The organism is Nakamurella lactea DSM 19367 (assembly GCF_000426645.1).
Classification (GTDB): domain Bacteria; phylum Actinomycetota; class Actinomycetes; order Mycobacteriales; family Nakamurellaceae; genus Nakamurella; species Nakamurella lactea.
This window is the reverse complement of sequence record NZ_AUFT01000019.1, coordinates 57273-114943: the sequence shown is the minus strand read 5'-3', so window position 1 is coordinate 114943 and position 57671 is coordinate 57273. Positions and strand designations below refer to the sequence as shown.

General features: G+C 69.6%; 50 protein-coding genes, 3 pseudogenes and 1 riboswitch (1 of these 54 only partly in view). Of the genes and pseudogenes, 22 read left to right on the top strand and 31 right to left on the bottom strand.

The window, feature by feature from the left end; genetic code table 11:
- The first annotated feature begins 163 nt into the window (after window positions 1-163).
- Window positions 164-2035 (top strand): ABC transporter ATP-binding protein, encoded by a 1872-nt coding sequence (locus K340_RS31305; RefSeq protein ID WP_084614628.1) that lies wholly within the window; start codon window positions 164-166, stop codon window positions 2033-2035.
- Window positions 2032-3933 (top strand): ABC transporter ATP-binding protein, encoded by a 1902-nt coding sequence (locus K340_RS0118190; protein WP_029137754.1) that lies wholly within the window; start codon window positions 2032-2034, stop codon window positions 3931-3933. The genes K340_RS31305 and K340_RS0118190 overlap by 4 nt, the downstream gene beginning before the upstream one ends.
- 384 nt (window positions 3934-4317) lie before the next feature.
- Here K340_RS0118190 and K340_RS37605 read toward each other — a convergent pair whose 3' ends face one another.
- The gene (locus K340_RS37605) at window positions 4318-4878 is read right to left on the bottom strand and encodes a DUF5956 family protein (RefSeq protein ID WP_407662239.1); all 561 of its coding nucleotides are present in this window, start codon (window positions 4876-4878) and stop codon (window positions 4318-4320) included.
- 1035 nt (window positions 4879-5913) lie between these two features.
- Between K340_RS37605 and K340_RS35330 the strand changes: the two are divergent.
- From K340_RS35330 to K340_RS0118150, 8 genes and pseudogenes are all read left to right on the top strand, one after another.
- Window positions 5914-6093 (top strand): annotated as a pseudogene (locus tag K340_RS35330) (hypothetical protein); the annotation flags it as partial.
- Window positions 6094-6243: 150 nt separating this feature from the next.
- Window positions 6244-7551 (top strand): extracellular solute-binding protein, encoded by a 1308-nt coding sequence (locus tag K340_RS31300; protein WP_051266751.1) that lies wholly within the window; start codon window positions 6244-6246, stop codon window positions 7549-7551.
- Window positions 7548-8513, top strand: coding sequence for an ABC transporter permease (locus K340_RS0118175; protein WP_029137753.1), 966 nt, complete (start codon window positions 7548-7550; stop codon window positions 8511-8513). Before K340_RS31300 ends, K340_RS0118175 begins: the two co-directional genes overlap by 4 nt.
- Complete coding sequence (locus tag K340_RS0118170) at window positions 8510-9394, top strand: ABC transporter permease (protein ID WP_211229522.1); 885 nt, start codon at window positions 8510-8512, stop codon at window positions 9392-9394. Before K340_RS0118175 ends, K340_RS0118170 begins: the two co-directional genes overlap by 4 nt.
- On the top strand, window positions 9391-10515 hold the full coding sequence (locus tag K340_RS31295) for an ABC transporter ATP-binding protein (RefSeq protein ID WP_084614627.1): 1125 nt from the start codon (window positions 9391-9393) through the stop codon (window positions 10513-10515). Before K340_RS0118170 ends, K340_RS31295 begins: the two co-directional genes overlap by 4 nt.
- Window position 10516: 1 nt before the next feature.
- The gene (locus K340_RS0118160; RefSeq protein ID WP_037365543.1) at window positions 10517-11203 is read left to right on the top strand and encodes a glycerophosphodiester phosphodiesterase; all 687 of its coding nucleotides are present in this window, start codon (window positions 10517-10519) and stop codon (window positions 11201-11203) included.
- On the top strand, window positions 11200-12060 hold the full coding sequence (locus K340_RS31290; RefSeq protein WP_084614626.1) for an inositol monophosphatase family protein: 861 nt from the start codon (window positions 11200-11202) through the stop codon (window positions 12058-12060). The genes K340_RS0118160 and K340_RS31290 overlap by 4 nt, the downstream gene beginning before the upstream one ends.
- Before the next feature lie 39 nt (window positions 12061-12099).
- The gene (locus tag K340_RS0118150) at window positions 12100-12891 is read left to right on the top strand and encodes a lysoplasmalogenase (protein ID WP_029137750.1); all 792 of its coding nucleotides are present in this window, start codon (window positions 12100-12102) and stop codon (window positions 12889-12891) included.
- Here the strand turns inward: K340_RS0118150 and K340_RS0118145 are convergent.
- The 7 genes from K340_RS0118145 to K340_RS0118115 form a co-directional block, all read right to left on the bottom strand.
- The gene (locus K340_RS0118145; RefSeq protein WP_029137749.1) at window positions 12839-13546 is read right to left on the bottom strand and encodes a putative N-acetylmannosamine-6-phosphate 2-epimerase; all 708 of its coding nucleotides are present in this window, start codon (window positions 13544-13546) and stop codon (window positions 12839-12841) included. The two genes, K340_RS0118150 and K340_RS0118145, sit on opposite strands and share 53 nt — an antisense overlap.
- Before the next feature lie 10 nt (window positions 13547-13556).
- Window positions 13557-14504, bottom strand: a complete 948-nt coding sequence (locus tag K340_RS31285) for an ROK family protein (RefSeq protein ID WP_051266747.1) — start codon at window positions 14502-14504, stop codon at window positions 13557-13559.
- Window positions 14477-15382, bottom strand: a complete 906-nt coding sequence (locus K340_RS0118135) for a dihydrodipicolinate synthase family protein (protein ID WP_029137748.1) — start codon at window positions 15380-15382, stop codon at window positions 14477-14479. The genes K340_RS31285 and K340_RS0118135 overlap by 28 nt, the downstream gene beginning before the upstream one ends.
- A gap of 90 nt (window positions 15383-15472) precedes the next feature.
- Window positions 15473-16498 (bottom strand): oligopeptide/dipeptide ABC transporter ATP-binding protein, encoded by a 1026-nt coding sequence (locus K340_RS0118130; RefSeq protein ID WP_029137747.1) that lies wholly within the window; start codon window positions 16496-16498, stop codon window positions 15473-15475.
- Window positions 16499-16569: 71 nt separating this feature from the next.
- A complete protein-coding gene (locus K340_RS31280) occupies window positions 16570-18552 on the bottom strand; it encodes a dipeptide/oligopeptide/nickel ABC transporter permease/ATP-binding protein (RefSeq protein ID WP_037365483.1) in 1983 nt (660 codons plus the stop codon).
- Window positions 18552-19508 (bottom strand): ABC transporter permease, encoded by a 957-nt coding sequence (locus K340_RS0118120; RefSeq protein ID WP_029137746.1) that lies wholly within the window; start codon window positions 19506-19508, stop codon window positions 18552-18554. The genes K340_RS31280 and K340_RS0118120 overlap by 1 nt, the downstream gene beginning before the upstream one ends.
- A gap of 27 nt (window positions 19509-19535) precedes the next feature.
- Complete coding sequence (locus K340_RS0118115) at window positions 19536-21239, bottom strand: ABC transporter substrate-binding protein (protein WP_037365481.1); 1704 nt, start codon at window positions 21237-21239, stop codon at window positions 19536-19538.
- A gap of 146 nt (window positions 21240-21385) precedes the next feature.
- Between K340_RS0118115 and K340_RS0118110 the strand changes: the two genes are divergently transcribed.
- Window positions 21386-22195 (top strand): FadR/GntR family transcriptional regulator, encoded by an 810-nt coding sequence (locus K340_RS0118110; protein ID WP_051266746.1) that lies wholly within the window; start codon window positions 21386-21388, stop codon window positions 22193-22195.
- Window positions 22196-22365: 170 nt separating this feature from the next.
- Window positions 22366-22812, top strand: a complete 447-nt coding sequence (locus tag K340_RS0118105; protein WP_029137743.1) for an OsmC family protein — start codon at window positions 22366-22368, stop codon at window positions 22810-22812.
- Window positions 22813-22875: 63 nt separating this feature from the next.
- On the opposite strand, the gene K340_RS34515 is transcribed toward K340_RS0118105, so the two are convergent.
- Window positions 22876-23484, bottom strand: coding sequence for a DUF2537 domain-containing protein (locus tag K340_RS34515; protein ID WP_029137742.1), 609 nt, complete (start codon window positions 23482-23484; stop codon window positions 22876-22878).
- A gap of 12 nt (window positions 23485-23496) precedes the next feature.
- Window positions 23497-24324, bottom strand: coding sequence for a TrmH family RNA methyltransferase (locus K340_RS0118095; protein WP_029137741.1), 828 nt, complete (start codon window positions 24322-24324; stop codon window positions 23497-23499).
- A 96-nt stretch (window positions 24325-24420) separates the two neighbouring features.
- Between K340_RS0118095 and K340_RS0118090 the strand changes: the two genes are divergently transcribed.
- Window positions 24421-24666 (top strand): DUF2630 family protein, encoded by a 246-nt coding sequence (locus K340_RS0118090; protein ID WP_029137740.1) that lies wholly within the window; start codon window positions 24421-24423, stop codon window positions 24664-24666.
- Between the two features lie 14 nt (window positions 24667-24680).
- Here K340_RS0118090 and K340_RS0118085 read toward each other — a convergent pair whose 3' ends face one another.
- Window positions 24681-28073, bottom strand: coding sequence for a GH92 family glycosyl hydrolase (locus K340_RS0118085; RefSeq protein ID WP_084614623.1), 3393 nt, complete (start codon window positions 28071-28073; stop codon window positions 24681-24683).
- A gap of 198 nt (window positions 28074-28271) precedes the next feature.
- A complete protein-coding gene (locus K340_RS31270; RefSeq protein WP_161632132.1) occupies window positions 28272-29987 on the bottom strand; it encodes an MFS transporter in 1716 nt (571 codons plus the stop codon).
- Window positions 29988-30168: 181 nt separating this feature from the next.
- Here K340_RS31270 and K340_RS0118075 point away from each other — a divergent pair, with 181 nt between their 5' ends.
- Window positions 30169-30456: a DUF2530 domain-containing protein gene (locus tag K340_RS0118075; protein WP_084614621.1), complete on the top strand. Its 288-nt coding sequence runs from the start codon at window positions 30169-30171 to the stop codon at window positions 30454-30456.
- Between the two features lie 4 nt (window positions 30457-30460).
- Here K340_RS0118075 and K340_RS0118070 read toward each other — a convergent pair whose 3' ends face one another.
- Window positions 30461-33685, bottom strand: a complete 3225-nt coding sequence (locus tag K340_RS0118070; protein WP_029137737.1) for a sacsin N-terminal ATP-binding-like domain-containing protein — start codon at window positions 33683-33685, stop codon at window positions 30461-30463.
- A 1-nt stretch (window position 33686) separates the two neighbouring features.
- Window positions 33687-34724 carry a DUF3027 domain-containing protein gene (locus tag K340_RS31265; RefSeq protein WP_211229521.1) on the bottom strand — a complete coding sequence of 346 codons (1038 nt, stop codon included), beginning with the start codon at window positions 34722-34724 and terminating at the stop codon, window positions 33687-33689.
- 370 nt (window positions 34725-35094) lie between these two features.
- On the opposite strand from K340_RS31265, the gene K340_RS36730 reads away from it, so the two are divergent.
- Complete coding sequence (locus tag K340_RS36730; protein WP_211229520.1) at window positions 35095-37320, top strand: hypothetical protein; 2226 nt, start codon at window positions 35095-35097, stop codon at window positions 37318-37320.
- Window positions 37317-37829 (top strand): DUF2771 family protein, encoded by a 513-nt coding sequence (locus K340_RS31255; protein WP_084614620.1) that lies wholly within the window; start codon window positions 37317-37319, stop codon window positions 37827-37829. Before K340_RS36730 ends, K340_RS31255 begins: the two co-directional genes overlap by 4 nt.
- Window positions 37830-37887: 58 nt before the next feature.
- On the opposite strand, the gene K340_RS37600 is transcribed toward K340_RS31255, so the two are convergent.
- Window positions 37888-38274, bottom strand: coding sequence for a cold-shock protein (locus K340_RS37600; protein WP_029137736.1), 387 nt, complete (start codon window positions 38272-38274; stop codon window positions 37888-37890).
- 254 nt (window positions 38275-38528) lie between these two features.
- On the opposite strand from K340_RS37600, the gene K340_RS36025 reads away from it, so the two are divergent.
- A complete protein-coding gene (locus K340_RS36025) occupies window positions 38529-38834 on the top strand; it encodes a hypothetical protein (protein ID WP_154674342.1) in 306 nt (101 codons plus the stop codon).
- 37 nt (window positions 38835-38871) lie between these two features.
- Here the strand turns inward: K340_RS36025 and K340_RS0118040 are convergent, their stop codons facing one another.
- On the bottom strand, window positions 38872-39492 hold the full coding sequence (locus K340_RS0118040) for an HAD family hydrolase (protein WP_029137735.1): 621 nt from the start codon (window positions 39490-39492) through the stop codon (window positions 38872-38874).
- Between the two features lie 398 nt (window positions 39493-39890).
- Window positions 39891-40083: riboswitch (cyclic di-AMP (ydaO/yuaA leader) on the top strand.
- A 4-nt stretch (window positions 40084-40087) separates the two neighbouring features.
- Between K340_RS0118040 and K340_RS37595 the strand changes: the two are divergent.
- Both K340_RS37595 and K340_RS0118025 read left to right on the top strand, forming a co-directional pair.
- Window positions 40088-40457 (top strand): annotated as a pseudogene (locus tag K340_RS37595) (transglycosylase family protein); the annotation flags it as partial.
- Between the two features lie 695 nt (window positions 40458-41152).
- On the top strand, window positions 41153-41611 hold the full coding sequence (locus tag K340_RS0118025; protein WP_029137733.1) for a DUF2871 domain-containing protein: 459 nt from the start codon (window positions 41153-41155) through the stop codon (window positions 41609-41611).
- 19 nt (window positions 41612-41630) lie between these two features.
- Here the strand turns inward: K340_RS0118025 and K340_RS0118020 are convergent, their stop codons facing one another.
- From K340_RS0118020 to K340_RS31245, 6 genes are all read right to left on the bottom strand, one after another.
- Entirely contained in the window at window positions 41631-42437 is an 807-nt protein-coding gene (locus K340_RS0118020) for an HAD-IIA family hydrolase (protein WP_029137732.1), read from the bottom strand.
- 88 nt (window positions 42438-42525) lie between these two features.
- A complete protein-coding gene (locus tag K340_RS0118015; protein ID WP_084614618.1) occupies window positions 42526-43677 on the bottom strand; it encodes a sulfate/molybdate ABC transporter ATP-binding protein in 1152 nt (383 codons plus the stop codon).
- On the bottom strand, window positions 43674-44510 hold the full coding sequence (locus tag K340_RS0118010; RefSeq protein WP_029137730.1) for an ABC transporter permease: 837 nt from the start codon (window positions 44508-44510) through the stop codon (window positions 43674-43676). The genes K340_RS0118015 and K340_RS0118010 overlap by 4 nt, the downstream gene beginning before the upstream one ends.
- The gene (modA, locus tag K340_RS0118005) at window positions 44507-45388 is read right to left on the bottom strand and encodes a molybdate ABC transporter substrate-binding protein (protein ID WP_029137729.1); all 882 of its coding nucleotides are present in this window, start codon (window positions 45386-45388) and stop codon (window positions 44507-44509) included. Before modA ends, K340_RS0118010 begins: the two co-directional genes overlap by 4 nt.
- On the bottom strand, window positions 45385-45798 hold the full coding sequence (locus tag K340_RS0118000) for a TOBE domain-containing protein (protein ID WP_029137728.1): 414 nt from the start codon (window positions 45796-45798) through the stop codon (window positions 45385-45387). The genes modA and K340_RS0118000 overlap by 4 nt, the downstream gene beginning before the upstream one ends.
- A 162-nt stretch (window positions 45799-45960) precedes the next feature.
- Complete coding sequence (locus K340_RS31245; RefSeq protein ID WP_037365476.1) at window positions 45961-47172, bottom strand: MFS transporter; 1212 nt, start codon at window positions 47170-47172, stop codon at window positions 45961-45963.
- Between the two features lie 191 nt (window positions 47173-47363).
- Between K340_RS31245 and K340_RS0117990 the strand changes: the two genes are divergently transcribed.
- Both K340_RS0117990 and K340_RS31240 read left to right on the top strand, forming a co-directional pair.
- Entirely contained in the window at window positions 47364-47951 is a 588-nt protein-coding gene (locus K340_RS0117990; protein WP_029137727.1) for a TetR/AcrR family transcriptional regulator, read from the top strand.
- Between the two features lie 3 nt (window positions 47952-47954).
- Complete coding sequence (locus K340_RS31240; protein WP_051266742.1) at window positions 47955-49244, top strand: Cmx/CmrA family chloramphenicol efflux MFS transporter; 1290 nt, start codon at window positions 47955-47957, stop codon at window positions 49242-49244.
- 21 nt (window positions 49245-49265) lie between these two features.
- On the opposite strand, the gene K340_RS0117980 is transcribed toward K340_RS31240, so the two are convergent.
- The 6 genes and pseudogenes from K340_RS0117980 to K340_RS37590 form a co-directional block, all read right to left on the bottom strand.
- Entirely contained in the window at window positions 49266-49898 is a 633-nt protein-coding gene (locus K340_RS0117980; protein WP_029137726.1) for a DUF2461 domain-containing protein, read from the bottom strand.
- Between the two features lie 13 nt (window positions 49899-49911).
- Window positions 49912-50550 carry a TetR/AcrR family transcriptional regulator gene (locus tag K340_RS31235; RefSeq protein ID WP_211229518.1) on the bottom strand — a complete coding sequence of 213 codons (639 nt, stop codon included), beginning with the start codon at window positions 50548-50550 and terminating at the stop codon, window positions 49912-49914.
- 96 nt (window positions 50551-50646) lie between these two features.
- Window positions 50647-51183, bottom strand: coding sequence for a TIGR04338 family metallohydrolase (locus tag K340_RS0117970; protein ID WP_029137725.1), 537 nt, complete (start codon window positions 51181-51183; stop codon window positions 50647-50649).
- Window positions 51176-52018 carry a DUF2786 domain-containing protein gene (locus K340_RS0117965; RefSeq protein WP_037365522.1) on the bottom strand — a complete coding sequence of 281 codons (843 nt, stop codon included), beginning with the start codon at window positions 52016-52018 and terminating at the stop codon, window positions 51176-51178. Before K340_RS0117965 ends, K340_RS0117970 begins: the two co-directional genes overlap by 8 nt.
- Before the next feature lie 239 nt (window positions 52019-52257).
- The gene (locus tag K340_RS36020) at window positions 52258-52815 is read right to left on the bottom strand and encodes a L,D-transpeptidase family protein (RefSeq protein WP_051266780.1); all 558 of its coding nucleotides are present in this window, start codon (window positions 52813-52815) and stop codon (window positions 52258-52260) included.
- A gap of 88 nt (window positions 52816-52903) precedes the next feature.
- Window positions 52904-52954, bottom strand: a pseudogene (locus K340_RS37590) (hypothetical protein); the annotation flags it as partial.
- Between the two features lie 552 nt (window positions 52955-53506).
- Between K340_RS37590 and K340_RS0117955 the strand changes: the two are divergent.
- Complete coding sequence (locus K340_RS0117955; protein ID WP_029137723.1) at window positions 53507-54490, top strand: LLM class F420-dependent oxidoreductase; 984 nt, start codon at window positions 53507-53509, stop codon at window positions 54488-54490.
- Window positions 54491-54498: 8 nt separating this feature from the next.
- On the opposite strand, the gene K340_RS0117950 is transcribed toward K340_RS0117955, so the two are convergent.
- The 3 genes in view from K340_RS0117950 to K340_RS0117940 are tightly spaced (at most 51 nt apart) and all read right to left on the bottom strand, a layout consistent with a single transcriptional unit that may run on beyond the window.
- Complete coding sequence (locus K340_RS0117950) at window positions 54499-55896, bottom strand: MFS transporter (protein WP_037365471.1); 1398 nt, start codon at window positions 55894-55896, stop codon at window positions 54499-54501.
- 51 nt (window positions 55897-55947) lie between these two features.
- Window positions 55948-57111, bottom strand: coding sequence for an XdhC family protein (locus tag K340_RS31220; RefSeq protein ID WP_037365469.1), 1164 nt, complete (start codon window positions 57109-57111; stop codon window positions 55948-55950).
- Window positions 57104-57671 carry the final stretch of a vWA domain-containing protein gene (locus K340_RS0117940; RefSeq protein WP_084614615.1) on the bottom strand. Its footprint extends 614 nt past the window's final position, so the window shows 568 of its 1182 coding nt (coding positions 615-1182); its start codon lies beyond the right edge, outside the window; the stop codon is at window positions 57104-57106. The genes K340_RS31220 and K340_RS0117940 overlap by 8 nt, the downstream gene beginning before the upstream one ends.

Genomic DNA, 57671 nt, shown 5'->3' with positions numbered 1-57671 from the left:
CGGCGGTGACGGGGCTCATCGTCGCGGGCGACATCCAACGGGCCTACTTTCGGTACCCTGGATCCAGTCACTCGGGGTTGACTTCAACTCGGCTTCAACCCCTACCGTCCACCGGGAAAACCATTTCAGCGCTGTCGGTGGAGCGCCGTAACCTAGGTCGGTCATGTCAACTCCCGATACATCCGTTGCGTCTTCTGCTGCCCCGACTGCGCCTTCTGGGCCCGCCGGGCATTCGGTGTTCCGGTCGTTGAAGCGGCTGTACCCCTACGTCCGGCCGGTGGCCGGCTACCTGGTCGCATCGGCATTGCTGGCCGGTGTCGCGACCCTCTGCGGCTTGGCGTTCCCGCTGGTGATCCAGCGGATCATCGACGGCCCGATCGCCCACAAAGACGTCTCGGGACTGTGGGTACCGACCCTGTTCCTGCTGGCGTTCGGCATCGGCGAGGCAGTGCTGTTCAACGTCCGTCGGCTGGTGGCCGGTCGGCCGATCGTCCGGGTCGAGCAGAACATGCGCGATGCGCTGTACGCCAAACTGCAGGCGCTGCCGGTGGCCTTCCACGACCGCTGGCCGGCCGGTCAACTGATCTCCCGAGCGGCGTCCGACCTCGGCATCATTCGCCGGTTCATGGCATTCGGCGCGGTGTTCCTGGTGGTCAACATCGCCACCTTCATCGTCGGCGTCGCCATCCTGCTGACGCTGTCGGTGCCGCTCGGCCTGGTGGTCGCCGCCCTGGCCCTGCCACTGGTCGGGTTGTCGTCCTTCTACGAGCGCAAGTACCAGGTGCTGGCCCGCCGCTCGCAGGACCAGGCCGGCGACCTGACCACCACTGTCGAGGAGTCCGTTCTCGGCATCAGGATCATCAAGGCATTCGGCCGCAGCGCCCACATCGGCCGTCGGTTCATCGACCAGGCGATGGACCTGCGGCAGACCGAGCTGACGAAGGCGAAGGTGGTCTCGCTGCTGTGGGCGGTGATCATCCTGCTGCCCGAGATCGCCCTGGGCATCGCGCTGATCTTCGGCATCCGGCAGGTGGCTGACGGCAGTATGACGGCCGGTCAACTGGTCGCCTTCTTCGGCGTCGCGATGGGCCTGCGCTGGCCGATCGACTCCATCGGCTGGCTGCTGGCCATCGCCAACGACACCGCGGCCGCCACCGATCGGTTCTTCGAGGTGATGGATGCGCCGGTCACCATCGCCTCCCCCGCGACTCCGAAGACCACAACGGACCGGTCCGGTCGGTTGACCTTCCGCGACGTCGAGTTCCGATTCCCCGACACCGCACCCGCGACGAAGCCGGTGTTGTCCGGTCTCAACCTGGACGTCGCGGCCGGCGAGACGCTGGCGATCGTCGGCGCCACCGGTTCCGGCAAAACCACGCTGACGGCGCTGGTCGAGCGGCTCTACGACGTCACCGGCGGTTCGATCACGCTGGACGGCATCGACCTGCGCGACTTCGAACTCTCGGACCTGCGACAGCGGGTCGCGATCGCGTTCGAGGAGCCGACGCTGTTCTCTGCGTCGGTCCGCGAGAACGTTCTGCTGGGCATGCCGGACGGCACTGACGACGATGTCCGGCGGGCACTGCGGGTGGCCCAGGCGGGCTTCGTCGACGACCTTCCCTGGGGCCTTGACACCAGGATCGGCGAACAGGGCATGTCGCTGTCCGGCGGACAGCGGCAGCGGTTGGCGCTGGCCCGCGCCGTCGTCGGCAATCCGTCCGTGCTGGTGCTGGATGATCCGCTTTCCGCCCTGGACATTCACACCGAGGCGCAGGTCGAGGCGGCGTTGCGGTCGGTGCTCGGCTCGACGACCGCACTGGTGATCGCGCACCGGGCTTCGACGGTGATGCTCGCCGACCGGGTGGCTCTGCTGTCCGGCGGCCGGATCACTGCCACCGGCAGCCATTCCGAACTGATGGCCACCGTCCCGGCCTATCGCTACCTGCTGGCCAGCGAGGCCGACTCGACGGCCGCCGCCGGCCTGGCGGCCGCCGACGCACTGAAAGTATCGACAGGGAAAGGATTCTCCCGATGAGCGGGCAGACGACGACGCCGGCACCGGATCAGGTGTCGGCCGCCGACGACGAATGGCTGCCCGAGTCCGACTTCTCGGCAGCCGCCACCGACGAGTCCTGGCGTGGCGTGGCCACCGAGGACGAGGAGGTGAGCGTCGAGGTCGGCGTCAAACTGCAGAGCCGCTCCCGCCGGCTGCTGGGTAGCCTGCTCCGACCGCACCTGCGGACCCTGCTGGTGATGGTGGCGATCGCCGTCGTCGAACAGGGCTCGTACCTGGCCGGTCCGCTGGTCGTCGCCTACGGGATCAACTCGGCGATCCCGGCGTTGGTCGCCGGCAACGGCGCGCCGCTCACCTGGACGGCGATCGTCTACCTGACGGCCGGCGTGCTGAATGCGCTGAGCCGCGCGGCTTTCACCAGGGTCGGTGCGCGGGTGACCCAGGCGGTGATGGTCGACCTGCGGGAGCGGACCTTCCGTCATTCCCAGTCGCTGAGCCTGGAGTTCCACGAGAAGTACACCTCCGGCAAGGTCATCTCCCGGCTGTCCAGCGACGTCGAGACGTTGCAGGAGTTGGCTGCCGAGGGCCTGGAGCAACTGGCCAGCTCGGTGCTGTCCATCCTGGTGATCTCGGTGACGCTGGTGGTCTACGACGTCGAACTCGGCCTGATCGCGCTGGCCGCGTTCCTGCCGATCTTCGTGCTGACCCGTTGGTACCAAAAGCGTTCGCAGGCGATCTATCGGCGGAGCCGGTCGGCCATTGCGGCCACCATCGTGCAGTTCGCCGAGACGATGAACGGCATCCGGGCGGTCCAGGCGTTCCGCCGCGAGTCGAAGAACAAGGCCATCTTCGGGCGGGTGAACGGCGACTACTCCAAAGCCACCGGCGACAGCCTGGTTGCGCTGGCCATCTACACCCCCGGGCTGCGACTGGTCGGCAACATCACCCTGGCGGTGGTGATGCTGGTCGGCGCCGGTCGGGTGATCGACGGCAGCTTCCAGATCGGCGACCTGGCGGCGTTCCTGCTGTACGTCCGCCGGATGTACGACCCGCTGGAGGAGCTCGCCTACTTCTACAACGGGCTGCAGTCGGCCACCGCCGCGCTGGAGAAGATTTCCGGGCTGCTCGAGGAGCGGCCCAGCGTGCCCGAGCCCGCGGAACCCACCGCGCTGGCTGACGAGATCGACGGTGCGGTGCGCTTTTCCGACGTCACCTTCGCCTACAACCCGCGAACACCGGTGCTACCCAGGTTCGACCTGGTGGTGCCGGCCGGCCAGACCCTGGCCGTGGTCGGCGCCACCGGTGCCGGCAAATCGACGCTGGCCAAGCTGCTCTCGCGGTTCTACGACCCGACGTCAGGGTCGGTGACGCTGGACGGCGTCGACCTGACGGACCTGTCGACCGCCGATCTGCGCCGCGGAGTCGTGATGGTGACCCAGGAATCGTTCCTGTTCGCCGGGACGGTGGCCGACAACATCGCGTTGGGCCGGCCGACCGCCACCCGGGCGGAGATCGAGGCGGCCGCCGACGCGATCGGCGCCGGCGAATTCATCCGGCTGCTGCCGGATGGTTTCGACACCGACGTGCGCAAGCGCGGCGGTCGGCTGTCGGCCGGGCAGCGGCAGCTGGTCGGCTTTGCCAGGGCCTTCCTGGCCGACCCGGCAGTGTTGATCCTGGACGAGGCAACCGCGTCGCTGGACATTCCCAGCGAGCGCGCAGTACAGCATGCCTTGAAGTCCATCCTGGTCGGCCGGACCGCGGTGATCATCGCGCACCGGCTGTCCACCGTGCTGATCGCCGACCGGGTACTGGTGATGGAGGCCGGCCGGATCGTCGAGGACGGATCACCGGAAGAACTGATCGCCGACGACGGACACTTCGCCGGCCTGCACACCGCCTGGCGCGACTCGCTGGTTTGAGGCACCACCAACACTCCAACGGCCCCGGAAGCAACTCGCTCTGGTTGTGCAGAACCGGCCTCGCTGGGCAGTTACTGGCTGGCGACGCACCCGGTACGTCGCGAACCGGTACTCCCGGCACGAGGTGGCGATCGGCGCGGCGGCTTCGACGAGCAGTTCCGGCCGGGCATCGAGCCGCAGCCGTTCCCGGCTTCGACGCGGAATCGCTGGCGGGCACGCTGTTCACCACCAAGCGACAGCGCGTCCGCCGACAGTGCCAATGCTGATCTCCATAATGGATGCCGCGCCGGACGGTCCTGCATCACGAGGATCTGGGATCATCGTCGCCTACCATGCTGGCAGGTGGCGGACCCGACCCTGGCGACTGCGGCGATCCGCAGATAGTCAGGTACCAGAGGCATAGCGCCCAATCACTTCCTGCGCGGCAATGAAGTGGGCAAGGCTGTCCGTTAGTTGTCCAGCACTCGCCAGTGCTACCATTCTATTTCCAATCTCATCGAGAACGCCACTTGTCGATACTGAGTTCCACGGGGAGCGTACGAACCAAACTCGCCCGCGTGGCGCGGACGGCAGGCCGGCTTCCAAAGACAATGAGTCTAGGAACTCGTCGACATCGTTCTGAGCTTCCGATGATCGAATCGTCGTTCGAGCTACGGATCCGTCGCTAGGCGAGCCGCCGACCATTGAAACGGTTACCTTCGGAACAGCATCCATCACCCAAACGCGATCGTCCCCCGGCCACACTGCTGGGAGTGTATGCAGCAATGGCACATCGCCTAAGCATACCCAACCCGAGTCTTCAAGGTCGATCGCTTCGGACAACTCCCATACCTGAGGCGGATTGATCGAAGAGCCGCGGAGGATTCGTTCGATGGCCAAGAGTAGCGGACCAAACTCGGGATGCACCGCTACTCGCGCGGGCTCAGCGTCCCAGGGGTCAAACATTTCGCCTTATCTTGTCGAATCGGTGTCACTAACCGAGCAGAATTTCGTGGTCGTTGCAGCAAGGCAAGTATCCCAGCCGCGAAACTTCAAGCCGGTCGCCCGATCGTTCGAGTTGTCGACGAACTCAACAGTACTCTCAAATTGAATATAGAAGTGCTGATACGGAAATACCGTAATAGCGTTGACGGAGCCAGGAGTTCTATAGAACACGTTGCTGGTATTTCTCTAGCAACTCGGTCGGACCGAAAGGCGGCGATGCGTTCGGTATAGTGCCATAACAGGTGAGGTACGGACCCGACACCGGCCGCATGCCACACCCGTATCCACCGCGAAAACTGTAAACCTTCGCGACACTGCCGTTCGGCCCTGACTCGTCTACAGAGAAGAAGGTTACTTGCCACGTGTGTGAGCGCCCGCCGACTAGAGACTGTTTCATAGTCACGCGAACTGTTTGAAGTGCGATACATTGCCCCGTCTGAACGTTACATCGGAAATCGGTAGGCCACAGGTTTGCCGATTTATAGACGTAGCCAGTAATCCCACCACCGCGCATCAGATACGCTCCAGGAACCACGCTGCCAGCATCAGGCCGCGCTTGCCTACTTTCGGTCGACCCAGTGAATTCCTTTGGCGGAGACATCGCCTTCGTCGCCGACTGCAGAACCGCGGCTTTCGAAACCACCGTACCGACAGCTGGCCGCTCGGACATGGCGGCCGTAAATGGCTGACTGTACCCAGCGTCTTGCACGCTGGTGATCTCTGCATGAACTGCCGTCGCAGCATTTTGGGCAGCGATCAGTATCATCGCCACCAAGCCTCCAGCAAGTGGAACGAAACTCCGCCTCCGCGGTGTCAGCGTCACGATCACTTCGCCTCCCAACGGGCTCGTCGCTGGCAGGTTACTGCCAACAAGGCATGTCCACAAGACCCAGTTCACCCTATCGAGTTGGACGCGCGCTGCACCTCGTTGGCTCGCAGGAAAATGGTTCGCAGGAACTCTTGGCGCCACCTACCTGACCGAACTGTCGACTGCCGATCCTGGCCGGCCGGACCGCGGTGATCATCGCGCACCGGCTGTCCACCGTGCTGATCGCCGACCGGGTACTGGTGATAGAGGCCGGCCGGATCGTCGAGGACGGATCACCGGAAGAGCTGATCGCCGACGACGGACACTTCGCCGGCCTGCACACCGCCTGGCGCGACTCGCTGGTTTGAACCTGCGGACTCGCGGTGACCGGAGTACTTTCACTCCGGCGGCAAATGTCGAACTGCGTTCACGATGCCGTCATCGTCCGGCCGGGTGTCCGGCATCGAATCGGTGAATGGTTGTGGGGCCCGCTGTGCCCCCGCTGATCGGAGCGTTTCGTGCGTAACAGGAGAGTCCTCATACCGGCCGCCATCGGCCTCGCGCTGGCGCTGACCGCCTGCGGCAGCGCCACCAAGGTCGACAACCAGCCGACCAGCGCGGCGGCCACCGAGTCCGCCGGCGGCGCCTCCGATTCCGCTGCTGCGCCCGGCAGCGATGCCGCCGACACCTCGGCAACCGGCGACGAATCGGCGGGCAGCGAATCGGCCGGCGCCGGGTCCGGATCGACCGGCACCGGCGCGGCCGCCGGTTGGAGCTGCCCGGACGTCACCGACAGCTTCGCCTTCACCTCCGGCGGCGACGTGAACATCCAAAACCTGTGGCAGCAGGACCTGATCCCGAAGTTCCAGCAGGCGTGCCCGAACATCACGATCAAGTTCACCTTCGACACGCACGACGCCAACGTCAACCTCAACGTGTCCAAGGTGGCGGCCGCCATCAAGTCCGGCCAGACTCCCGACGTCGACGTCGTCGACACCGGGTTCGCCGCCGCGGCCGCCCAGGCCGGCCTGACCGAGAAGTTGACCGCGGAGAAGATTCCCGAGCTGGGTTCGGTGAATGCCGATGCCCTGGCCGCGTACCAGAACGCTGCGGTCCCCTACCGCGGTTCGTCGGTGCTGCTGGCCTACGACAGCACCCAGGTCTCCAGCCCGCCGAAGACATTGGCGGACCTGCTGACCTGGATCAAGGCGAACCCCGGCAAGTTCACCTACAACACCCCGGACAGCGGCGGCTCGGGCTACTCGTTCGCGGAAACCGTGGTGGCGTCGAAGATGTCGGCCGACGTGGTGAAGAAGATGCAGGCCGACTACGTGCCCGACTCGGAGGGCGATTGGTCGGCGGGTCTTGACGAGCTGAAGAGCCTGACCCCGGCGATCTACCAGAACGTCTATCCGAACGGCAACCAGGCCGTGCTCGACCTGCTGGCCAAGGGCGAGATCGCCATGGCCCCGGTGTGGTCCGATCAGTTCCTGTCGGCACAGAGCCAGGGCCAGCTCGGTGACGAGTTCAAGGTCGCGCAGATCTCCGACCCGTCGTTCACCGGCGGTGCCGCCTACATCGCGGTGATCAAGGGCAGCAAGCACGCCGATGCCGGCAATGCGTTCATCAGCTGGCTGTTGCAGCCGGCGCAGCAGGCCGAGATGGTCACCAAGATCTCCGCATTCCCGGCGATCCCGCTGACGGACCTTCCCGCCGACGCCCAGGCGGGGTTCACCGGGGTCGACACCCAGGACCTACGGCCCAACTTCAATTCCAAGCTGCAGGCGGACTTCAAGCAGAAGTGGGCGGCGACGGTTCCGGGATGACCGCCACCGACACTGCCCCGGCGGCCCCGGCCGCTCCGGACAAGCCGGTCACCCCGTCTTCCGGGGCCCGCTCGCCACGCCGCTGGTCGATGTTGTTCATGGCGTCGCCACCGGTGCTGCTGGTCCTGGTGTTCGTCGGAATTCCGATCGTCATCGGAATCGCCTTCACCCTGGGCTACACCGGAGGTCTGAACTCGATCGCCAGCATGCTGTCGGTGTCCGTCTACACCGCCAACGGCTGGATGCCCTCGCTGGCGGCCTACGGCAATGTGCTGTCCAGCGAGCGGTTTCGCTCCGACCTGGGCGTGACCATCTGGGTCACCGTGCTCACGGTCGCGATCGTATTGGTGCTGGCCTGGTGCATCGCGTTGTACGCCAGGCTGTCCGGCGGCCGGCTGGGCAAGATGCTGTCCGGGATCGCCATCATCCCGCTGTTCATCCCGGTGGTGATCGGCGCCTACGCGATCCGGCAGTTCTACCTGAACACCGGTTTCCTGGTGAGTCTCGGTCGGCAGTTCGGTATCCAGCTGCCCTCCTGGTCCTACCACACGCCGGGGATCGTGATCGGCCAGGTCTGGGTGTCGCTGCCGTTCGCCGTACTGCTGATTTCCTCCGGGCTGGCCGCCGTGCCGAACGCGCTGATCGACGCGGCGCGGGATGCCGGTGCCTCGCTCGGTAGATCGGTCTGGTCGGTGATGGTGCCGATGACCACCATCCCGACCGTCATCGTCGCCACCTTCACCGCGGTAGGGGTGATGGGCTCGTTCACCGTGCCGTACATGATCGGGCCCACCTCGCCGAACATGCTCGGCGTCACCCTGCAGGCCACCTTCGTCGCCTACCTGCGGCCGCAGGACGCCCAGGTGATCGCGGTGGTGCTGTTCGTGCTGGCCGCCGGGATCGGTGCCCTCTACGTCTGGGCGAACGCCCGCGCCTCCCGCAGCTCGGCGGTGCAGCTGTGACCGCGGTCGAAGTGCAGCAGACCCCGACGGCGCCGGAGGCGGCCGCCGCCCCGGCCGGCACCGGCGGGCTGCTGCGTCGGGTGCTCGGCCGGATCGTCGTCGGGGTACTCGCCGTGGTTCTCCTGGTGTTCATCCTCGGTCCGCTGGTCTGGATGGCACTGGTCGCGTTCTCCAAGCGGTGGAAGGCCCCTGCGCTGCTGCCGCAGAGCTGGACGCTGGACGCCTGGCGCAACGTGTTCACCACCACCCCGCTCGGGCACGCCTTCATGTTGTCGCTGATCTTCGCGGTCGCCGCCACCCTTGGGTCAGCCCTGATCTGCCTGCCCGCGGCATATGCGATCGGGCGCAGCAACTTTCCCGGGCGGCGAGTGATCCTGCTCGGGCTGTTCGCCACCAACGCGTTCCCGAAGATGGGGCTGTTCACCTCGATCGCCACCCTGTTCTACGGTTTGCATCTGATGAACACGGCGCTCGGTGTGGTGATCGTGCAACTGCTCGGCACGGTGGTGATCATGACCTGGATCCCGTCGGCCGCGTTCGCGGCCGTACCGCCGAGCCTGATCGAGGCGGCCAGGGATGCCGGCGCCGGTCCGCTGCGGGTGTTCTTCACCGTCACCCTCAGGTTGGCCGCGCCCGGCATCTCGGTGGCGTTGATCCTGGCGTTCCTGGCCTGTTTCGATGAGGCGCAGGGGTCGTACCTGGTCGGCGCGCCGACGTACATCACCATGCCCACCCAGATGTACTCGTTGGTCGAGAACTATCCGGAGCAGGCGGCCGCGGTCTTCGCCCTGGTCCTGACCGTTCCGTCCGTCCTGTTGTTGTTGCTGGTCCGCAAGCATGTGATGGGCGGCCACCTTGCCGAAGGGTTCCAACTGAGATGACCACCGCGCCCGGTTCCGACCGCAGCGATGGGCTGCGGCTGTCGGGGATCTCCAAGGTGCTCGGCGGCCGCACCATCGTCGAGAAGATGGAGCTGCAGGTCTCCCCCGGCGAGCTGCTGTGTCTGCTCGGCCCTTCCGGCTGCGGCAAGACCACCACGCTGCGGATGATCGGCGGGTTCCTGAACCCGGACGCGGGCCGACTGACCATCAACGGTGTCGACCACACCCATTCCAAACCCGAGCGCCGACCGACCGCGATGGTGTTCCAGAACTATGCCCTCTGGCCGCACATGTCGGTGGCCAAGAACATCGGCTTCGGCCTCAAGGTGCGCAAGCTGTCGGCCGACAAGATTCGGCAAAAGGTCGACTGGGCACTGGATCTCCTGGGGCTGCAACATCACCGGGAAACGATGCCCGCCCGTATCTCCGGCGGCGAACAGCAACGCGTCGCGCTGGCCAGGGCGTTGGTGCTGGAACCCGAGGTGCTGCTGATGGACGAACCGTTGTCCAACCTGGACGCCAAGCTCAGGGTGCAGGTCCGCGAGACGATCCGGGAGATCCAGCAGCGGCTCGGCATCACCACGGTCTTCGTCACCCACGACCAGGAAGAGGCACTGTCCATCGCGGACCGGATCGCGGTGATGAACAACGGCCGGATCGAACAGCTGGCGGCCCCCGCGGAGTTGTACGCCCGGCCGCGTACCACCTTCGTCGCCGGTTTCATCGGCACCATGAACACCCTGGACGTCGGACCGGCCGGCGGCGGCGTTCCGTTGGACGACGGCGCGTTGCTGCCCTGCGACACGTTCAGCGGCGCCGCCGGTGACGTCTGCTGGATCCGGCCCGAGGACCTGCAGATCACCGAGGCCGACCACGCCGGGTCGGTGCGAGCCGTTGTGCTGCGGGTGATCCCCCGCGGCCACTACCGCGAGGTGCTGCTGCAGAGCCACGGCAGCACCCTGCGGGCATTCACCGACGGGGAGCCGGACGTCGAGCAGATCGTCGGGCTGCGGGCGACCAACGCGCTGGTCTACGCCGATGACGCTCTGGTGCAGGACGACGAACCTGCCCGACCCGGCCGGGCCGTTCGAGCGGTGGCCGACTCCGGCGATCGTGGCTGAGATGACGGTGCTGTCGATCGCGCATCGCGGTGAACCCCTCGGCCACCGGGAGAACACCGTCGAGGCGGTGACCGCGGCGATCGAGGCCGGCGCCGAGATGATCGAGATCGACGTCCGGTTGACCGCCGACGGTGCACCGGTGCTGTTGCACGACGCGACCCTTGCCCGGCTCTGGGGCGTGCAGCACCCGCTCGGCGCGCTCGATCTCGCCCAGGTGCAGCAGCTGGAAGGCCCTGGCGGAGAACGTATCCCGGGACTCGAGGAGATCGCGCGACTGGCCACGCAGCGGAACCGACAGCTGATGGTCGACCTGCCGGCCGGGGATGCGGGGCCGGTCGCCTTCGATCTGCTGGAGCGGCTCGGTGTGTTGGACGGCATGCTGTTCGCCGGGGAGACCGGCTCGCTGCGCGCCCACGCCCCGGCGGCGCGGATTGCGTTGAGCTGGGAGCGGCTCGCACTGCCGGACGAGAACCTGCTGGCCGAGCGGCGGCCGGAGTACTTCAACCCCTATTTCCGGCTGCTGACGGCCGAGGTCGCGGACCGGATGCACGAGCGCGGGGTGAAGGTGTCGGTGTGGACGGTGGATCATCCCGGCGACATGGCCGCCGCGATCGCGCAGGGCGCCGACGCGATCATCAGCAACCGGATCGCCGAACTGATCGACGTGATCGAAGGACACCAGGGATGACGACGAACGAGCCGAACCGCCTGTCCGCCGAGGAAGCGGGATTGCCGGCCGAGGCCGAAGGGCTGGCGATCGAGCTCGCCTGCGCGGCCGCGCGGCGGATCGCCGTCACCCCGGCCGAGGCGATCCGCACCAAGCGGCATGACGCCGACATCGTCACCGACCTCGACACCTCGATCGAGTCCGAGGTCAGGGACGCTCTGCTCGCCGCCTTCCCCGACCACCGGCTGGTCGGCGAGGAATTCGGGGCAGCCGGGGACGCGGCGGCCGACTTCACCTGGTACTGCGATCCGGTTGACGGCACTACGAACTACGCCAACGACCTCGGCTGGAGCTCGTTCTCGTTGTGCTGCAACGACAGCGCGGGGGCGGTGCTGGGCGTGGTCGCCCATCCGGTGCGCCGGGAGCTGGTCGTCGCCCGCCGCGGAGGCGGGGCGCTGCGCTACCTGCTTGACGAGCAGTTCGCCCCGAGCGGGGAACCCCAGCCGCTGCAGGTCTCGACCACGAACACGTTGGCCGGCACGGTATTCACCACCGAACTGTTGGCCCATCAACCGTGGCCCGGCCTGTACCCGATGATGGACTCGCTGGCGCAGCGATTCTGCACCACCAGGATCCTTGGCTCCTCCGCCCTGACCCTGCTGCAGGTGGCCACCGGCCGGGCCGCCGGGGCGGTGATCGCAAGGTTTTCCCCGATCGACAATCAGGCGTCGATGCTGGCAACGGTCGAGGCCGGCGGGGTCTGTCTGGACGAGACCGGCAACTCCACCGTCGGACCGGCCGCCGGCGGCGTGCTGGTCGCCGCGCCGGGGGTCGCAGATCAGCTGTCCGGCCTGTGGCGGCGAGCAATCCCGGACTGACCGGAAAACAACGGACGCCGCGTCCCCTACGCTGACCCGATGCTGCCGCGGCGACGTGCCGCCCGAATTGCGGGCACGATGTTCCTGCTGGTCGCTGTCCTTCACCTACTGGCCCAGCTGCTCGACGCCACCGGCGGAGCGACCGATGCCACCGGTGGAGCGACCAGCGGCGCCGCCGGCGGCGTCGTCCGGGTGACGCAGTGGCTGCTGATGCCGTTGCTGGCAGCCGCGTTCGCCATCGAGACCGCGCCGGCCCGGCCGGCCCGCCGGGACCGGCTGGCGGCATATGTGCTGGCCGCCCTCGGCTTCTCCTGGCTCGGTGACGCGGCTCCCGACCTGGCCTCCGGTGACACCGCCTTTCTGGTCAAGGTCGGGTTCTTCCTCATCGCGCAGCTTCTCTACATCGCCGCGTTCCGGCCGTACCGGGCCGACAGTGTCCTCACCCGGCGACCGGGGTGGCTGCTGTGCTATCTCGCCGCGATCGCCGCGCTGGTGCTGGCCTGCGCGCCACACGCCGGGCCGTTGTTGGTCCCGGTGCTGGTGTACGGCGGCTGTCTTGGCACGATGGCGGTGCTGTCCACCGGCGTCGATCTGCTGACCGGGATCGGCGGCGCCGTGTTCCTGGTCTCCGACGGGCTGATCGCGCTGCAGGCGTTCGTGCCCGACCTGACGTTGCCCGCCGGCGGCTTTTGGGTGATGGCCAGCTACCTGGCCGCCCAGACCCTGATCACGCTCGGCGTGCTCCGGCGGCGCGCCATCGCTGCCGGCAAGGGCCCGCTCAGTCCAGCGGCGGGCGGGCGCCACCGACCTCGGTGGCGAACTGCCGGGTGATCCAGGCCGGATCGGTGATGGCGGTGCCCACCACCACCGTGTCCGCACCGGCCGCCCGGGCCGCGGCCGCCAACTCGGGGGTGTGGTAGCGCCCCTCGGCCACCAGCGGCGCGGTCCGCAGCCGGCGCCGAATGTCGTGCACCAGACGAAGATCGGGGCCTGACGGCACCGGTCCCGGCCCGAGGTAGCCGCTGAGCGTGCTGCCGACCAGGTCCGCACCGGCCTCGACCGCGGCAATCGCCTGGTCGAGCGCCGCGACGTCGGCCATCAGCAGACCGCCTGCGGCATGCACGGCCGCTACCTGGTCGGCCAGCGTCGATCCGTCGGGATGCGGCCGACCGGTGGCGTCCACCGCCACCACCTGCGCACCAGCCTCGATCACCCGGACCGCCGAGGCAACCGACGGAGTGATGTAGACACCCTCGGTGCCCTCCTTGGTCAGTCCGATCACCGGCACGGCGACCGCCGCCGCGATCGCCGATACGTCGGCGATCCCGCCGTACCCGCCGCAGCGGATCGCCGCGGCGCCACCGGCCACCGCTGCCTCCGCCATCCGCACCTGGGTTGCCGTGTCCCGCAACGCATGTCCGTCCGGTGCCTGACAGGAGACGATCAATCGGCCACGCACCGTCGCCAGCAGCTCGTCGATCGTCACGTCGTTCTCCTCATCGCTCGAGTCCCGCCGGGGAACGTCCGGGAAGCAGGCCGCGGGCCAACCGGGCAGCTCCGAGGATAGGCCCGTCGACGCCCGCGGCGGACGCCTTCACCTCGACCGGACCCAGCCACGCCGGCACCGCCTCGGTCAGCGCAGCGCGAAGCGGGTCGAGCAGTAGTGGTCCGAGGCGTGCGACCCCGCCGCCGATGACGACGGCAGGCACGTCCAGCGCGACGGCCAGCCCGGCCACCGCCCGGCCGGCCGCCTCGGCCGCGTGCCGGATCACCTCGCCGGCCACCGGATCACCGGATCTCGCCGCGGCGGCGATCTCCGGCAACTGCCGGACCGCCCCGGTTCTGCGGCGATAGGCGGCGGCGATGGCCGGTCCGGCCGCCACCGACTCCAGATGATCGTCGCGACCACAGCCGCAGGCTAGGGCGCCCTTGACATCGACCAACAGGTGGCCGAGCTCGCCCGCCGCGCCCCGGCTGCCGACCTGAACGGTGCCGTCAAGGACGATCGCGCCGCCGACCCCGGTGCCGAAGGAGACGTACAACAGCCGGTCGAGTCCCCGACCGGCGCCGGCGGCGATCTCACCGAGGGCCGCCACCTTCACATCGTTCTCGGCGGCGATCGGCACCCCGAGGGCCGACTCCAGCCGGCCGGCCAGCTGGGTACCGGCCCAGCCGGGCATGGTGCCGCCGGCGGCCACCACCACCCCTCGGTCCAGGACACCGGCAGCGCCGACGCCGACAGCGGAGAACCACTGCCCGGCAGCAACTTCGGAGATCATCTCCACGGTTCGGGCGATGATCGCGTCGCCGCCGACCGGGGTGGGGGCCTTCCGGCCCGCGACGATCCGCGAACCACTGACCGAACCGACGGCGATCTTGGTGCCACCGATGTCAACGCCGATCACCGCCGGCCGGCTCAGATCAGACCGGCTCCGGCCAGACACCGCCGCACCCCTTCGAGTTCGGTGTCGTTCAGCTGGATCTGCGGCGGGGCCATCAGGGGGCGGGCGAAGATCCCGAGCAGCGTCAGCGCCGCCTTGAAGCTGCCGATGCCCGCGCTGCCGCCACCCATCCGGCTCAGATCGCCCTGGTTGACGATGTCGAACAGCCGGATCAGCCGCTCCTGCTCGTGCCTGGCGCCCGCCGCATCGCCGGCCGCCGCCTTGGCCACCAGCGCGGTATACCCAGCCGGATCGACGTTGCCCAGCCCGGGCACCGCGCCGTCAGCGCCGTATCCGATCGCCGAGTCGACCGTCACCTCGGAGCCGGTCAGCACCGAAAACCCTTGCAGGCCACGGTCGTCGCGGCCGGTCACCAGGGCGCGGATGCTGTGGTCGGACCCGGACGAATCCTTCACCCCCGCCAGCACACCCTGTTCGGCGAGGTCCAGCACGAACCCGGTGGCGAGCTTCACCTGCACCGAGATCGGCAGGTCGTAGGCGAACAACGGCCGGTCACCGACCGACTCCTTGACCAGGCGGAAGTGCTGCTCGATCTCGTTCGGATGGGTACGGGTGTAGAACGGCGCGGTGAGCACGTACCCGTCGGCGCCGATCGCCCGGGCGTCGGCGACGTGCTCGAGCACTCGCGGCGTGGTGGTGTCGATGACACCGGCCAGGATCGGAACCCGGCCCGCGGCCTGGTCGACGACCGTCTGCAGGACCACCCGACGTTGGTCACGGGTCAAGAAGACCACTTCGCTGGACGAGCCGAGGGCGAACAACCCGCTGACCCCACCGGCGATCAGATGATCTACCAGCCGGCGCAGCGACTCGACGTCGACCGTCAGATCCTCGTTGAAGGGCGTGCAGACGGGCGGGATGACGCCGGTGAGCTTGCCGACGGATCCGGCGGCAGCCGGGGCGCCGACGGTGAGGGTGGTGGGGGCAGCGTTGGTGGACAAGGTGTTTCCTCAGGTTCGCGATCGGACGGCGGCCGACAGTTCGATGTCGGTGATGCCGGTCTGCAGGGGGTGGTAGCAGCGATAGGAGTGCACGGCGGAGTTGTGGGTGAACTCCGGCAGCTGCTCGGCGCAGCTGTCGTCGGCCAACCAGCAGCGGGTACGGAACGGGCATCCGGACGGTGGGTTCACCGCTGACGGCACCGGGCCGGTCAAGGTGATCGGGTCCACCGGTTCGACCAGGGACGGCGTCGCCGAGAACAACGCCCGGGTGTACGGGTGCTGGGCGCCGAGCGGAACGGCCCCGGCCGGCGTGATCTCGACGATCCGGCCCAGGTACATGGTGACCACCCGGTCGGACACCCGCTTGACGGTCTGGATGTCGTGCGAGACGAACACCATTGCCAGATTGAGCCGATCCTTGAGGTCCAGCAACAGGTTCAGCACCTGGGCGCGCACCGACACGTCCAGCGCGCTGGTCGGTTCGTCGGCCACCAACAGGCTGGGTTCCAGGGCCAGCGCCCTGGCGATCGCCACCCGCTGGCGCTGTCCGCCGGACAGCTGGCTCGGCAGCACCGCGGCCACCGAACGCGGCAGACCGACCAGCTCCATCAGCTCGACGACCCGCCGCTCCCGGTCGGCGGAGCTGCGCCAACGGTGGACATCCAGCGGGTCGCGCAGGATCTGTTGGATCGGCATCCGCCGGTTCAACGCGGTGGACGGATCCTGGAAGATCATTCCGACGGTGGCACCGACCTTGCGGCGCCGGTCACCGGCCGACATCGACCAAATGTCGTCGCCGCGGAACTCGACGGCGCCGACGGTCGGACGTTGCAGTCCGACCATCACCCTGGCCAGAGTCGATTTGCCGCAACCGGATTCGCCGACGATGCCGACGGTCTCGCCGGCCCTGATCTCCAGGTCGGCGCCGGTCAGCGCATGCACGGTGCGGTGGCCGAAGATCGCCCTCAGCCCCCTGGCGTCGCCGCCGGCGCCACTGATCCGGTGCTGCACCGTGGTGTCGGTCAGCCGCAGGATCGGCCGGTCGGCCGTTGCCGCGGAGCCGCCGGTGGCCGCTGCCGCGGCCGGCTGTCGCTGGTCGGGCGTGGTCACACCGTCACCTCCTGCTCGGGCACGGCGCCCTCGGTGGCGACTGCCGGGTGATGGCAGGCGAACCGGTGCAGCTCCCCGCCGGTCAGCTCGGGGCGGGTGCTCCGGCAGATCGCGGTGGCCATCGGGCACCGGTCGGCGAATCGGCAGCCGGACGGGAAATCGGCCGGCGACGGCACCACACCGCGGATCTGGGCCAGCCGGTCCGCACCCGACTCCAGAGTGAGTACGGACGCCAGCAGCCCGCGGGTGTAGTGGTGCTCGGGCATACCGATCAGCTCGTGCGTCAGCCCGGTCTCGACGATCTGCCCGCCGTACATCACCACCACCCGGTCGGCCAGCTCACTGATCAGCGCCAGATCGTGAGACACCAGGATCAGCGCAAAGTTCAGCTGCTCCCGCAGGTCCATCAACAGCTGCATCACCTGTGCCTGGACCGTCACGTCCAGCGCGGTGGTGGGCTCGTCGGCAATGATCAGTTTCGGGTCGCGGGACAACGCCATGGCGATCACCACCCGCTGCCGCTGGCCGCCGGACAGCTCATGCGGATAGGCGCCGAGGGTGCGTTCCGGGTCGAGTCCGACCAGCGCCATCAGTTCATCGGCACTTCTGGTGCCGCCGCGCCTGATGAGCTGCCCGAGCTGGGTGCCGATCTTCATCGACGGGTTCAGTGACGACAACGCGTCCTGGTAGATCATCGCCATGTCGCGACCCATCAGGCTTCGTCGCTGCTTGCGGGTCAGGGCGAGCAGATTCCGTCCCTGGAAAAGGATCTCACCCCTGACGTCGGCGCCGGCCGGCTCCAGCCCCATCACCGCGACGCTGGTCAACGACTTGCCGCAACCGGACTCACCGACCAGGCCGAGCACCTCGCCGGGATGAACGGCGAACGAGATGCCGTCGACGATGTCGACGCCCTCGTGCCGCTCGGGGAAGGAGATGGCCAGCTCGCTCACCCGCAGGATCGGCTCACCCACCGGCGCCGGCCTGGCCCGACCGGCCAGCCTGCGGGCAGACAACTCCAGGCCCGGCAGCGCCACCAGCGCACCGTCACCCGGCCGCGCCCGTTCCAGCTCATCGACGGTCTCGGCATTCTTGCGGGCCTCGGCGCGCCGGGCGGCCGGCGCCGCCCAGGCGTCGGAGATGCCCTCCGACAGGATGTTCAGCGACAGCACGGTGATCAGGATCAGCAGGCCGGGGAAGAAGGTGGCCCACCAGGCACCGGCGGTGAGAACCGTTTTCCCGTAGGCGATCACCGAGCCCCAGGAGGATCGGGCGTCGCCGCCCTCCAGGCCGGCGCCGATGAACGACATCGACGCCTCGAAGACGATGGAGTCGGCCACCATCACGGTGGCGAAGACCATCACCGGCGCCGCGCAGTTCCGGGCAACGTGCCGAACCAGGATGTGCGGGCGGCGGGCACCGATGATCCGTTCTGCCGCCACGTAGTCCTCGCTGTACTGGGCGAGCACGTTCGCCCGGACGATCCTGGCGATCGACGGCGTGAACACCACGGCGATCGCGATGATCAGCACCAGCAGGCTGTTCTTGCCGTAGGCGATCACCAGGATGGCTGCCAGCGCGATGGCCGGGAACGCCATCAACACGTCGAGGCAGCGCATGATCGCCTCGTCGACCCAGCGTTTGCTGGTCCCGGCAATCGATCCGAGCAGGGTGCCGAGCAGCAGCGCCAGTCCCGCGGCGCCGAAACCGACCTCGAGCGAGCGACGGGTGCCGGCCACCAACCGGGAGTAGATGTCCCGGCCGGAGGCGTCGACGCCGAACCAGAACTGCCGGCCGGGGCCGTCGGTCAGCACGCTGCCCAGCCCGGTCGCCGTCGGGTCGTAGCGGACCAGCAGCGGAGCGAAGATGCCGACCAGCACGATCACCGTGACCACCACCATGGCGATCCGGGAGATCCATGGCAGCCGACGGAATCCGACCGCTCTGCTGGTCAGCCGACGGGTGAGTTCGGCGCGCATCAGTGACCTCCCCGCAGTCGTGGATTGGCGAACATGTACAGGATGTCGACGATCAGGTTGACGATCACGAAGCACACCGCGATCACGATGATGATGCCCTGGGCCAGGTTGGTGTCGTTGGTCTGCACGGCCTGCATCACCTGGGTTCCCATGCCGGGCAGGGTGAAGATCGCCTCGATGATGATGGTGCCGCCCAACAGGTATCCGATCCGCAGGCCGAGCACCGTCAGCGGGTTGACGAGGGCATTCCGCAGCACGTTGCGGCCCACCACCACCCGCGGTGGCAGCCCGGCGCCGACCGCGGTCCGGACGTAGTCGCGGTCCAGTTCCTCCACCATCGACGTCCGGACGATCCTGGCCAGCTGGCAGCCGACCGGGATGGCCAACGAGAGCGCCGGCAGCGTCATGGTCCGGAAGAACCCGCTCAGCGATTCGGACGGATTGATGTATCCCGCATTGGCGAACCAGTCGAGCCGCAGGGCGAACTGCTGGATCAGCAGGATGGCCAACCAGAACGACGGGATGGAGATGCCGGCCATCGAGACGATCCGGATCAGCTGGTCGGGCCAACGACCGCGGAACAACGCCGCCACGATCCCGAGCACCAGCGCGATCACCAGGGCGATCAGGACGCCGTAGATGGTGAGCTGCAGGGTGAGCGGGAGCGCCGTGGCGATGATGTCCGAGACCGGCTTGCCGAGTGCCAGCGTGGTCCCCAGGTCGCCGTGCACCAGGTTGCCCAGGAACACGAAATACTGGATGACGGCAGGCTTGTCGAGGCCATGGTCGGCGTTGAACTTCGCGATCGCGTCCGGCGACGCGCCGTCACCGAGTGCGGCCACCGCCGAGTTGACCGGCGACAGCCGCATGATGATGAAGACGAACAGCGTGATGCCGATCATCAACGGGATCAGCATCAACAATCGTCTGACGATCAGGTTCAGTACGCCGGCCATGGGTTACCTCCTTCAGCCCCGCAGGCCTCAGGCCTTGCGCTTGACGCCGAGGAAGTACAGCCCGGTGGTGGGCGCACCCTTGAAGCCCTCGAGCTGGGCCGGGTCGGATCCGGTGACGATCTTCGTGTGGAAGATCGGATACAGCGGCACCTCCTCGGCGATCAGATCCAGCGCATCCTTCCAGTCGGCGGCCTGCGCGGCATCCGCGGCCTTGGCGCCGTCGTCGATGTAGCCGGCCAGCTTCTTGATCAGCGCCGGGTCCATCCGGGCACGGTCGGTCGGCCAGGTGGTGCCGTAGTAGAACCAGCGCAGCAGCAGGTCGACGTCCGGGCCGAACACCGACGGGTCGCCGGAAGCCGCCAGCACCCGGAACTTGTCGTTGGCCACCAGGCCCTCCGGTGCGACGCCGTAGACGGACGACGACGGGGCGGTGTTCAGGGTGGCGTTGACGCCGACCTGCTTCCAGCCGTCGATGATCAGCGGGGCGGCCGCCTTGACGATGGCGTTGTCCGTGGTGACCAGTTCGAAGGACAGTCCGGTGACGCCGGCGTCGGCCAGCAACGACTTCGCCTTGTCCGGGTCGTAGCCGTAGACCGTCGAGGCCTCCTGGTAGCCCTTCTTACCGGGGTCCAGGTAGCTCTTGGCCGCGGTGCCGTAGCCCTGCAGCGCGGTCTTGATGATCTTGTCCTTGTCCAGCGCGTAGTGCAGCGCCTGCCGGACCCGCTTGTCGTCGAACGGCGCGGCGGAGTTGTTGAACATCAGGAAGACCTGGTTGAACGCCTGGACCTCGTCGACCTGGAAGTTCTCGGCCTTGACCTGGGTGACGTTGATGTAGGGCACGTTCTCGATGGCCTGCACCCGGTGGCTCTCCAGGTCGGCGACCCTGGTGGAGTCCTCCAGGGTGGTGTTCCAGGTCATGCTGGCCACGGTCGGCGGCTTCTGGCCGTTGTACTTCGGGTTCGCCGCCATGGCCAGACCGGCCGTGGCGTCGGCCGAGGTCAGCGTGTACGGGCCGGTGCCGATGGGCTTGGCGCCGAACGCCTTCGACGCATCGGCGTCCTTGGTCAGCGCCTTGGGGACGATCTTGATCACCGCGACGCGCTGCGGGAACAGGCTGAACTTGCTCTTCAGGGTGAACTCGACGGTGTCGGTGCCCTTGGCCTTCACCGAGTCGATGAAAGAGATGAAGCCGGCCATCAGTGCCTTGTTCGCCGGGTCGAGGGCCCGGGTGAAGGACCAGGCGACGTCGTCCGCCGTCACCGGCGTGCCGTCGGAGAACACCGCGCCGTCGCGCAGGGTGGCCGTCCAGGTGAGCCCGTCCGCGCTGGCGGTCGGAGCCGCCTTGGCCAGCGCCGGGTACGGCTCGCGGGTGATCGGATCCAGATTCACCAGGCCCTCGAAGATGTGCTCGTTGGCAGCAGTGGCGACCGCACTGGAGGCGTTCATCGGATCGAAGTCACCGGACAGGGTGAAGGCCAGGGTCGCCGAGATGGTGCCGCTCGGAGCACCGCCCGCCGCGCCGCCCGACGGGGCGGCACCCGAGCCGGCCGCGGAGGTCGCGGTGTTGGCCGCAGCGCTGGTGGACGCCGTCGAGGCGGGACCGCCGCAGGCGTTGAGTGCCGCGGTGATGGCGGCGGCCGCGGACAGCGTGCCGGAGACCCGCAGGAACTGGCGGCGGTTGACGCCGCGCAGGTCGGCCGGATCGAACGCGGGACGAGATTCGTGCGTCATCGGACGTACTCCGTTCGGAAGATTTGCTGTTGACCACTGGACGTCCTACATCCAACGTCCTAGGTTGTAGGGGAAGATAAGGCCGAGAACCGCCCCAGGTCAATAGCCTGAGCAGGAAAGCTCCGACCAGGACAGAAAGGGCTGCCATGGTCCAGCGCGAACGGCCCGCCGTGCCGTCATCGAGTTTTGGAGACCCGGCACCGCGGTCTCAGGCCGGCGCCGCCCGGGCCAGGGGTCGAGCCGGCCGCGCGCCGCGCAAGTCCCGCTCCGATCAAGTTCAGGAGCAGATCAAGGAACTGATCCTGGACGACAAGTTGCGGGCCGGGGATCCGATGCCGACCGAGCTGGAACTGGTCGAACAGCTGGACATCAGCCGCAATTCGCTGCGGGAGGCGCTCAAGGCTCTCGAAGCGGTCGGCATCATCGAGATCCGGCACGGCTTCGGCATGTACGTCGGGCAGATTTCGCTGGGTGCCCTGGCCGACGAGCTGACCTTCCACCACCGGATCCGGTTGGCGGGCGGTTTCGACGAGCTGGGTTCGCTGATCCAGATCAGGGAGCTGCTGGAGTGCGGATTGCTGGAAGTGCTGATCACCGGACACCCGGACGCCGACCTGTCCGAGGTGGCCGCCGTGATCGAGACGATGAGCACTGACGCGGAGAGCGGCCCGGTGCGCCCGCAGACCGATCGCCGATTCCACGAGCTGCTCTACACCGCACTGGACAACCCTTTGGTGGCACCACTTCTCGGCGCGTTCTGGGACGTCTATCACCGGGTGCAGGATGACCTGCCGTTCGCCGTCGACGAGAAGCCGGCCGACACGGTCCGCCGGCACCGCGACATCTACCAGGCCGTGCTGGACGCAGACCTGCCGGCGGCGACCGCCGCCATGCGGCGGCACTTCGACGGGGTCCGAGAGCGGATCGCCGCCCGGGCCGCAGCCGGTACGGGCTGACGACGCCCACCGGCACCCCCCGTCAGGCACCCGTAGCGCACTTGTCCCGCGCCGGCGGGACAACCCCGCTACGCCGGCCGTAGCGCACTTGTCCCGCGCCGGCGGGACAACCCCGCTACGCCGGCGGCGGTCGGCTGCGGGCGGATGACGGGCGATGGCAGGCTGGGCGCATGACAACCCAGTCCGACACCGGCTCCCATCGATCCGTGCACCTGGCCCGCAGCGCACCCGGCGTCTTCCGGGCGACCAACAGTCGCGGCGGCACGCTCGAGGTCGGCACCGGAGACGACGACAGCCCCGACCGGTTCACCCCGGTGGAGCTGTTGCTGACCGCGATCGGCGGCTGCTCCGGCATCGACGTCGACATCCTGACCGCCCGGCGCAGCGAACCGGAGACCTTCGAACTGGAGGTGGGCGCCGAGAAGGTCCGCGACGGCGACGGCAACCATCTGGCCGACGTGACGCTGACCTTCCGCGTGACGTTTCCCGACGGTGCGGCCGGCGACGCCGCCCGCACCGTGCTGCCCGACGCCGTGCAACGGTCGCACGACCGGCTGTGCACGGTGAGCCGGACCGTCGAGTTGCCGACGCCGGTCACCGTCGTCGTGCAGGGCTGACGAACAACCCGGCTGACGAACAACCGCGTGACGAACGACCGGCGGCGTCCAACGGGGCCCGCGTCAGCCGGGGAAGGCCAGCAGCATCCAGATCCAGCCGGCGACCAGGCCGACCGCGGCCCCGCCGGCCAGGAATCGCAGCACCGGCAGTCCACGCGAGAGCCACAGCGCCGGCGCCATTCCGGCCGCGATCACCAGGTTGACCACGACGGCCAACCACATGGTGTCGCTCAGGCCGGACGTCAGCACCAACAGGGCGACCGCGACCAGCACCGCGACGAAGGCGGCGACGGTGAGCCCCGGCCCCCAGGCCGGCCCGGCCCGCTCGGCGCGCCACTCCTCCACCCATCGCCAGTCCCGGTAACCCTCGGGATCGTCATCGAAGTCGGCGTCGTCGTTCAGGTCCCCGGCGTCAGCGAAATCGGCAGCGGCATCGAAGTCGGTGTCGAAGTCGGTCCCGGTGACGACCTGGTTCGGATCGTCGTCGTCGACGACCCGAACCGCGTGGATCCGGCCGGTGGCCGTCCCATCGGCGTCGAACGCCGCCCGCCGCGCCGGGTTCAGCCTGGTCGGCTCCGCGTCCCGGTCGTCGCCCCGCAGGGCGGTGACATCGGCGTCGCGGTCCGCGCCGGTCGCCTGGTCCGCGCCGGTCGCCGGATCGTCATCGCGCATGAGTACAGTCTGTCACCCTGGGTGCCGGTCCCGGGCGGCCAACGCGGCGAACGCAACCGCACCCGCGGTGGCGACGTTCAGCGAGTCGACGCCGCCGGACATCGGGATCCGCACGCGCAGATCGGCGGCCTCGATGGCGGCATCCGTCAGCCCCGGTCCCTCGGAACCGAGCAGCACGGCCGGTTTTCGACCGCCCAGATCGGCCAGCGACAGCGGTACCGCTGACTCCCGCGGGGTGAGCGCGACGACGACGAAGCCGTTGGCGTGCAACAGCTCCATTCCGTCGCCCGGCCAGCCGGCCAGCTCCGCGAACGGCACCGCGAGCACGTGTCCCATCGATACCCGGACACTGCGCCGGTACAGCGGGTCGGAGCAGCCGGCGGCCAGCAAGACCCCGTCGATGCCGAGCGCCGCGGCATTGCGGAACACGCCGCCGAGGTTCTCGTGGTCGCCGACTCCCTCGAGCACGGCGACCGCGCCGGCTCCCGCCAGCAGCGTCGCCGCGTCCGGCATGGGCGCGCGGTCGGCGGTGGCCAGCACACCCCGGTTCAGGTGAAATCCCACCACCTGGGCCATCAGTTCCGCCGACGCGACGTAGTACGGCGCGGTCTCGCCGGCCGCGCCTAGGTCGCCGGCGAGTTCCTCGTACCGGCGGGCCACTCCCAACATCGCCCGTACGGGATATCGGGAGGTCAGCAGCCGCCGGACCACTACGGCGCCCTCGGCGATCACCAGTCCCCGCCCGCCGGGCCGGTCCGGGCGGCGATCGGCCCGACTGAGGTCGCGAAAGTCGTCCAGCCGCGGATCGGCTGGATCGTCGATCTCGATGCGCTCACTCACGATGAGAAGTCTGCCGTACCTGCGGGATGCCGATCCGGCAGGCAGGGCGGACCATGGGATACCTGACCACGAGCACTCCGCCAGAAAGGAACCTCGATGCAGGAATCAGACATCCTCGGCAGGATCAAGGACATGGTGGCCGCCGAGCACGAGCTGCGGCAGAAGGTCGAAACCGGCCAGGAATCGTCCACCGAGGCGGCCGGGCAACTCCGCGATCTCGAAGTCTCGCTCGACCAGTGCTGGGACCTGCTGCGGCAGCGCCGGGCCAAGCGCGAATTCGGCGAGAACCCCGATGAGGCTGCGGTCCGGCCGGCCGGCGAGGTGGAGGGCTACCTGCAATGAGCTGACGGGCCTCGTCAGCCAGCCGTGATTGCGTACAGCTCCATGTTCGGGGAGTTCGGAAGCTGCACCGAGACAACCGCTTTGCTCGGATCCAGCGGTACCGTCGCACCGAAGATCTGCACCGGCGGGCCGTCCACCCCCGACCCGTTCTTGATCCGGTGATCCATGTCGAAGACGACCGTATTGCCGCCGTGTCCGGAACCGGCCGCCCAGTCGGTCATCGTCACCGGCAGCTGGTCAACCGTGCCGTCGGTGTAGGTCACCACCAAGGCGCTGCTGACGTCGCCGTTGTGTGCCGCCCCCAGCAGGTGCAGCGCGGCGTACTTCGAGCTGGGCAACAACAACGACTGGCCCTTCGCCTCGACGAAGTTCTTCGCGGTGCCGGTGGCGTCCGGCAGGTCGTACGTCACCCCGTCCACCGACTTTGCTCCGGCGGCCGGCAGCAGGTCGGCGTCGTAGGCCCAGCCGGAAAGGTCGAAGTTGCCCTGGCTCGGGGCCGCTACGGTCGCGGTGCCGTCGTTGGTGTACTCCCCCGACAGGTCAAGGCCGCAGGTTCCGTCGGTGGCCGCGGCGCAGGCCAGGGGTTCCTTGATCTGGATCGTCACCCGCTTGGTGACGGTCCCGACGCCGGCCGCCTTCACCGTGACGGTGAGCAGGTAACTGCCCGGCTTCACGTCGGTCGGCAGGGTCAGCGCCAGCCGCACGTCCTTGCTGGCCGGAATCCCCTTGCTGCTCAACACCGTTCCCACGGTGCCCGGCGTCACCTTCCAGCCGGCCGGCGCCTGCGCCCGCACCGTGACGGCCAGGCTGCCCGGCGCCTGCCCGACCATCGACACCGTCAGCTTGGTCGAGCGCGCAGTGGTCGGCAGCACCACCGGGTTCGGGGTGACGGTCGCCGACAACGCGGAGATGCTGTTCTTCGCGGTGGCATCGATCGACGGCGGGCTGTCCTTCTTCGCGGTCCCCCACGCGCTCGGGGTGTCGCCGACGGTGTAGCCGAGGCTGCCGCCGCGGGCGATCGCCGCCCAGTCGATCCAGGTCGCGGAACTCTTGTGGCCGTTGACCTTCACCGACTGCACGTACCTGTTCTGGTCGGAGACCTCCGGTGCCGTGATCGTCAGCGTGCCACCCTGCACCGCCGCGCCGTTCTTCGCCGCCCCCACCTGCACCGACACCTTGTCGAACTGCGGGCTGGACAGCACGAAGAAGTTGCCGCCACTCATCGTCGGGTACATGCCCCAGGAGGAGAAGACGTACCAGGCCGACATGGTGCCGAGATCGTCGTTGCCCGTCATGCCGTCCGGACCGGTGGTGAACAGCCCGAACGCGGCGCGCGCCACAGTGGCGATCTTGGCCGGCTGCTGCACGTAGGCGTACATGTACGGAGCCAACAGATCCGGCTCGTTGTTCGGGTTGTAGGTGGCCTTGGCGTAGTAGTCGTACGGCTCGGAGATCCAGTCGTCCTTGACGGTCTTGGCCGGGTCGGAGAGCAGATGGTCGTAGGCGAAGAAATCGTCCAGCCGCTGCTGCGCCTTCGCGGTACCGCCCATCAGCTTCACCAGGCCGGCCGGATCCTGCGGCACCAGCCATTGGTACTGGTACGAGCCGCCCTCGTGGAAGGCATGGGACGCCTCGATCGGATCGTAGGGAGCCAGCCAGTTGCCATCGGCCAGCCGTGGCCTGAACGTCTTGGTCTGTTGATCCCACAGGTTCGAGTACCAGCGGCCACGCTCGGCGAACAGCTTCGCGTCCTTGGCGTGTCCCAATCCCTTGGCCATCAACGACAACGCCGCATCCGCCGCCGAATACTCCATGGTCGCCGACGCCGGGTGATCGCAATCGTTGTCGCCGCCGTGCGAGACGCAGTCGGTACCGACATCGAGTCCGAACGGGATGTAGCCGAGCTCCTGGTAGTACTGCTGCCCGCTGCGCCCGTTGTACTGGCTCTCGGCCGGCGGGAGCCCGGTGGCGTTCTTGCGCAGCAACGCATAGGCCTGCTCCTCGTGGCCGGCCAGGAATCCCTTGGACCAACCCTCGACCAGGAACGGGGTGACCGGATCGCCGGTCATGATGTTGGTCTCGCTGTTCACCAGAGCCCAGCGGGGCAGCCAACCACCCTCCTCGCCGATGGCCAGCAGCGACAGATAGTCGTCCCGGGCGACGTCCGGCGCCAGGATCTCGGTGAGCTGATTCTGCGGCCGATAGGTGTCCCACAGCGAGAAGTTCTGCCGCGGCGTGTAATCGGCGGCGGTGTGCAACTCGCCGTCCCAGCCCAGGTAGCGGCCGTCGACGTCGCCGGCCAGGTTCGGGTGCAACAACGAGTGGTAGAGCGAGGTGTAATAGGCCGTGCGCCGGTCGTCGCTGCCGCCGGTGATCGCCGCCTTGTGCAGTTCGTCGTTCCACTGCGTCGTCAGAGCCGTTCGGGTGGCGTCGAAGTCGAACGAATCGTTTGTCTCGGCGGCCAGGTTCTTGCGTGCCCCTTCGACGCCGGTGTAGCTCAGGCCGACCTTCAGGGTGGCCGATGTGGTGCCCGCCGGGAAGGTCACGTAGGCGCCGTTGCCGCCGTTCTTCGTCGATGCGTCGCGATTGTCGGCGGTGATGGTCGACCCCGACCAGGTGCCGAAGCCGGCGAACGGGGTGTCGAACTGCGCCGAGAAGTAGACGGTGTGCTGGTCCTTACCGGCGCAGAAGTTGCCGTCGTGGATGCGGCCCTCGATGGTGTGATCGCCGACCACGTGCACCTCGGAATCGAACACCGTCATGTTCGCCTTGCCGGTGTTGAACAGCACGTTCGCCTGCTTGTCCGCCGGGAAGGTGTATCGCTGCCAGCCGGTCCGGTCGGTAGCGGTGAGCTCGGCGTTGATGCCGTACTTGACCAGGCCGACCTGGTAGTAGCCGGGGGTGGCCTGTTCGTTGTCGTGCGAGAACTGCGAGCCATAGCTGTTGGTGTCGACGGAGTTCACCGCGCCGGTGGTGGGCATCACCGGCAGCTCGCCGACCACGCCGCAGCCGACGCCGGACAGGTGGGTCTGGCTGAAGCCGTAGATCTTGTTCTGCAGGTAGTCGTAGCCGCCCTGACCGCCGGTGTCCGGTGACACCTGGACCATGCCGAACGGCGCCGAGGCGCCGGGAAAGGTGTTGCCGAAGTTCTGGGTGCCGACGAATGGGTTCACCCAGTGGGTCAGGTCATCGGCGGCCGGCGCGGCCGCGGAGGTGGCGGCCGGGGTCACGGCGGCGGCAGCGGTGCCGGCGGTCGCCGGGGCGGCACCGGCCGGCTGCGCGACCAGTAGAGCACTCGCCACGACGGCGGCGCCGGCGAACGCCGCGACCGGGCCGCGGATGCCGCGGAGCGCCCGGCGAGATCCGGGCAGTTTCCGATACTGCTGAGCTGGTGGTTGCACGGCCATGATGAACCCTTCTGCCTGACAACGATGTCAGCGGCTGACGATTCCACGTTGTCGTCCCCGGCGTCAATATCCGGACCGGCGACGCGCGTACCCGTCAGCCCCGGGCGCTTCCGAAATCGTCGACACCCGTCACACCCGTCCCAAATCGGCCCAGTTCGCCAGCGGATGCGATGTTGATAAGCGCCGGGGCGGGGGACATCAGCGACGGCCGCCGGGCCGCCGCACCACCCGGCGGGCGCGCCTGGCCACCCGCACGGCGGGCCGCATTGACCGCCGGGCCCCACCACCGATCCGCTGCAGCGAGTGCGCAACGCTCTCCGAGAAGTGCTCGTCATCGCCGTGCTCGTCATCCGGGTTCTGCAGATGCAGATGCGGCACCGGCGACACCCTGACCTGGAAGTGCACCGGCGAACTGCGCAGCAGCCACACGCCGATCACCGCGGCGGAGAGCGCCGACACCGCGCCGCCGAACACCAGCGGGGCGCCGCCGCCGAAGTGATCGGCCAACACCCCGAGCACCGGGGAGAAGAACGGCGTACCGCCGAGGAAGGCGAGCGTGTAGATGCCCATCACCCGGCCGCGCATCGACGGCGCGGTGGTCATCTGCACCATCGCGTTGGCGGCGTTGCTGAACGCCAGCATCAGCATCCCCTCCGGGATCAGCAGGATAGCGAGCCAGTAGTAGGAGCCGACCAGCCCGAGCACCACCTGCAGCAACCCGAAACCGAGCGCGGTGCCGATCAGCAGCCGTTGCCGCGGCGCAGTCGTCCGCCGCGCGGAGAGGGTCGCGCCGAGCAGCGCGCCGACCGCGATCGCAGTGGACAGCAGGCCGTAGGAGGCGGCATCCCGTTCGAAGACGATCCGGGCCATGATCGCCAGCGTCACCTGGAAGTTCATCCCGAAGGTGGCGACCATGAACAACAGCGACAGGACCAGGATCAGATCCGGCCGCCCCCGGACGTAGGCCAGGCCCTCGCGCATCTGTCCCTTCTTGCGGGCGACCGGTTTCGATCGGCGCAGTTGGGCCGGGTCGATCCGGATGAGGCCGGTGATCACCGCAATGTAAGAGAGCCCGGAGACCGCCATCACCGGGCCGGTATCGACGATCGAGATGAGGACGCCGGCGATGGCCGGCCCGACGATCCGGGCGCCGTTGAACCCCATCGCGTTCAGGGCGACCGCGTTGGTGATCTGACTCGGGCCGACCAGCTCACCGACGAACGCCTGCCGCACCGGCCCGTCCAGCGAGGCCGCCGATCCCACCACCAGACAGGCGGCGTAGACGTGCCAGATCTGCGCGATGTGGGTCCAGGTGAGGATGCCGAGAGTGATGGCCGCCAGCCCGAGCACCACCTGGATCCAGATCAGCAGCTTCCGCTTGTCCAACCGGTCGGCCAGCGTGCCGGCCCAGATCGACAACAGCAGGGTGGGCCCGAACTGCAACGCGGTGGCCACCCCGAGCGCCACCGGGTTGTTGTCGGTGAGCTGCAGCACCAGCCAGTCCTGGGCCACCCGGTTCATCCAGGTACCGGTCTGACAGATCACGTTGCCGGTGAAGTACAACCGATAGTTGCGAATCTTCAGCGACCGGAAGGTGCCGCGGGTCGCCGCGGCCGGCGGCCGCTCGCCCGGCGCCGGTTTCGGGATGGCCGCTTCGGGGCTGACGACCTCGGGGGTGCCCGGACTCACCGCTTCGGGGGTGACGGCGGCCGGTAGATCGTCGTCACCGCGCTGCAGCGCGGTGCGTTCCTCCCGTTGGGCCCGGAGTCGATCGCGGCGCCTGGTGCGGAATCGGTTGCTACGGGCCGCATTCCGGCGGCGTTGCGCCGACGACGACGGTGTCGGCAGATCGTCGGGGTCTGGATCGCCCGCAGGTTCGGCCGGCGAGTCCGACTGCTGACCCGTCTGACTCACCGCCCCCGCTGTCCGGCCGCTCTGGCCGGCCCGTTTCACCATCCGGCCCGGGTTCGGGCCGCGTCCCAGCCTACGACAGTGACCGCGCACCGGCCTTCTTTACCTGCTTCACCACAGCGCTCATCGCGGCCGCAGTACGGCGGGCATCAACACGTCGTCGACACGCCCTAGGCTGGGCAGCGTGACCGAGCCGACCGCCGATCCAGAGGCCCCGCCGCCGCTGCCACCGGTGAACGCCGGGCTGGCACATGTGGTGGTGCCGGGTACCGCGCTGTGGTTCGTCGGCTTCGTGGTGCTGCTGTTCTTCATCAGCGACCTCCGGGCGCACGACGCGATGATCTGGCTCTGGACCTGCCTGGCCGGCTGGGTGCTCGGGCTGATCGGGCTCGCCATCTATTTCTGGCAGCGCCGGGCGGCCCGCCGCGGCACCCGCGGCTCCAGTTCGATGGCGTTGGACGAGCAGTTCTGACGCGTCAGCAGTTGGCGAAGGCGGCCTCGACGATCGCCTGGCCACCGTCGCCGCGCAGCGCGGCCCTGGCCAGCTGGCGATCGGCGTAGCGGCCGGCCGCCCAGGCCACCGCGTCGGCGACCGCGTCGGTGCTGCCGTCGACCAGATAGCCGGTGACGTCCGGCCACCATCCGACCCGCACCGGGTCACCGGAATCCGGGTCGCCGGAATCCGGGTCGCCGGAATCCGGGTCGCCGAGCCGAACCGTCAGCCCGGGCCGCAACTGCACGTCCGGTGGCGGTCCGGCGAGGCCGAGCACGTCGGCGATAGCCGCGATCTGGGCCGAGAGCTGTTGCGCCGCACCCGCTGACGCCGCCGGCGGCGAGCTGACCTCGACCTGCCAGCGGCCGGCCGCCACCGGCAGGTCGAACAGTTCGGCGGTGTCCGCCGGGTCGTTGCCGGGCGCCACCACCGTCTCCGGAGACAGCAGCTGCGCCCACCATGGACCGTCCGGCACCACCGCGTCCGCGGCGTCCACCGCGGTGCCGGCGAGGGTGCGGACGGTGGCCGGTAATGCCAGATCGGTACGCCCGGCCAGCAGGGTCGCGATCCGGCCGGTGACGGCGGCCACCGCGGCCGGCCGCAGCCGCCGTTCGGGGTCGCAGAACCGGTCAAGCAGCAGTTGTGGATCGGCGTCGACGGCCGCCGCCAGATCCGGCAGCACACCGATCGCCGCGGCGACCGCAGGGTCGATGCCATCAGCGGATCCGGGCAACGGGTCGTACAACCCGGCCAACTCGTCGGCCCCTGGGCAGCGGAACTCGGTCGGGCGCCGCCCGTCGAACCGGGCGTTGCGGCGCAACCACCACGCGGGGTGACTCAGCCCGGTCGAGTTCCCGAGCAACGCCGCCCTGGCCGCCGGTTCGGCCGCGATCCCCGCCAGCACAGCCGGCCAATCGGCGTCGTCGAACAGGTCGAGTTCGGCGATGGCCGACGACGTGCCGTCGCCGGCCGCCGGGTCGTCGAGCCAAGCGTCGAGGTCCGGCAACAGGTCGGCGGCCCGCGGATCGTCCGCGCCGATCACCAGCAGCCCGGCACGGACGCCGGCGGCCACCAGCACCTCGCGCGGCCAGCGAGCGGGCCACAGCGGATGCACCGTCGGCAGATCATCCTCGGCGATCAGCGCCCGCCACGGCGAGTCCGCCAATAGCAGCCCGCCGGCCGGCCATGGCTCGCCGTCGGCGTCGCTGAGCACCAGGTCGGCGAGCACGCCGGGCTCGGCCCGGCCGCCGGCGGCGACCAGGTCAAGTACCAGGGCGGCGAGCACCGCCGGTGACACCCCGTCCATCGGGTCCGCCGCGACTCCCCAACCGTCGTCAGATCCGGCACCGTCGTCAGACCCGGCACCGTCGTCAGACCCGGCACCGTCGTCAGCGCCGCCGCCGCCGTCAGATCCGGCACCGACCGTCACCCGATCGCCGACTGCCATCTCGTCGACGGCCGCCATGGCGACATCGACGCAGCCGGCCGACAGCGCTTCCGGTTCGATGCCTCCGTCGTCCAGATCGGCTGCGCAGCGGGCGATCTCGTCGCGCAGCGCCTCGGCTCCCAGCAGCGCGTCCGGGTCTGCGTGCTGCGCGCCGAGCCGCTGCAGCAATGGGTGTGCCGCCAGCGGGTGCACCATTCGCAGACCGGGCAGCGCCGTGGCAGCCCGGACCGCCAGCGGCTCGGCACCGGCCACCGGCAGGAGCAGTCCGCGGGCACCGATCACCTGCCGGCCATCGGCCAACGGGACCGGCAGGCCGGCCAGAGCATCGGCGTCGAAGGCGGCGAGTCCGTCGTAGATCCGCCGCCAGAACTCCGGCGGGCGGACGACGGACGCCAGGGCATCGACGGCGGCACTCACCGTCAGCTCACGGACGCCGAGCACCCGGCGGGCGGCCTGCTCCGCGGATGAGCCGGCGGGCAGCAGGCCCGGCAGCGCCTGGGCGAACTGCCCGATGGTGTCCTGGTCGACACCGGGGACGGTGACGGCGTCCGGCGGGGTCAGCGGGTCGCCGAGTGCGCCGACCAGCAACGGCGCCGCGCGCCAGCCCTGCAGTACCGCCTCGCGCAGCCGACCGTCCACCGGTCCGGCCGGAAACCCGTTGGGCGGCACCAACAGCCAGCGACGCCGCGGCTCGATCGCCGCCACCAGCTGCAGATAGGCCTCGGCCGCCCGACCGAGCACGAACGCATCCAAATCGCCGTCGGTGAGGTGCCGGCGGGTCTCGTCCACCTCGAACGTCCCGATCAGCCTGGCCGGGAAGCTCAGCAGCTCGTCGGTGGGCGTCGGCGCGCACAACGACGCCGGTGTCTGCAGCGGTTCGTCGGGCAGCACCCAGCCGACCCGCCAGCCGATCCGCAGCTGCTGTTCCACCGGCAGGTTGCGCAACAGCAGCTCGGGTAGCTCGCCATCGGCGGTCAGCACCGTGAACCCGGAGACCCGATCCGGTTCCCCGACAACCGATTCCACCAGCTCGATGCGGTTGCCGGCGCCGCGGCGGCGGGCGATCGCGCGGTCGTCGAACAGCACCTCCTGCAGGTCCGGCAGCGCCCAGAACAGATGATCGGTGACGTCACGCCGCCAGCGCTCCAGCAGCTCGTCCGGGTCGATGTCGTCGTTGCACGGCAGCCGGACCTCGGTGGTGAACCCGTCCGGCGGCGGCTGACGATCCGTCGACGGCCAGCACAGCCGCAGCGTCGGGACCACCCCGCGGCGTAGCTCAAGTTCCGCGTCCAACTCTCGGTTCCCTTGAGCAGCAACGGCTTCCGCGGTGCGTTCGGCCGAGAACTCGACTCCGCCTGAGCTGGAGATCACCCGCGGAGCGTCGGAAACGGCCAGCACCGCGGTGAACCCGACGCCGAAGTGGCCGGTGCTGGCCAGGTCGACGCGTTTGGCCGAGGCACGCAGGCTGGCCAGCGCCGCCACACCGGCCGCGCCCAGCGGAGCGCCGGTGTTGGCCACCCACAGCTCGGGGCGACCGTCGCCGGAACCGTTCCGCGACACGGTGATCCGGATTCGCGCCGGCTCACCGGCGGCTCGGGCCGCATCGACGGCATTGGCCGCGAGTTCGACCAGCACCCGGTCGCCGTAGCCGCGGGACAACGCCTCCTCGGCGTTGGCATCCTCGCGGAACCTGGACGGCGAGGCCACCCAGGTGGACAGCACCGCAGCGCGCAGCGCGGCGGTGCCGAACGGATCGGTCACGTCAGCCGAGATCGGAAGCCTGGTCGGATGTCTGCCCCGACGCCCGGTCGGCGGTGGGGTCGGCAGCCGGGTGCTCCGCCGGGCCCGCCTCCAGGGCAGCCAGGACGGGCGCCGGATCCAGCGCCGCCACCGGCTGGGGTCCGGCCGTCAGCGCCCTGATCAACGGGTCGAGGTCGGTGATCACGGCCAGTGCGGCGGCGGTGATCTCGGCGAAGGTGTTGTCCGGCGCACCCGCGACCGGGTCGGCGGCAAGCGTCGTTGCGCCGCGCGGGCGGGCATGCACGTCCATCAGCAATTCGTCGATCACCGCGTCCGGGATATCGATCGGGTGCAGCACGGCGGCGGCCGCCTCGGAGTGGGCCCCACAGCCGAAGCCGAGATCGACCACCCGGCCGCCGGCCGGACCGAATTCGTTGCCGCAGGCGCCGAACATCGCGCCCAGCGACCCGGCCAGCGGCAGGTAGAACGCGCAACTGACGCAGTGCCCTGGTGCCTGTTTGGCCATCTCGGAATCGGGGCCGAACGGTCCGTCGTGCCAGGCCTCGGCGATCGCTTCGCGGCCCTCGCGGCCCATCACCCTGACCCGTCCCAGCCCGAGCTCGATGGCCAACTCCTCGACCGCCGGGTCGTCGGACTGCAGATAGGCGGGGACCAGACGCTCGTCATCGGGCGCGGTGGGCAGCAGGTCGCCCGGGCCGAGGTCCTCCGGCCGAACCCGCTGTTCCCATGGCACCCACTCCGGCGCCAGCAGCGCGTCGGGACCGGGCAGCATCACGACCTCGCTGATCGTCACCGGGTCGTCGGCCACCTTCGCCAGCGTCACCGACCAGCGCCAGCCCCGGTAGCCGGCGAGTTCGGCCTCGAACGAGGCGATGGTGGCGACGTCGTCAACGGCGACCGCGTCGACGAACGCACCGACCGCGGACGCCGCGCCTGCCTCCTCGACCGCGGCCGCCCTGGCGCGCTGCACGCTGGTCGCCGGCAGGTCTACTGGCCGCAGGGTCGCGGCGTCGTTCTCGGTGGTGATCACAGCTCTCATGATGCCGCACCGCGGGGTGGCGGTGGTTCGTCGGCTCTATCCGGTGCCCCGGAGAGCGCTGGTACGGCAGGATGGAGGGATGCCGGACCGGGGTGACGAGACCGAGGCGCAGGGCAGTTCCCCTGTGCCTGGTTCGCCCCCACCCGGTGCGGCCGGTCAGCCGCGGACCGGACCCGACGGCCGCCGCCCCGGGCCCGCCGAGCACCCGACCACCGCGCTGCCGCGCGGAACCGGAGGTCAGCGGGTGCCGGTCCCCCCGCGTCAGCCCGAACCGACCAGGCAGCTGCCGCGGCCCCAGCCCGATCGATCGGCCGCCCGCGGCCGACCGCCGGCGCCAGATCCACGACGGTCCAGGTCGTCCGGCCGGCCGGTGCCGCCCGACCGCGGCCGGCACGACGCACCCGCCGGCTACCAGCAGCCCGCCGGCCACCAGCAGCCCCCGGGCTACCAGCAGCCTCCCGGCTACCAACCACCACCCGGCTACCAGGAACGGGCGGACCCCCGCGACGAGGGTTACCCCGAAGACCGATATCCCCAGCGGGAGTTCCGCGACCCTGGCTACCGCGAGCAGGACTACCGGGATCCGGGGCGCCGGGAGGCCGACTACCCAGGTTCCGGGTATCCGTACCCCGGTGCGGCCGGTCCCCGACGGGACGACGCCGCCCGCGGCTACCGACAGGCGGCCGACGGGGATCGGTACCAGCGGCGCGACCGTGAAGTCCCCGGCTACACCGGTGGCGGCTACGACGACCGCGGCGACACCGATCCGGGCTACGACGATCGCGGCTACCGGGACGCTGCCTACGAACCACCCGCCTACGACGACCCTGCCGACGGCCGACCGGCGGCTCGCGGACGGGGCTACGGCCAGCGCGACGACCGGAGCGACTACTACCGGGACGAGCGCTACCCGGAACACGATCCGCGGGCCGACCATGGCCCGCGACACCCGGATCGGCAGCCGCCGGCCGACTGGACCGGCAGCGACCATGCCGGTCCGGCCGCTCCCCCGGGCGGTGCCGAGCATCGCCAAGGCACTCCGGCCGCGCACCGCGGCGAGCACCTACCGCCGTACACCGCACCGGATCCGACGGCCGAGGGCGATCGGCGCGGACCACGGAAGCTGACGGTGGCCAGGGTCGCCGCGATGCGCAGCAAGGAACTCACCAACCGTGGCGTACAGATGTTCCAGAAGGCAGCATCGGCCGACGGCGCCGACCGGTCGGGACTGACCCACCTGACCTACGCGGTGATGGCCAACTACGCGGTGGACGCAGCGCTGGCGGTCGCCCTGGCCAATACCTTGTTCTTCGCGGCCGCATCTGCCGAGTCGACCGGCAAGGTGCTGCTGTACCTGCTGATCACCGTCGCGCCGTTCGCGGTGATCGCCCCGTTCATCGGGCCGCTGCTGGACCGGATCCAGAACGGCCGCCGCGTCGCGCTGGCCGTCTGCAGCTTCGGGCGCAGCGTGCTGGCGATCGTGATGGCGTTCAACTTCGACTCCTGGCTGCTGTACCCGGCTGCACTGGGCATGATGGTGCTGTCGAAATCCTTCGGCGTGCTGAAGGCCGCGCTCACCCCGCGAGTGCTCCCGGAACAGATCACCCTGGTCAAGACCAACTCCCGGCTGACGGTCTTCGGGCTGGTCGCCGGCGGCGTGTCCGGCGGCATCGCGGCCGCCTTCGCGGCACTGTCCAGCTCGTCAGGCGCGCTCGTCTGGACCGCACTGTGCGGGGTGGCCGGCGGCGTGCTCTGCCTGCGTATCCCCGCCTGGGTCGAGTCGACCGCCGGCGAGGTCCCGGTCCAGCACAGCGTGGTGATCGAACGCAACCAGCGAAGGTTCCCGCCGATGGTGTCGGCGACGTTGTGGGCGAACGTGGCGAACCGGGTCGAGACCGGGTTCCTGGCCCTGTTCATCGCGTTCGTGGTGAAGACCGAGTACAGCCACCTGACCGGATTCAAGCAGCTGCTGCTACTGGGCATCGTCGGCGCGGCCGCGGGTGCCGGCGGGTTCCTGGGCAACGCGCTCGGCGCCCGGCTGCCGCTGACCAACCCGGCCAAGACCGCCTGGCTGGCCGTGGTGGCAGTGGCCGTTACCACCTTGATCGCGATGCTCGTGCCCGGTCTGGCGATGGGCGCGATCGTCGGGCTGGTCGGCTCGACGTCGTCGTCGCTGGCCAAGGTCTGCCTCGACTCGGTGCTGCAGCACGAACTGCCGGAGGCGAGCCGCGCCTCGGCGTTCGGGATGAGCGAATCGGCGCTCCAGTTGGCCTGGGTGTTCGGCGGGGTCGTCGGGCTGCTCTTCGGCGGCATCCTGCATCTGCGCGGTGACCCCGTCTACACCATCGGATTCGGCGTCGTCACGCTGCTGGTCTCGCTCGGCCTGGTGCAGAGCTGGCTGGCCCGCAGCGGCCGCACCATGGTGCCCGCCCTCTCGGTCGGCAACATCTTCCGCCGCACTCCGAAGGGTCACCGGCCGACCGGAGCGGGCCCGTCCGGGCCGACCGGCACCGCTGAGATGACGTTGCCGCCGACGTCAGGGACGGATGCGCCGCGCCGGCGGCCGACGCCGAGAAAGGCCGGGAAACCGCGGTGACGAAACGCCCACCGATAGCCGCTCGTTGGTGGGTGGCGCTGGTCCTGCCGGTCGCCCTGGCGGTGGCCGGCTGTTCGGCGCCGCTCCCCGGCGTCAGCTTCTATGGCGACCGCCACTCGGTGGCCAGCACGCCGAGCCTGTGGTGTGCGCCGGACGAGGACGTCACCGCCGTGCAGTGCCGGGTCGACACCGGCGACTCGCAGGCTCCGCGCCTGCGGCTGAGTCGGGGCGCCGCGGTTTCGGTGAACGTGCCGGCCGGGGTGGCCACCGCGCCGTGGGTGGTGCTGTTCCAGTACAAGGACGCCAAGGGCGCCGTGCAGGAGGGCCGTGGGCCGCTGTTCGGGCCGGGCACCCGGCAGGCCTACATCCTGCGACCGCCGTCCGCCGTCGACCAGCTGACCAGGGTCGAGGTGCAGAGCGGTCTGACGCCCGTCTCCACCGAGACGGGCACCGGGGTCGACTACGCCGCGACCCGCACCTGGGTGCTGCTGATCGACCCGGCCACCTAGCCACCGCCTGGCCCCGGCCGGCGACCAGAACGGCCACCACCGGCGACCGCGGGCTGGCTCAGGCGTCCAGTTCGCCGGCGACGGCGCGGAGCACGTCGGCGATCCGGCCGGCGATCGCCCGGTCCGGGTAGCGACCGCGACGCAGGTCGGGCAGTGCCTTCGATTCGAGCAGCTTGATCATGTCGTCGACCAGGCCGTGCAGTTCCTCGGCGGGCCGGCGGCTGGCGGCGGCCACCGACAGTGGCGCGTCCAGCACGGTGACCTGCAATGCCTGCGGGCCCTTGCGACCGTCCGCGACGCCGAACTCCACCTTCTGCCCCGGCTTGAGCGCGGTGACGCCGGCCGGCAGCGCCGACGAGCGCACGTGGACGTCCGGCCCGCCCTCCTGGGCGATGAAGCCGAACCCCTTGTCGGCGTCGTACCACTTCACGCGTCCGCTCGGCATGGACCTTCACCCGTTCTCTCGACATCGTTCGACAGCACACTTCGACAACAACCCTGGACACAGCAGCAGCCGCACGACTCGATCGGAAATCGAAACCGTGGGGGCCCACCTACTGGTCTCTCGGGGGCATCTGACGCCGTCGTGGCGGACGTCGGATCTGCTGTCAAGCCTACTGGCGTCCGCGAGCCGAATCGACCGCGTCGGATCGCCCGGGCGTGGTCGGCGCCGGGCCACGCCCCGCCTATCCTGGACCGGTGACCAGCTCCGAATCGGCGGCGTCCCGCCCGTCCCGCGCCGCGACGCCCGCCGACCCGTCCGACGCACCGAGCGTCCGGCCGAAGGCGAGGCCGGCCGGGCTGCGCCGGGCTCCGATGGTGTTCCGGATCGCCATGGCACTGTTCTGTGTCGGCGGCTCGGCGTTGCTGGTCGTGCTGGTGATGTTCGCCTCGGGCACCAGGGACTTCCCACTGTGGTTGTGGCTGCTGGTGGCACTGGCGCCGGTCGGCCTGCTGGTCGGGGCGTTCGGGGTACGCAAGGCCGGCCTGTCCCTCGGCCCCTGACGGGCCCCTCGGCCCCTGGACCGGCGGCGAACCGGGATCAGTGAACGGTCGCCAGTAGGTAGGTGTCCAGCCAGTTGCGGAAGTGGGTCAGGTCCGGCAGCACCACGTCGGCCCCGGCGGCCGCCAGGTCCTCGGCGCTGATCGGGCCGGTGGCCACCCCGACCGCCAACGCGTCGGCCGCCCTGGCGCCGGTGATGTCGCCGAGGTGGTCGCCGACATAGATCTCCGCCCCGTGCTCGGCCAGCGCCGCCCCCTTGGCCGCGCTCCAGAGCTCGCCGATCACCAGATCCACCTCGAGTCCGAGTTCCTGCAGGTGCCGCTCGCCGTGCCGCCCCAGCTTCGCCGTCACCACGATCGCCCGTCCGCCCTGCTCACGGACGGCGGCCAGCGCCTCCGCGGCGCCCGGCAGCGTCCGGGTGGCGGGGATGACGATGTCCGGATACAGCTCACGGAACCTGGCGATCAGCCGTTCGACGGTCGCCACGTCCAGCCCGTAGCGGGCGAATTCGTTCTGCAACGGGGGCCCGAGCCGGGTGACGAACCCGCGACCGTCCAGCGGCAACGCCGTTTCGGCCGCGAGCACGTCGAACAACTCGACCATTCCCGGGCGCGGGTCGATCAGAGTCATATCGAGGTCGAAGCCGACGGTGAAGGTCACCGGCTGAGCGTACGGGCGAGAATCCGGACAGACCGCCCGGGAGCGTCGTCCGATACCCACTGGGTTCCGTACGGTGACCGACCCGTTACGTCCCGAGTGACCGGTGCCACAGATTGTGGTCGAAGCCGGATTCGCCGACGATTCGGACGTCCACCGAACGGGTGATTTCCGGGCCCTCCCGGTGGCGGAAAACCGCATCTCCTCGACGCGACGACCGACGGCGTGACCTGCACAAACGCTCAAGATCTCGGTTGTATTACGAAAGTTACCGTTCCGTAATCCCAAATTTCCGGGGTTTTCCCTGATGCCGGGCGTCCGTATCGTCGTCAACGGCCCTGGGGATCCGCCCTGTGGCCACCCTCTCCGGAGCGGCGCCGAACGCTGTCCACGTTACCGGAGACCCGACACAGCAGAAAGCACGGACAGCGGCGGGGGACCCAAGAAGTACGGCAACGCTCCGGTGTTGCCTTGGGGTGAAGTCGGCAGAAATGCCGGCCGGGCACTACCCGGGTGCAGACAGTGGAGTCCGCTCCCGATGTCGCACCGCCCGAACCCGACAGCTCACTTCGCAGGCGCACGCATACGGGAGATGTACATGAACCGCTACAAGGGCCGTCACCGCAAGCCTTCCACCGTCCGCACCGTCGCCGTTCGCGCGGCCACCGCGGGCGTCGTCATCGGTGTTCCGACGATCGTCGCCGTCACTCCGGCGTCCGCCACCCCCGAGTCCGTCTGGGACGCGGTGGCGCACTGTGAGTCGACCAACAACTGGAGCATCAACACCGGCAACGGCTACTACGGCGGGCTGCAGTTCTCGCAGTCCACCTGGAATGCTTACGGCGGCCAGAGCTACGCGCCGCGCGCCGATCTCGCCACCAAGGCACAGCAGATCGCGATCGCCGAGCGCACCCTCGCCGGCCAGGGCGCCGGCGCCTGGGCCTGTGCAGGTGCCGGTGGTCTCTACGGCTACTCGGGCAACTCGAACGCCACCGCCGGCAGCAGCACCCCGGCCCCGGCGGCCAAGACCGAGTCGGCACCGCGGCAGGCGTCCGCACCGGCCTCGGCCGATGCCAGCGGCAGCTACACCGTCCGGTCGGGCGACACCCTCTCGGGCATCGCCTCGCAGTTCGGGATCTCCTGGCAGACCCTGTGGGCCAACAACAAGAGCACCGTCTCCAACCCGAACGTGATCAGCGTCGGCCAGCGGCTCGCGGTCTCCGGTTCGGCCAAGGCCGAGGCTGCTGCCCCGGCGGCCGCCGCCCCGGCTGCCACCTCCGCGAAGGCTTCCGGCAAGACCTACACGGTGAAGTCCGGCGACGCGCTGTACAAGATCGCCCAGGCGCAGGGCATCTCCGGCGGCTGGCAGGCGCTGTACGCCGCCAACAAGGGTTCCATCTCGGACCCGAACGTGATCAGCGTCGGCCAGGTCCTGCAGCTCGTCGGCTGACCTGGCAGTCCCGTCACCGCAGTACCGAAGCACCGAACGCCGCAGCTCGCTGTGGACCGTTCGACCTGGGCCCCGCATCCGATCAGGATGCGGGGCCCATGTCGTACCCAGAGTTTCGAACTTTCGGTTGAGGCGACCGCGCGCCGGACCACCTAGCGTTGGAAGTACACCAGCGCAGGCGCCAAGTGCCGCGCTCCCAGCGAAAGGTTCCTCGTGAAGAAGCTCGTCATCGCAGCGATGGTCTACACCGCTCTCGGCCTGGCCGGCGGATTGCTCTTCCGGGAGGCGACGAAGAGCGCGGGACCGAACGGAGAGGCGTTCACCGGGCACACCGAGCTGGCCGTCGTGCACACCCACCTGCTGGTCCTCGGCCTGCTGGTGATGCTGATCGTGCTCGCCCTGGACAAGCTGTTCGCGCTGTCCGGCAGCAAGGTCTTCGGCTGGTTCTTCTGGGTCTACAACGCCGGTCTGGTCGTCACCGTGACGATGATGGTGATCATCGGTTTCCGGCAGATCGACAAGCCGGAACTGGTCGACACCCCGGCGGCACTGGCCGGCATCGCGGGACTGGGCCACATACTGCTGACCGCCGCGCTCGTATTGTTCTTCGTCAGCCTCTACCCGGCGGTCACCAAGGGTGAGAAGCCCGCGGTCGCCCGGGAGATCGGCTGATCCGCGGGGCTGACGAACGTCAGCCCCGGGATCCGAACGGGTCGTCGGTGTGCCCGACCAGCTCGGCCACCGAGTCCAGCACCATCGACGGCCGGTACGGATAGGCGTCCATGCTGTCCCTGCTGGAAATGCCGGTGAGCACCAGGATCGTCGCCAGTCCGGCCTCGAGGCCGGCGATCACGTCGGTGTCCATCCGGTCGCCGATCATCAGGGTCGACTCGCTGTGCGCGCCGAGGGCACGCAGCGCCGAGCGCATCATCAACGGGTTGGGCTTGCCGACGAAATACGGCGAGCGGCCGGTGGCCTTCTCGATCAGCGCCGCCACTGCGCCGGCGGCCGGCAGCACGCCGTTGCGCGACGGACCGGTGGGATCCGGGTTGGTGGCGACGAACCTGGCGCCGCCGTTGATCAGCCGGATCGCGGTGGTCAGCGCCTCGAACGAGTAGGTCCGGGTCTCCCCCAGCACCACATAGTCCGGATCCCGGTCGGTGATGATGTAGCCGGCCTCGTGCAGCGCGGTGGTGAGCCCGACCTCGCCGATCACGAACGCGGTGCCGTGCGGGCGCTGGGACTTCAGGAACTCGCCGGTGGCCAGCGCCGACGTCCAGATCCGGTCCTCCGGGATGTTCAGGCCGGTGGCCGACAGCCTGGCCGTCAGGTCGCGGCGGGTGAAGATCGGGTTGTTGGTCACCACCAGGTAGTCAAGGCCCCGTTCGGTGAGCTCGGCGATGAACTCATCGGCGCCCGGCACCAGGTGCTCCTCGTGGACCAGCACACCGTCCATGTCCATCAGGTACGACCAGCGGGTCGGATCGTCGGCCTGCATGGTCGGGTCGGGGTCTTCGCGTGGGGTCACCGGTACATCTTCCCGTGCCCGCTGCCCGGATACCGCACGAGGTTCACCTGTGCTCCATTCACCGCGGGAACATTCGAACCTGGGTCGCTTTCACTTCGACCCGGACGTCCGCCCCGGGTTCGATCGGCAGCGCGGCGACCGCCGCGGGGGTGACGTCGGCGGCCAGCACGATCGGCGAGTCGTTGACGCTGACTCGCAGCCGCACCGCCGACGGCCCCTGCTCGGCCTGCAGCACCCGGCCCGCCCAGACATTGCGCGGGCTGCCGGCCCCCGCCCGGTGCAGCGGGTCGGCCGGGAACACCGCCACCGCCGACGGCGGGAACACCCCGGCGGCCGCCGATCCGGTGAGCGGCTGTTCGGCGATGCCGGCCAGCTCGATGCCGTCCTGCGTGCGTAGCGTGCTTGTCCCGCTCGGCGCGCCCAGCACCAGGTTGAGCCCGGCCAGGGCGGCGCCGAACTCGGTGCCCGGCTCGGTGAGCATCCGCTCGGTGCTCCCGGCGTCGACGATCCGCCCCGCGTTCATCACCAGCACCCGATCGGCCAGCACCGCCGCGTCCAACACCTCGTGGGTGACCACCACGGTGGTCTGTTCGGCGGCACGCAGGTGTTCGCGCAGCAGCTGCCGGATCTCACCGGCGGTCCGCACATCGGCGGCGGCCAGCGGCTCGTCCAGCAACAGCAGGTCGGGCTCGGCGGCCAACGCCCTGGCCAGCGCCACCCGCTGCCGCTGCCCGCCGGACAGCTGGGCCGGCAGCCGGTCGGCCAGACCGGCCAGGTCCAGCCTGGCCAGCCAGTCCCGGGCGGTCCTGCGCGCCGTTTCCCGGTGCACGCCTTGGGATCTCGGTCCGAACTCGATGTTCTGTATCGCGCTCAGGTGCGGGAACAGCAGCGGGTCCTGGCCCATCAGGCCGATCCGGCGCCGGTGCGGCGGCACGGTCACGGTCCCGGTCAGTTGCCGGCCGGCCAGTTGCCGGCCGGCCAGTTCCACCTCGGCCCGTTGCGGCGCGATCAAGCCCGAGATCGCCCGCAGGGTGGTCGATTTGCCGCAGCCGTTAGGCCCGAGCAGGGCAATGATCTCCCCGCGGTCGGCGGTCAGCGACAATTCGACGTCGAAGCCGCCGCGGGGCACCAGTACGTCGGCCGCGAAGAACGGCCGTGACCGGCCGGCAGGGTCGGCAGGTTTGGCGGTGTCCGCGCCGGGGATGCTCATACCGGCGACCGCCGGGGTCGGATCCAGATCAGGATCGCCACCGCCAGCAGGATCAGCAGCAGCGACATCGCCACTGCCGCATCGGTGCTGGCGCCGGCGCCGTTGAACGCCGTGTAGATGGCCAGCGGCATGGTCCGGGTGACGCCCTGGGCGTTGCCGGCGAACAGCGCGGTGGCACCGAATTCACCGAGCGCCCTGGCGAAGCACAGTGCGGTTCCGGTGGCGATGGCCGGGCCGAGCAGCGGCAGCGTCACCCGGCGCAGAACGGTCCACCGGCCGGCACCCAGGGTGGCCGCGACCGCCTCGTACCGACTGCCGACACTGCGCACCGCGCCCTCCAGGGTGAGCACCAGGAACGGCAGCGCGACAAAGGTTTCGGCGATCACCACCGCGATGGTGGTGAAGGCGATCCTGGCGCCGAACCAGACGAACAGGTAGTGGCCGGCCAGCCCGTTGACGCCGAGCAGGTAGAGCAACGCGATGCCGCCGACCATCGGCGGCAGCACCAGCGGCACGGTGACCAGGGCCCGGACGATGCGGCTGCCGGCGCCGTCGCCGCGGGACAGCACGATCGCCAGCGGAGTGCCGAGCAGCAGGCACAACAGGGTGGCGGCGATGCCGCACTTGAGCGAGAGCCACAGCGCCGCCCTGGATTCCTCGGAGACCAGCGCCCGGGGCACCTGCGCCCAGTCCGCCTTGATCAGCAGGGCGGCCAGCGGCAGCACCAGCAACGCCACTGCCAGCGCGGCCGGCAGGTAGGTCCAGCGCGGCAGGCCGACCGCGACCGCGTCATTGCGGACGGCCGCCGGGCTGACCGCGCCCCCGCGGCTCACGGACCGGCGAAGCCGAAGCCGGCCAACACCTTCTGGCCCGCATCGCTGGTCACCAGATCGACGAAGGCCTGGCCGCCGGCGGCGTTCGGCGCGGTTTTGAGCACCCCGATCGGGTACTTGTTGACTGCCTGGGCGGCCTCCGGGAAGTCGATACCGTCGACCTTGCCGGCGGACGCCGCTACGTCGGTCTTGTAGACCAGCCCGGCGTCGGCCTCACCGGTACTCACCTTCGTCAGCACCGCCTTGACGTTCTCCTCCTCGCTGGCCGGCGTCACCGTCACCTTGGCGGCATCCAGGGCGGTGTGCGCGGCACTGCCGCAGGGCACCTCGGCGGCGCAGAGCACCGTCACCACATCCGATTTCGCGAGATCGGCCAGTCCGCTGATCTTCTTCGGGTTGCCGGGGGCGACGGCGATCTGCAAGGTGTTGGAGGCGAACAATGCCGGCGTGCCGGCCAGCAGCGAGGCGTCGGTGGCCTTCGCCATGTTCTTCTCGTCGGCGCTGGCGAACACATCGGCCGGGGCGCCACCGATCAGCTGGGTGACCAGGGTGGAACTGCCGTCGTAGGAGAGCTTCACCGTGGTGCCGGGGTACTTCGCCTCGAAGTCCTTGGCCAGCGCGTCGAAGGACGCGGTCAGCGAGGCGGCGGCGTACACCGTCACCGTGCCGGTCACCTTGCCACCGGTCCCGTCGGCAGAGTCCGAGCCGGCCGCGCCGGAGTCGCCGGCGCCGGACCCCTCGGCAGCACTGGCGTCTCCGGCGGCGGTCGACGTATCGGTGCCCCCGCTCGCGTTGCCCGTGGAGTCGGAACCGCAGCCGGTGACGAGCAGGACCGCAGCCACCAAGGCGGCAGACAGGCCGGTGAGGCGACGATTCATCTGCCACTCCTAGGGGTTTCGACGATGACGGTGGTGGCTTTGACCACGGCGACCGCCAGTGATCCGACCTCCAGCTGAAGGTCGCGGACCGCCTCGGTGGACATCAGTGAGACCACCCGGTGCGGCCCGCACTGCATCTCCACCTGGGACATCACCGTGTCGGAGACGATCGCGGTGACCAGCCCGACGAACCGGTTGCGGGCCGACCGACCGATGCCGGACGGATCCTCGGCCGACGGAGAACGTTCGGCCTGATCGCGGGCGAACGCGGCCAGCACCGCCCCCTCGACGACCGCCCGGCCGGCGTCATCCGTGGTGGCGGTGAGCGCACCGGCATCGATCCAGCGACGCACGGTGTCGTCGCTGACGGCCAACAGCGTCGCCGCCTGGCCGATCCGGAAATGCGTCATGAACGGCACTCTACAGCCGCAACTGCGGATCCTCTTCCGCTACCCGGGGCACGATCTGCGACCGTCGGCAACCTGGCCCCCGCGACCGGCGTAGCGGGGTTGTCCCGGGACAACCCCGCTACGCCTGGAGGTTCGCCGGCCGCCGGGGGTGGGTGAGGGCGCTCAGTGCGCGGCGGCAGGCAGCGCCAGGGGTTCGTCATCCCCGCCCCGCGCGGGCAACGACGGCCGGGCATCGCGCCGGTCCATCGTCCCGGACAGGATCGCCAGCGCCAGCCCGATCGCGGACAACAAGGCGCCCACCACGTTCGGGGCCAGCAGCCCGAAGCCGCCGGCGATCACCATGCCGCCGAGGTAGGCGCCGATCGAGTTCGCCACGTTGAACCCGGACTGCACCGCCGCCGAGACCATCGACGGACTGCCGCCGGCCTTCTGCATCACCCTGGTCTGCACCATCGGGCCGATCAGGAAGCCGGCGAAGCCGATGGCCATCAGGGTGACCATCGCGCCGATCTTGCTGTTGGCGGTCAGCGTGAACAGCCCCAAGACCACGCCGAGCAACGCCAGTGATGCGTACATCCCAGGCATCAGCGCCCGGTCGGCGAGCCGGCCGCCGACGAGCACGCCGGCCGTCATCCCGATCCCGGCCAGCGCCAGCAACGGGGTGACGGACGACGACGCGAACCCGCTGACGTCGGTGAGCATCGGCGCGATGTAGCTCATGGTGGCGAAGGTGCCGCCGAGACCGAAGGTGACGATGGCCAGCGCCAGCCAGACCTGCGGCCGACGGAAGGCGGCCAGCTCGCTGCGGAATCCGGCGCCCTTGGGCTGCGGAGTCTCCGGCACCAGCAACTGGATGGCGCCGAGCGCGACCACGCCGATCAGCGCGACCACCACGAAGGTGGCTCGCCAGCCGACCCGCTGTCCGAGCATGGTGCCCAGCGGCACGCCGACCACATTCGCCAGCGTGAGCCCGACGAACATCCGGGAGATCGCCCTGGCCCTGCGGTTCTCATCGACCAACCCGGCAGCGACGATCGCGCCGGCCCCGAAGAAGGCCCCGTGCGGCAGGCCGGCCAGGAACCGGAACAGCATCCCGACCTGGACGTTCGGCGACACCGCGAACAGCAGATTGCCCAGCACGAACAGCGCCATCATGGCGCGCAGCAAGGTCTTTCGGCTCATCCGGGCGCAGGATGCGGTGATCAGCGGGGCGCCGATCACCACACCGATCGCGTAGGCGGTGATCAGGTTTCCGGCGGTCGGGATGTCGACGCCGAAGGTGGCGGCCACCTCGGGCAGCACGCCCATCATGACGAATTCGGTGGTACCGATGCCGAAGGCGGCAAGGGCGAGCGCAAGCAGTGCTGGGGGCACGGTGGAGCCTTCCGAGACTGGGTGGGGTACCGGCCTCGGCGCCGGATCCGGCAAGAATCCTGTATCGATAAAGATGTTACCGGTCGACCGCCGGCAGCGAACCGGTCGGCGCAGTGGACTGCGTCACGTACCCGCGCCGCTGACGGAAATGTTCTGGACTAGTCGTTCCACAATGCGTTACGTTCGGCCCCGTGCCGCGACCCCGCAACTTCGATCCACAACACGCGATCGACGCCGCCCTCGATCAGTTCTGGGGGGCGTCATACGCGACCACCTCGACCGAGGACCTGTGCGAGCAGACCGGCTTGTCCCGGAGCAGCCTGTACAACACGTTCGACAGCAAGGCCGAGCTGTACCGCACGAGCCTGCGGCGCTATGCCGAGCTCAAGGACGCCGAACGCCGGTGCTTCCTCGACCAGGGCGGCACCGGCCGGGAACGGCTCACCGCGCTGCTCACCCAGGTGCTCGCCGGGCAACAGGAGTTCGACGACCGACGGAGCTGCCTGATGGTGAACGCCGCCGTCGAGATCGGCCGGTCGGACGCGGACGTCGCGGCGCTGGCCAGGAAGGGCCTGGCGGACTTCCGCGGACTGCTCGGCGAGTTGATCGCGGCCGGGCAGCGCGACGGTTCGCTGCGCGCCGACCGACCCGCGGCGGAACTCGCGGTGATCGTGCACGCCACCCTGAACGGCCTGCAGGTCGCCGGCCGGGTGGCCGAGCCCGGCGCGCCCGATCCGGCCGTCGACGCGGCCGTCGACACCCTGCTCGGGCTGCTCTGACCCATGAGCACCGCCACCACCGCACTGCCTGACGCGCCCAGCCGGCGGCTGCCGCCGACCGTCTACCTGCTCGCCCTCGGCGTCTTCTGTCTCGGCACCTCCGAGTTCATGCTGGCCGGCCTGCTGCCGGAAATCGCCACCGACCTGCACACCGACCTGCCGCGGGCCGGGCTGCTGATCACTGCGTTCGCGGTGGGCATGATGGTCGGCGCGCCGGTGATGGCAGTGGCCACCCTGCGGCTGCCGCCGAAGACCACCCTGCTGGCCGCGGGGGCGGTATTCGGTGCGGCGCATCTGCTGCCGCTGATCGGGCACTCGTTCGCCCTGGTCCTGCTCAGCCGGGTGATCGCGGCCATCGCCTGCGCGGCCTTCTGGGCGGTCGGCGCGGTGCTGGCCGCCAGGATCGCCGGCGCCGGCCGGACGGCCAGGGCGCTGGCGGTGATGGTCGGCGGGCTGACCCTGTCGAACATCCTCGGCGTGCCCGCGGGAACGCTGATCGGCCAGCACTTCGGCTGGCGCGGCGCCTTCGTGGCGGTGGCCGCGGCCACCGCGGTCTGCCTGCTGCTGATCGCGATCGGCGTACCGGCGGTGCCGGTCAGCGGCATCGGGAACCTGCGGCAGCGGATCGGCGCCGAGCTGGTCGCGCTGCGGCAGGGCCGCCTGTGGTTGGCGCTGCTGACGACCGCCGCCTTCCAGGCGGCCGTGTTCTGCGCCTTCTCCTACCTCGCACCGCTGCTGACGGAGGTCGCCGGCATCGGCGAGAAGTCGGTACCCACCGTCCTTCTGCTGTTCGGCATCGGCAGTTTCGTCGGGGTCACCATCGGCGGGCGGATCGCCGACCGCAACATGCTGGGCAACGTGTTCGGCAGCCTGCTGGCGATGACCGGCACGCTGCTGCTGTTGCTGGTTCTGGCCGGCTCCGGCTGGTGGGCGGCGGCGGCGGTCTTCGCGTTCGGTGCGGCCGGCTTCTCCATCGCCGCCGCGCTGAACGGCCGGGTCTTCGCCTTCGCCGGCACCGCCCCGACGCTGGCCGCCGGGATCAACGTGTCCGCCTTCAACCTCGGCAATGCGGTCGGCCCGTGGCTGGGCGGGCTGGTGATCGGCGCCGGGCTCGGCTACCGCGCGCCACTCTGGGCGGCCATCGGCCTCGGGCTGCTGGCCCTCGGCATCGCGACGGCGTCGTCGATCGTCGAGCAGCGGCCAGTAGCGGAGCCGGCGTCAGTGCCCGTCACGGCCCGTGAACCGGGAGCGCGAGGAGTCTCCGCCGAAGCCTGCGCCCCCACGGGTTGCTGACGTATGACCGGCGGACGCCGCTCAGACCTCGGCCGGGTGGGTGATCAGCCAATCGACCAGCGGGGTGACGGCGCGCCAGTCCTTGCGGATCCGGTTCAGCAGCTCGGGCCGGTCGATCACCTCGTCGAAGGAGTAGCTGCGGCCGGCGAACAACGTCTTGTGCCGCAACAGGTCGATCCGGGGATGGCCGGCGTCGTAGCCACGCGGGGTGGTCTTCACCGCGTCGCCGCTGATCTGCCAGCCCGCCCTGCTCAACCGACGGACGACCTTCTCCAGCTCGGCACCGGTCGGGGCGTCGATGGCCTGCCGGATGGCGGCCAGCCGGGCCGATGATGCGTCGTAGTAGCCGGCACCGACCCGGAACCCGGAGGCGGCCAGCTCCAGGTACCAGCCGGTGGCCGGGCCGGCCGCGACGAAGGCGCCCTGATGCGTCTTGTACGGGGTCTTGTCCTTCGCGAACCGGACGTCGCGATAGGGCCGGAACAGCTTCACCGCGCCGAACTCCGACTCCAGCGCGGCGGTCAGCTCCTGCATCGGCCGCTTGACGGCCTGCTCGTAGACCGTCTTGTGGGCGTCCCAGAAGGTCTTGGAGTTGTCGATCTCGAGGTCGTCGTAGAAGTCGAACGCGGCCGACGGGAATCCGGCGAAGGTCATGGTCGAAGAACGCTCACGCCTCGCCGCCCTTGAGCAGCCGCGGGAACATCAGCCGAACACGTCGAGACAGCAGCCGCTCCAGGTCCTCCCCACCGGACAACTGGCGCATGATCAGGTGCGAGAAGATGCCGTCGAAAATCGCGTACGCGGTATCGCCGGACACCGCGGGCACGTCGCCGGACAGCTCGGCGTAGCGGCTCAACACCCGCCACACCATGTCCCGCAACGAGCGATCGATCAGCGAGACATCACTGCGGAACGAGGGCTCGAACAGACTCTGCAGGCGCAGGTCGTACCAGAGCCGCTGGATCAGCGCATCCTCGCGCAGGGTGAGGGTCAGCGCCTCGACGAACAGGTCGAGCACCTCGCCGGCGGTCGTTGCCTGGTCGGTGATGTGGTCGTACCGCAGCACGCACCGATTCTTGTACAGCCGGACGCAATGGGTGATCAGGTCGACCTTGTCGGCGAAGTAGTAGTGCAGCACGCCGTGGGAGAAATCCGAGTTCTGGGCGATCTCCCGCAGGCTGGTCCGGGCATAGCCGAGCTCGCTGAGGGTCTGCAGCGCCGACCGGGCGAGCTCGTCCCGCCGCTCGGCGAACCTCACGCCGACCGGGCCGGCGACGCGTTCGACTTTCGTGACGACCGGAGTCACCATGGCCTCCTGACTCGCGTTCTCCCGGGATTGTCCGGCCGGAGCTTGACAACTGTCAAGGAAATCGGTGCCGGGGCTCCGGAGGTCATTCACCCGTCAGACCGGGCGGATACCGCCGTCGGAGTAACTGACCAGCAGCAACAGCCGTAGCTCCGGCCCGACCAGCAACTCGACCAGGTCCAGCAGGACCGAACGGAACTCCCGGCCGTGCGCGGCCCGACTGCCGGTCGGCGCGCCGGTCAGGTGATGAGCCAGTTCGTGCAGCACGACCAGTTCGCGCATCGCCCACGCGGTCCCGCCGGCGTCGCTCATCGCGGTGGGCACCGCGATCGTCGCGGTGGCGAACTCGTAGTGCGCCTGCCCGAGGCCGCGCCGACGCCGGACGGTGACCGGCACGGCCGCCCGGTCCGGCCAGCCGCCCAGCACCTGCGGGTGGGCGAGCACCGCGTCCAGGTACGCCTGCACCGACGACACCGAGCCGAACCTGCGCTCCACCGGGAGGGTGATCCGCGATCCGGCCACCTCGATGGTCGGGAACTCCGCGGACCGGTCGATCAGCCGACGGACCAGTGCCTCGGCCTCGTAGACCTTCGAGCGGTCACGGTCGGCGGCGCCTCTCGCCGGATCAGCCACCGGACTCCACGGCTCGCCGGGCGCCGCCGATCTCGGTGGGATCGCCGAGTCTGGCCTGTCGTCCGGCCCGCCGACCGGCCCGCCTGGATGCCTCCGAATAGCCGGCGCTGCTCCCCCGCCAGGCGCCCCTGGCTTGCGAGGTCTCCGAATAGAAGTCGCGGACGGCGACCTCCTTCTCCCGAATCGCCAGGGCCAGGCTCGACGAGCGGGTGTCCCGCCGGCCGGCCGCGGCGAACGACGTTCTGGACGGGCCCGCGGGGGTCGCCTGCGCGTACTGCTGCTCGGCCTCGGCGTTCGCCTGCTCCCTGGCCTTGGCCAGCCGCTCCCCGATGACCACCGCGAACGCCTGTTGGAAGTTGATCCTGGCGGTGGTCGCGTGCACCGGTTTGCGGACCCAGCGCCCCGACCGGCTGTCCCGCCCCCAGGTGAGTTCCTCCTTGTGCTGCCCGGACCGCAGGAACCGTTCGCAGGCCGCCACCATCTGCACCACCAGCGAGGAATACATCGCCTCGCACACGTCGATGTCGGCGCCGAACCCGTAGGCGTAGACAAAGGTCGAGTTCCGGGCGACGTCGCAGGTCACCTCGTTCGCTCTGGCGATCGCCACGAACAGCTGCACGTAGGTGGCCAAGCCCCGCTTGCCACTCTCGCCGATGGTCACGGTGCGCTGCTCGGGCACCGGACGCTGCTTCTTGTCGGTGTGCGCGCGCGCCACCGCGAGGTCGATCGATTCCAGCGTTGCCAGCCGCTGAGCGGCCGCCATGTAGGCGGCCGCCTCATGCTCGTTGTCGGTCCCCTCGGCCTTGCGCAGCAGCGCCGCGATCCGGCCCAGCATCTTGTCCGTCACGTATCCGATCCTTCCCCCGGCCCCGACGGCCGATCCGGCGGGGTTCCCTGGCCGGAACCCTCACATCCGGTACCGACAGTCACCCGCCGCTCGACGCAGGTTCAACGCGCCGCGGGTCGTTCGTCATCCCGTTGAGCGGATGCTGCGCCCACGAACTTCGACTTCGGGGTAACCATGGGCGGTATCCGGGGACGAAGTTCCTACCCCGAAGTCGAGTATCGAGCGGGTCAGTACACCCAGACGGTGCGGCCGATCGGCGCCAGGTCCTGTGCCCAGACGAAGTCGATGACCTGGTTGGCGAGCCGGACACAGCCGTGGCTGGCCGGATAGTTCGGCACATAGGACGCGCCGTGCAGCGCGTAGCCCTCGTAGAAGTACCGAGGGCGCCACAGCTTGCCCAGCTTGGCGACGCGCATCCCGTTGATGGAGCGCTCGATGACGAACTTGCCGGTCGGGGTGGTGGCCACCTGCGGCTCCGACTCACCCTTCTGCAGGTAGGTTTCGCCGCTGCCGGTGGAGGTGTTGAAGACGTACTTCAGCCTCCCGTCGAGCACCACCTTGACCAACTGTGCCTGCAGATCGACCTCGATCGCGTCACCGGAGGTGGTGCGGACGGCGGGCCGGATGCCCTTGGCCATGGCCCGCTGGGTGTCGGGTCCGGCCACCCCGTCGGCGGCGATCCCGGCCGCCTTCTGATAGGCCATCACCGCCTGCGAGGTCAGCTCCCCGTAGGTACCGTCGGCCTCGCCGTTCCAGTACCCCAGATCGTTCAGCTTTTGTTGCAACGTCGTGACCTCCGGCCCGGACACCCCGGCCTTCAACAGCTTCGGCGCCGCCGGTGTGGTCGAGGTCGGTGTGGTCGAGGTCGCCGTGGTCGAGGTCGGCGTGGTCGAGGTCGGCGTGGTCGAGGTCGCCGCGCTGGATGACGCGGCTGACGAACTACCGGAGGACGGCGCGCTGGACGACGGCGCGTCCGACGACGAGGGAGCCGACGACAGGTCGGATGACGATGAGGTGTCCGTCGGGGAAACGGGAGCGGAAGCTATAGTGCCGGAAGGAGTCCCGGCAACGGGCGATGCGCCGGACGGGACCGACGACGCCGGAGCGGAGCCCGGCGCCGGCGTCGTGATCGCGGCGGCCGAGCCGTTCGCCGCCGAGGTCTCGGCGGTGGCCGACCTGCTGCAGGCTGCCGAGCTCAGCACGAGCACAGCACCGAGCGTGCAGGCAGATACCCTGCGCCACATAGTTGTTCGGATACCTGAACGGTCTTTCATCTGGGGCCCCCGACTGTCGGCACGAGTGTTGTGAGTAGAGACGCACACATCCCCCCGATGGTTGCCGATGGGCGGACGAAATCTGTGCAGAGCGCTGGACATCGTCGTCGCGACGTGCTCAGGATACCGGGTTCCGCGGGCCGGCTCGATGCGCCACGACCGGGCCCGCGTAGGTTCTCTGGCCATGACATCGAACAGCGCGATGCGCTTCGGAATCTTCGTCCCTCAGGGGTGGCGGATGGACCTGGCCGGCATCGATCCGGCGGACCACTGGCAGACCATGTCGACGCTCGCGAAACGGGCCGATGCCGGTCCGTGGGAGTCGATCTGGGTCTACGACCACTTCCACACCACCCCGGTGCCGACCGAGGAGGCCACCCACGAGGCCTGGTCGCTGATGTCGGCCTTCGGCGCCGCCACCGAACGGGTCCGGCTCGGGCAGATGTGCACCTGCATGGCCTACCGGAATCCGGCGTACCTGGCCAAGGTCGCCGCGACCGTGGACATCATTTCCGGCGGCCGGGTCGAGATGGGAATCGGCGGCGGCTGGTACGAGCACGAGTGGAAGGCCTACGGCTACGGCTTCCCGCGGGCCGGCGTCCGGCTCGGCATGCTGGACGAGGGCGTGCAGATCATGCGGCAGGCCTGGCGGGACGGTATCGCTACCCTGGACGGGAAGTACTACCAGGTTGACGGGGCGATCGTCCGACCGAAACCGTTGCAGGACGGCGGGATTCCGCTGTGGATCGCCGGCGGCGGCGAGAAGGTGACGCTGCGGATCGCGGCCCAGTACGCGCAGTACACGAACTTCGCCCCCGGGGTGTTCGCCGAGAAGTCCTCGATCCTGAAGCAGCACTGCGCCGACGTCGGCACCGACTTCGAGGCGATCACCCGGTCGGCGAACTTCAACATGGCGATCGCCGCCACCGAGAAGGAGGCGCAGGACCGGCTGGACTGGGCGCGCGAGCACTACACCCGGTACGTGAACGCCGAGCGGGCCGAGCAGATCGTCAACGACCTGCGCAACTCGCCGGGCTTCGGCACCCCGGAACAGGTGATCGAGAAGATGCGGGTGACGGTCGACCAGGGCATGAGCTACCCGATCAGCTACTTCCCGGAGGCCGCCTACGACACCTCGGGCATCGAGCTGTACGAGAAGGAAGTGATCCCGGCCCTCGCTGGCTAGACCACGGCTCAGCGAATCCGGTGCGCCACCAGCATGCCGATCGCCGCCGGCACCGCCATCACCCCGAACACCGCCACGAAGGCAGTCCAGCCCGCGGCCCCACCGACGGCGGCGAAGACGATCGCCGAGACGGCGAGGGCAGTGGCGCCACCGGTGGAGTCGCCGATCTGCAGCGCGGAGCTGACGAAGCCCTGCTGATCCCGTTCCGCCCTGGACAGCGCCTGCGCCGTCAGCCGCGGGTAGAGCGTGCCCATGCCGAACCCGACCACCGGCCAGATCGCGATGATCACCGCGGCCGGCGCGTCGAGTGCGACGGACAGCGCGATGCCGCCCAGCGCCACCGTCATCAGCAGTAGCGCGACCTGGGCCGACCGGACCGCGTCGATCCGTTCCGACCACCGGCCCTGCACCCAGGATGCGGCGAACCAGGTGACGCCGGTGATCGACAGGGCCAGACCGGCCAGCGTCGGTGGGTAACCGTCGCGTTCGGTCAACAGCCGCGGGATGTAGATCTCGGCGCCGGCGAAGGCCGCGGTACCCAGGGTCCGTAGCGTGACGTCGGCCGGCAGCCCGCGGCCGGCGAGCAGCGTGCCGGGCGGGGTGAGCTTGCGGAAGCCGGCCAGCAGCGCGACGACGGCGACCGCACCGGCCAGCAGCAGCCACCCTTCGGGGTGCTCCCCGACCGCGTTGAGTCCCAGCACGGCCACTGCCAGCACCACCGAGGCGGCCAACGACGCCACCCGCCATGGCACCTGGGTCGGAGCCGCGGCGATGGTGGCCAGCACCCGCTGAAGTAGCACGGCGGCGATCACCAGCACGATCAGCGACACCCCGAAAACCCAGCGCCAGCCGAGGGTCTGGGCGATCAGACCGGCCAGGAACGGCCCGAAGATGGACGGCAGCACCCAGGCGGCGGCGAAGCCGGCGAACACCGCGGTGTGCAACCGCGCCGGATAGGCCCTGGCCACCAGCACGTAGAGCGCGGTGGTCGTCATCCCGGCGCCAAGGCCCTGCAGCACCCGGGCGCCGACCAGCGGCACCATGCTGGGCGCCAGCGCCGCGCCGATCAGTCCGGCGGCGAACAACGCCAGGCCGATCGCCAGCGGTCGGCGCGGCCCGGACCGATCTGCGAGGTTGCCGGCCAGCACGATGCTGACGATGCCGGCGGCAAGCGTGGCGGTGAAGGCCATGGCGTACAACGATTCGCCGTGCAGGTCGGCGGCGATCCTGGGCATCACGGTGGTCAGCGCGAGCGCCTCGAAGGCGCCAAGGGAGACCAGCGCGAAGGTGCCGATCGTCGCCGCCCGGAACCGCGGCGCGAGCAGCCGCTCGTCACGAGGATCGGTCAGGTCAGAGCCCACCGGTGCGCCGGGCTGACCCGGTGGCCGCTCGCGAGTGCTGGTCATCCACCGACGGTAGGGACTAAAGCTCACTTGAGGTCAACCGGCGCCGTCCGACTACCTGTGCAATTCGGGCGCGGCCGGGTGGTCGGCCACCGGATCGACGTGAATGGCCCGGTCCAGCGCCGACAATGGCTGCCCGCCGCCGTTCCACTGCCGGGCGATGATCTCGGCGGCGATCGATACCGCGGTCTCCTCCGGTGTCCGGGCGCCGAGGTCGAGCCCGATCGGGCTGGCCAGCCGGGCCAGCTCGACGTCACCGAGCCCGGCCTCCCGCAGCCGGTCGAACCGGTCGTCGTGGGTACGCCGGGACCCCATCGCACCGATGTACGCCGGAGCGTCCGGTCCCTCCAGCCGCAACGCGATCTCCAGCACCGGCACGTCGAACTTCGGGTCGTGGGTGAGCACGCAGATCACCGTGCGCCGGTCGATCGCGCCGGCGTCCAGCTGTTCCTGCAGGTACCGGTGCGGCCACTGGACGACCACCTCGTGCGCGTCGGCGAAGCGTTGCCGGGTGGCGAACACCGGCCGGGCGTCGCAGACCGTCACCCGGTAGCCGAGGAAGGCGCCGATCCTGGCCACCGCCGCGGCGAAGTCGATGGCGCCGAACACCAGCATCCGCGGCGGCGGCGCGTAGCTCGCCACGAACACCTGCAGCCCTTCGCCGCGGCGTTGCCCGTCGGGTCCGTAGGTCAGCGTCGCGGTACGCCCGGCCGCCAGCAGCCCGCGCACGTCGTCGCGCACGGCCAGGTCCAGCCGCTGCGAGCCGAGCGAGCCCTCGGTGTCGTCCGGCCGGACCAAGAGGTGCCGGCCGAGCTGCTCCGCGGTGCCGGCGATCACCGTCGCCACCGCCACCGGGTCGCCGGCGTCGATCGATGCGGCCAGCGATTCCAATTCGGGGAAGGTCTGCCTGCTGATCCGTTCGGTGAAGATGTCGATGATCCCGCCGCAGGTCAACCCGACCTCGAAGGCGTCGCTGTCGCTGACCCCGTATCGGTGCAGCTCCGGTGGTTCCCCGTCGCGGATCGCCTCGCCGCGCTCGTAGACGGCACCCTCGACGCAGCCGCCGGACACCGAGCCGACCGCGGTGCCGTCCGGGCCGACCAGCATCGATGCGCCGGCCGGTCGCGGCGCCGACTTGAAGGTCCGGACCACCGAGCCGACCCCGACCACGCCGCCCTCGCGCCACCAGCGCAGCAGGTCGGTCATCACCTCACGCATTGCTCATCACCTGCAACAATTCTTCCAGAGCCGATAGGGAATGTCCCGAAACGAATGCGTCCAGATGCGGCAGCACCGCGGCGATCCCACCCTGCACCGGCTGATAGCCCTCCCTGGCCTTGTGCGGGTTGACCCAGATCAATTGTCGGGCCAGCATTTTCAGCTGCCTGGCGCCCTCGTCCAGCAGTGCGACGTCGCCGCGTTCCCAGCCGTCGGAGAACACCACCACCACCGCGCCGCGGGCGGTTCCGCGCCGACCCCACCGGTCCAGGAACGCCTGCAGTGTCTCGCCGAGCCGGGTACCGCCGGAGAAATCGGGAATGACGCCGGCCGCCGCGGCCAGCGCCTTCTGCGGGTCGCGGATGGCCAGCGCCCTGGTCACCCTGGTCAGCCGGGTCCCGATGGTGAACACCTCAACCGCCCCGGGCTGACGGCGAATCAGCACGTGCCCGAACCGGAGCAACGCATCCGCGTACGGTTCCATCGAACCGGAAACGTCGATCAGCAGGACGATGCGTCGGGGACGGCGAAACCTACGCTGCCGCAACGGCTTCACCGGC

Coding starts and splice junctions, on each gene's coding strand:
- K340_RS31305 (WP_084614628.1), top strand. CDS start 164: ATGTCAACTCCCGATACATCCGTTGCGTCTTCTGCTGCCCCGACTGCG.
- K340_RS0118190 (WP_029137754.1), top strand. CDS start 2,032: ATGAGCGGGCAGACGACGACGCCGGCACCGGATCAGGTGTCGGCCGCC.
- K340_RS37605 (WP_407662239.1), bottom strand. CDS start 4,878: ATGTTTGACCCCTGGGACGCTGAGCCCGCGCGAGTAGCGGTGCATCCC.
- K340_RS0118175 (WP_029137753.1), top strand. CDS start 7,548: ATGACCGCCACCGACACTGCCCCGGCGGCCCCGGCCGCTCCGGACAAG.
- K340_RS31295 (WP_084614627.1), top strand. CDS start 9,391: ATGACCACCGCGCCCGGTTCCGACCGCAGCGATGGGCTGCGGCTGTCG.
- K340_RS0118160 (WP_037365543.1), top strand. CDS start 10,517: ATGACGGTGCTGTCGATCGCGCATCGCGGTGAACCCCTCGGCCACCGG.
- K340_RS31290 (WP_084614626.1), top strand. CDS start 11,200: ATGACGACGAACGAGCCGAACCGCCTGTCCGCCGAGGAAGCGGGATTG.
- K340_RS0118150 (WP_029137750.1), top strand. CDS start 12,100: ATGCTGCCGCGGCGACGTGCCGCCCGAATTGCGGGCACGATGTTCCTG.
- K340_RS31280 (WP_037365483.1), bottom strand. CDS start 18,552: ATGCGCGCCGAACTCACCCGTCGGCTGACCAGCAGAGCGGTCGGATTC.
- K340_RS0118120 (WP_029137746.1), bottom strand. CDS start 19,508: ATGGCCGGCGTACTGAACCTGATCGTCAGACGATTGTTGATGCTGATC.
- K340_RS0118115 (WP_037365481.1), bottom strand. CDS start 21,239: ATGACGCACGAATCTCGTCCCGCGTTCGATCCGGCCGACCTGCGCGGC.
- K340_RS0118110 (WP_051266746.1), top strand. CDS start 21,386: ATGGTCCAGCGCGAACGGCCCGCCGTGCCGTCATCGAGTTTTGGAGAC.
- K340_RS0118105 (WP_029137743.1), top strand. CDS start 22,366: ATGACAACCCAGTCCGACACCGGCTCCCATCGATCCGTGCACCTGGCC.
- K340_RS34515 (WP_029137742.1), bottom strand. CDS start 23,484: ATGCGCGATGACGATCCGGCGACCGGCGCGGACCAGGCGACCGGCGCG.
- K340_RS0118090 (WP_029137740.1), top strand. CDS start 24,421: ATGCAGGAATCAGACATCCTCGGCAGGATCAAGGACATGGTGGCCGCC.
- K340_RS0118085 (WP_084614623.1), bottom strand. CDS start 28,073: ATGGCCGTGCAACCACCAGCTCAGCAGTATCGGAAACTGCCCGGATCT.
- K340_RS31265 (WP_211229521.1), bottom strand. CDS start 34,724: ATGAGAGCTGTGATCACCACCGAGAACGACGCCGCGACCCTGCGGCCA.
- K340_RS37600 (WP_029137736.1), bottom strand. CDS start 38,274: ATGCCGAGCGGACGCGTGAAGTGGTACGACGCCGACAAGGGGTTCGGC.
- K340_RS0118020 (WP_029137732.1), bottom strand. CDS start 42,437: ATGCAGGCCGACGATCCGACCCGCTGGTCGTACCTGATGGACATGGAC.
- K340_RS0118015 (WP_084614618.1), bottom strand. CDS start 43,677: ATGAGCATCCCCGGCGCGGACACCGCCAAACCTGCCGACCCTGCCGGC.
- modA (WP_029137729.1), bottom strand. CDS start 45,388: ATGAATCGTCGCCTCACCGGCCTGTCTGCCGCCTTGGTGGCTGCGGTC.
- K340_RS0118000 (WP_029137728.1), bottom strand. CDS start 45,798: ATGACGCATTTCCGGATCGGCCAGGCGGCGACGCTGTTGGCCGTCAGC.
- K340_RS31240 (WP_051266742.1), top strand. CDS start 47,955: ATGAGCACCGCCACCACCGCACTGCCTGACGCGCCCAGCCGGCGGCTG.
- K340_RS0117980 (WP_029137726.1), bottom strand. CDS start 49,898: ATGACCTTCGCCGGATTCCCGTCGGCCGCGTTCGACTTCTACGACGAC.
- K340_RS0117965 (WP_037365522.1), bottom strand. CDS start 52,018: ATGCTGGGCCGGATCGCGGCGCTGCTGCGCAAGGCCGAGGGGACCGAC.
- K340_RS0117955 (WP_029137723.1), top strand. CDS start 53,507: ATGCGCTTCGGAATCTTCGTCCCTCAGGGGTGGCGGATGGACCTGGCC.
- K340_RS0117950 (WP_037365471.1), bottom strand. CDS start 55,896: ATGACCAGCACTCGCGAGCGGCCACCGGGTCAGCCCGGCGCACCGGTG.
- K340_RS31220 (WP_037365469.1), bottom strand. CDS start 57,111: ATGCGTGAGGTGATGACCGACCTGCTGCGCTGGTGGCGCGAGGGCGGC.